Consider the following 57,671-nt stretch of genomic DNA (forward strand, 5'->3'; position numbering starts at 1 on the left):
GAGGGACGATCCCCTCGACGCTCGGCGGCGTCTCCACCTCTTTCCTACGAAAACCGCCCATCTTTTCCACAGGCTATCCCTCCGAAACGGGCTCGCCCCGGCGTGCACGAGGCGGCCGGGGCGAACGAGGTGAGCGCAGCGAGCGCCCGCGGCGAGCGGCGCGACTACTTCTTGACGACCTCGACCTTGAGGGTCGCGGTGACGTCGCCGAGCAGCTTGACCGCGACCTCATGGGTGCCGAGAGCCTTGAGGGCCTCCGGGAGGTGCATCTTCTTGCGGTCGAACGTCTCGAGACCGGCGGCGCGGACCGCGGCCTCGATGTCCTTGGCGGACACGGAGCCGAAGAGGCGGTCGTCCTCGCCGACGGGGCGAGCGATCTTGATGACGAGTCCGCCGAGCTTGGCGGCGAGCTCGCCGGCCTCTTTGCGGGCCTTCTCGGCCTTCGCGAGGGCGACGGCCTTCTCGTGCTTGACGCGGTTCACCTGGGCGGCCGTGGCCGCGACGGCGAGCTTCTGGGGCACGAGGTAGTTGCGGGCGAACCCGGGGCGAACCTTGACGAGCTCGCCGGAGGAGCCGACGTTGGCGACGTCGGTCTGGAGGATGACCTGAACGGTGGCGGCCATGATGCTTCCTTTCAGCCCGACACGGTGAAGGGCAGGAGCGCGATGTTGCGCGCGCGCTTGATGGCGAGCGTCACCTTGCGCTGGTGGAGGGCACAGTTGCCGCTGATGCGGCGGGGGGTGACCTTGCCACGCTCAGAGACGAAATACCTGAGCGCTTGCGGGTCTTTGTAGTCGATCGTCACGGCCTTGTCGGAGCAGAACTTGCAGACGCGCTTCTTGCCGCCGCGGCGGCGCCCGGGGGCGTCGGCGTTGAGGTCTGGCGTTCGTCCGAAATCTTTGTCGTCGTCCATCATGGTGGCTTGGTCCAATCACGCGCCGCGCGGCGCGGGCAAAAAATGGGTGGGGGACGCGGGGAGGCTCAGTTCGCCTCTTCGTCGGCCTTCTTCTCGGGCGCCTCGACGGCGTCGTCCTCGTCCTCGAACTCGCGATGATCGCGGCGGGGCGCGTCGTGGAAGTCGACGAGGCCGAGCGCGCGCTCGCGCGACTCCTTCTCCTCTTCCTCGGCGGGCAGCTCGAGGCGGGCGAACTTGATCTCCTCGGGGTCGACCGTGAACGAGCCGGCGTCGACGTCGGAGGTGAGGAGCACGGTCTGGTACTTGAGGACCACGTCCATCAGCTTGAGGTTGCGCTCGATCTCTTGGACGAGCCCGCCCTTGCCCACGTACTTCACGTAGACGTAGACGCCCTTCTGGTGCTTCTTGACGGGGTACGCCAGCTTCCGCCGGCCCCACGCCTCGACCTTGAGGAGCGTGCCGCCGTCGCGGGCGACGACCTCGGTCATGCGGTTCTGCACCTTGTCGGCGGCGTCGGCGTCGACGTCAGGGCGCAGGACATAAATCGTCTCGTACTCTTTGGACTTCAGGGTCTGTGCGGTGGCCACTTGTGCTCTCCTCGTGGAATCCCCGGTGCGCAAGGCGCCGGGGGTAGCCCGCGGGCATGCCGCGAGCAAGGGGGAGCGCTTATTAGCACGCTCCGCCTCGAAGGAAAGCGGAAAGGCGCGCCTCAAGAGCCCGGGCGAGCCTCGACGGCGAGGATCCCCACCTCGCGGAGCGCGCCATCGCGAACCAGCTCGCCGAGGGCGTGGCGCGACGTGGAGAGGACCACGCACCCGAAGGGCGGCTGCTCGAGCAGCTCGGCCGCGTCGTCGTGGAACGCCCGACACACGATGCGCGCGCGCGCGTTCAGATCGCGGAGGCGGTCGACGAGCAGGAGGTTCTCGCCGAGGTCGTCGTCGCACACGACGAACATGTCGGCCTTCTCGGCGCCGGCGGCGCGGAGCGGCTCGAGGTCGTCGCCGACCGGCCGCGGCACGCGCTCGTGCGGGATGCGCTTGGCCTCGAGCGCGAGGACCGCGCGAACGGCGACGGCGTTGTCGCCGATCACGATCACGCGCCGGGCGCGCGCGGCCACCGCCTGGCCTTGGATGAACATGGCCGCGAGGCGCGAGGTCGAGACCACGCGCGCGCGGTACGCCTTGGCGAGCACCTCGCCCACGTCGTCGCTCGAGCAGCGAATGACGAGCTCGCAGTCGGGGTTGAGGGCGCGGACGTGCCGGCAGGCGACCGCCGCGGCCTCGAGATCGCCGCTCGCGACCACCACGACCTTCGCGCGCGCCACGCCCGCCGCCTCGAGGGTCGGGAGCTCGCGCGCGCTCCCGAGCACGCAGGGACGCTCGTCGCGGACGAGGCCCACGAGCAGCGCGGCGTCCTCCTCCACGGCGACGACCTCGACCCCGGACGCGTGCGCGAGGTCGACGACGCGGCGGCCGAGGTTCGACAGCCCCACGACGATCACGTGCTGCGACGCCTCGCCGGCGAGCGCGCGGCACGTCTCTTCGGGACGGTAGCGGCGCGTCACGTTGGTCGCGACCATCGAGGCGACCAGGCCGAACACGACGAGCTGCGTGAACGACTGGTAGAACGCGGGCCAGCCGCCTTCGGCTCGCGTGAGGCAGAGCGCCGTCCCGACCGCGCCCGCCCACGGCTCGTGACCGAGCTTGGCGAAGATCGCGGTGTTGACCGACAGCCACCCCGCGACGAAGCCAAGCGCCAGACGGTTCTGACGCACCGCCAACCTGAGCCGCATTCCCATCGCACGCGCGTTCGTCGACAACGGACCTCCCTGGTGGCGCGGGTCAGGCTCGCCGCTCGAGCGCGAGCCCCGCGGCCTGCGTCCACCGTGAGGCGCGGCGACCCGTTGGGAAGGGGCGACGGCGCGAGTTCGTCCGCTCGTTCCGTGGACGTCACACGTCGGACACGGCGGAGGCCTCCGCGAGCGTGCTAGCGTGAAGCCGTGACTTCGCGCCTCGCCCGCATCATCGGCCCGGCATTGGCGTCGCTCGCGGTGATCGGCGCGTGCAGCTCGACGCCTGCCATCGACTCGACGGCACGCTTCGACGGCGGCGCCCAGGACGCACGCCCGGAGGCCGCGACCGACGCCGGCCCTGACGGCCCCCCCACGGATCCGACCCTCGGCGATCCCTGCGGCGACGACTCGCAGTGCGGCGACGGGCTCGACTGCACCTTCGACCGCTGCGACCGCACCCTCTCCCCGCCGCGCTGCCGCAACACCCCCGACGACTCGCAGTGCGCCGACACCCTCTATTGCAACGGGCGAGAGCGCTGCGTCCCGCGGCTCGGGTGCCGCGCCGGCGAGCCGGTCACGTGCCAGGATGGCGACTCGTGCACGATCGACGCCTGCGTCGAGTCCACGAAGGCGTGCGTGCGGATGCCCCGCGATCTCGACGGCGACGGCGAGGCGGACGACCACTGTGCGGGCGGCACCGACTGCGACGATCTCGACCCGAACGTGGGGGCGAGGCGCACCGAGGTGTGTGGAAATGGGCGAGACGACAACTGCAGCCGCCGGGTCGACGAGGCTCCGTGCAGCGTCCCCGCCGACGACACCTGCGCGACCGCTCGCACGGTGACCGCGCCGGCGCTCGTCGCGCTCTCGACGGCGGCGACCCGCCGTGACTTCTTCACCTCGTGCAGCGTGGCGACGCCCACCGCGGCCCGCGACGTCGTCGTCGCGGTGGTCGTGCCGGGGGCGCCGACGGACCCACCGCAGGACCTGGAGGTCTTCGCGACGAGCGCTCCCGGGGCCGCGTCGGCCGACACCGCGGTCGCGATCCTGTCGTCGTGCGTCCCCGCGGGCGCCGAGCTCGCGTGCGGTCACGCTCCCCTCTCCTCCCAGGCGCGGGCGCGGGCCCGCAGCGTGCGACCCGGCACCTACTACGTGGTCGTCACCACGCAGAACGAGACGACCGTGGAGCTGTCGGTCGAGCTCTCCGCGCCCACGCCGCCGCCGCCCAACGAGTCGTGCGCGGCGCCGCTCGCCGTCGCCACGGACACGCCGTTCACGGTATCCCTCGTCGACGCGGCGCGGGATCTCACGAGCGCGTGCGAGTCCGCGACCGGCGAGCTCACGTACGCCTTCACGCTGACCGAGCCGCGCGACGTGCGCGTCGTGAGCGCGCGCCTGCGCGGCGCCGGCCTCCCCGTCGTGTCGCTCCGCGAGCCGGGCGCGTGCACGAACGAGCTGCGTTGCCGGGTCGGGCCCACACCGCCGCTCCTCGCGCGGAGCCTGCCCGCGGGCACCCACGTGCTCGCGGTCGCGGGCAGCGCCGCGCTCGACGCGAACGTCATCGTCCAGACCCTGCCGCCCACCGTGGCGCCGCCGAGCACGACCTGCGCCGCGCCACCCGCGCTCACGCACGACGCTACGGTCACGGTCGACCTCTCGGGGTACGACGAGCTCCCCAGCGGCTGCCTCCCGGGCGGTCCCACGGCCGCCTTCGCCCTCACGCTCGCGCAGCCGAGCGACGTGCTGCTCGTAGGCCGCTTCCCCACGACCGAGCAGGGGGCCGTGTCGCTCAGCGCGGTCGGGTGCACGAAGGCCGACTCCCTCGCGTGCCAGCGTGACACGACCCCCGCGCGCGTCGCCAAGCGAAACGTCCCGGCCGGCACGTACCGTGCGCTTCTCCACGACGAGCGTGGCGAGCGCGCGTCGTTGGGCGCGTTCGTTCGCCCCACAGTGCCCCCCACGGCGGTCGTCGCCGACGGGTGCGCCGACGCCTACGGCATCCCGCTGGCGGGCGGCTTCTTCACGGGCGACACGAGCGCGCGGACCCCTGATTTTTCGGCGAGCTGCGACGGCGTGGGCGGCCCGGCCGCCGGGGCGGGGGACCAGCTTCTGAAGCTCACCCTCCCCGACCGCCGGCGAGTGCTGCTCGACATGGCGGGCTCGAGCTACGCCACGCTGCTCAACGTGCGCGAGGGCGCGGCCTGCCCCGGGACCGAGGTCCCTTCGGGCTGCCACGTCGGCGCGCGCGCGTCGCGGAGCTTCCTCGACCTCGAGCTCGCCGCGGGCACCTACTGGGTGCAGATTGACGGCCTTTCCGGGGCCTCAGGCGCGTGGAACCTCGACGTTCGGATCCTCCCTCCGTAGCGCCGCGGGCGCTATGCTGCGCCGCATGAGCCCGCCCGCCAGTCCGCCCCCGCGTCCGCCGTCGGCCTCCGAGACGAAGATGGTCGAGTACGTGCTACCCCAGCACGCGAACGCGCTCGGGAACGTGTTCGGTGGTCAGATCATGGCCTGGGTCGATCTGTGCGCGGCGATCTCCGCGCAGCGCTTCACGGGGCTCATGTGCGTGACCGCGTTCGTCGACGATCTGAAATTCCACAACCCGGTGAAGGTCGGCGAGGTCGTGCGGCTCTCGGCCCGCGTCTCGGCGGCGTTCCGCACGTCGATCGAGATCGAGGTCATCGTCGAGGGCGAGGACTCGCGCTCCGGGCGCACGTGGCCGTGTGTGCAAGCGCGCCTCACGTTCGTGGCGATCGACAGCGAGGGTCGACCCGCGCCCGTGCCTCAGCTCCTCGCCGAGGACGACGCGACCCGCTCGTCGCAGGCGGCCGGCGAGGAGCGCCGGAAGTCGCGCCTCCGCGCGAACGGCTAGCGCGGTCGTCCACGGCGCGCCAACGCGAAGCGGCCACTCGACGACAGCGCCCCTCCCGGTCTACCGTCGCGCCATGGTCTCTGTCGACGATGTGCTCAAAGGGCGCCAAGGCGCCGACGTAGGGGAACGTGTGACGGTCGGAGGGTGGGTGCGCACGCGCCGCGACTCCAAGGCGGGGCTGTCGTTCGTCGCCCTGAACGACGGGTCGTGCTTCGACAACCTGCAGCTGGTGGCGCGGACCGAGCTCGAGAACTACGCCGACGTCCTGCGGCTCACCTCGGGCTGCTCCATCGAGGCCACGGGCGTCGTGAAGGCGAGCGAGGGCAAGGGCCAGCGGGTCGAGCTCGACGTGACGTCGCTCTCTGTCGTCGGGTGGGTGGCCGATCCCGACACCTACCCGATCAGCCAGAAGCGTCACTCTTTCGAGTACCTGCGCGAGGTCGCGCACCTGCGCCCGCGCACCAACACCTTCGGCGCGGTCGCCCGCGTGCGGCACGCCCTGTCGCTCGCCATTCATCGCTTCTTCCACGAGCGCGGCTACTACTGGGTGCACACACCCATCATCACCGCCTCCGACTGCGAGGGCGCCGGGCAGATGTTCCGCGTCTCGACGCTCGACTTCCTCCACGCGGATCCCGCCCAGCGCGCGAGGCTCGACGCCGCGGACGACTTCTTCGGGCGCGAGGCGTACCTCACGGTCTCCGGCCAGCTCAACGTCGAGACCTACGCGATGGCGCTCTCCAAGGTCTACACGTTCGGCCCCACGTTCCGCGCCGAGAACTCGAACACTGCACGCCACCTCGCGGAGTTCTGGATGGTCGAGCCCGAGATCGCCTTCTGCGACCTCGCGGGCCTCGCCGGCGTGGCCGAGGAGTTCCTGAAGTTCGTCGTCGAGACCGCGCTCGTGGAGCGCGCCGACGACATGAAGTTCTTCGACGAGCGCATCCAGCCGGGCCTCCTTTCGCGGCTCCGGCACGTGGTCGACTCGCCGTTCAAGCGCATCGACTACACGGAGGCGGTCGAGGTGCTGACGCGGTCGGGGAAGACCTGGGAGTTCCCGGTCACCTGGGGCGGCGACCTGCAGACCGAGCATGAGCGCTACCTCACCGAGGAGGTCTTCAAGCTCCCGGTGGTGGTCATGAACTACCCGAAGGACATCAAGTCCTTCTACATGCGCCAGAACGACGACGGCCGCACGGTCGCGGCGCTCGACGTGCTGGCCGCTGGCATCGGCGAGATCATCGGCGGCTCGCAGCGCGAGGAGCGCCTCGACCGCCTCGACGGGCGCATCGACGAGCTCAAGCTCGAGAAGGACACGTACGGGTGGTACCGCGATCTGCGGCGGTACGGCACGGTGCCTCACGCCGGCTTCGGGCTCGGCTTCGAGCGCCTGGTGATGTTCGTGACCGGCATGGCGAACATCCGCGACGTGATCCCGTTCCCGCGCACCCCGAAGTCCGCGACGTTCTGACGCGGCGCGCGCCCCGTCATCGAGACTTCTGCTAGGCTCGGGCGGCATGTCTTCGACGCTCGAGGCGACGGCCGGCACGGCAGACGCGGCAGACGCGGCAGACGCGGCAGACGCGGCAGACGCGGCAGACCGGAGAATCGCCTGCGTCCACGCCGATCGGTGCGGCGGCTGCCCGATCCTCGGCCTGCCGTACGGCGAGCAGCTCGTCGTGAAGCGAGGCCGCGTCCTCCAGTCGCTGAGCCGTTACCCCGCGCTCGAAGGAACGCACACCGAGCCGCTGCTCGCAGCGACCCCCATCACCGGCTACCGAACGCGCGCCAAGCTCATCGTCGCTCCCGGGGCCACCGTAGGGCTCTACGCGAAAGGGGGCGGCCACCAGGTCGTAGACATCCCCAACTGCCGCGTGCTCTCGCCCGCCATCGCCGACGCCGCGGCGGTGCTGCGGTCGCTCGTCGCCCTCCACGAACGGGAAGGCGGCGTGCTCGCGCCCGTCGGTGCGGGCGTCGGTGCGAAAGGAGGAGCCCTCCGCGCGCTCGACATTCGCGAGACGCGCGGTCCCGAGGGCGAGCCGCCGCGCGTGCTCCTCACACTCGTGCTCACACGCGAGAGCGCCGCCCCGTTCGCCGAGCTCGTCGCGCTCGCCGACACCTTGCGCGCGGCCCACCCGGCGTTCGCCGGGATCGCCGTCAACTATCACGACGACGACTCGCCTCAGGTGCTTGGCAGCGAGACGAAGCTGCTCTCGGGTGTCGACACGCGGCCCGACCGGGTGGGCGCCTCCACGCACTTCGCCACCTTCGGCTCCTTCGTCCAGTCCCACCGCCAGCAGGCCGCGCGCGTGCACGAGCTCGTCCTGCGCAGCCTCGAGGTGGAGTCCGGGCCGAGGGCGCGGAGCTTCCTCGACCTCTACGGCGGCTCGGGCGCCATCGCTCTCGCGCTCGCCGCCACCGGAGTGCGCACCACGTTGGTCGAGTCGTACGGGCCTGCCGTCGCCAACGCGCTCGCGGCGGCGACCGCCCAACGCCTCGCGCTCGAGGGCGAGTGCGAAGACGTCGGCGTGAGCCTTCGCCAGCGCGCCCAGCGCGGCGAGACGTTCGACGCCGCGGTCGTCAACCCGTCGCGGCGCGGCATGAGCCCCCCTCGCGCGCGAGGGCTTGCCGCGGCTCGGGATCTCCGCGATCGCGTACGTCTCGTGCGATCCCGACACGCTGGCGCGAGACCTCGATCACCTCGCGCGCCTGGGCTATGGCGCGCGCACGCTCCAGCCGCTCGACATGATCCCTCTCACCGACGAGGTCGAGACGGTGACCATCCTGCGGCGCGGGGACCCGGCGCCGCCGCCCGTGCTCTACGAAGACTCCGACGTGCTCGTGGTGGCGAAGGCGCCGCACGAGCCGGTGCTCCCTCGCGCCGACTACCCCGCAGGCGCGTCGCTCCGTGAGCGGGCGGCGCGCCTGCCGGGCCACGCGGCGACGCCGCTCCGCCCCCTGGCCCGCGAAGACGCCGGCGCGAGCGGGCTCGTGTTCTTCTCGAAGACCGCCGAGGCCCACGAGCTCTTCGCGGCGGCCTTCGCGTCAACCACGGCGCGCCGCGTCTACGTGGTGTACGCGCGCGGGGTCACTCCACAGAAGGGCACGATCTCCCGCGATCTTCGCGAGAACGGTCAAGTCCGTTCGGCGCGCACCCGCTACAGGAGGCTCGCGATCGCGGGCGGCCATAGCGTCCTTCGGGTGGTGCCCGAGCTCGAGCGTCCTCACCAGGTGCGGCGCCACCTCGCGGCGATCGGGCACCCGGTGCTGGGCGACGAACGCTACGGGCACGCGCCCTCCAATCGCTTCTTCGAGCAGCGCAACGGGCTCGACCGCACGTTCATCCACGGCGTCCGCGTCGAGCTCGATCACCCGCGCACCGGGCGGAGGTTCGTGGTCGACAGCCCCCTCCACGGGGACCTGCGCGCCGTGCTGGAGCGCACGAGCGGCCCGGGCACGCTCCGCTTCCTGGAGCAGAAGCAGGCGCTCGGCTCCGAAGCCTCGGTCTCGTCGTTCCCGGCCGCGCTCGACGCAGAGGCGGGCCCGGAGAGCGCCCTCGACATCGAGCTCGGGGTGCCGTCGATGCGCGCCGTCATCGCGACCGACGACGACTGAATCGCCGGTCGCAGGGATCGATCCACGACTCGGCTCAGAGGCGGAGCGCGGCGAGCCCGTCGAGGCCGAGGGCGAGCCCGAGGCGAGCCTTGGCGAGGGCGGACACGCGCGCGCCAGCGTACCACGCGGCGCCCGCGGCCCGCGCCGCGGCCGAGCGCGTGAGGAGGCGCCGGTACGCGAGCCCTCGATCGCCATACACGCGCGCCGCGAGGCCGGCGCTCTGGAGGAGGTGGCGCCCCACGCGCGACGCTCGCACAGCGCGGTCGTAGCCCCCCGCGATCGGGCTGCCGCTCCGGAGGGCGCGCGCGAGCGTGGACGCGGCGAGGGCGCCCATCACGATCGACTGCGCGATCCCCTCGCCGGTCGTGCGGTCGATCCCCGCCGCCTCGCCTACGAAGAGCACGCCCTCGTGCTCGAGCACCGACCCGGGCACGAAGGGCCTCGTCGGGAAGGGCTTCAGCCTCACCCGCTCGGCCGCGAGGCCACGCGCACGGAAGCAGGCGAGCAGCGCCGCCTTGACGTTCGACCTCGGCGTGAGGTTCGCGTGGTAGATGCCGCGACTCACGTGCCGCGCGCCGCCGATGATTGTCGGAAAATCCCAGTAATATCCCTCGATTCCAGCGTCACAGACCGCGAGCTCGAAGTCGCACAGGTCGCGCTCGGGGCCCACGTCGGCGCCCACCGGGAGGGTCTCGGCTACGTACAGGTGTCCCTTGCGCGCCACCTCCTTCAATCCGAGCGCGCGGCGTGTGCGACCGGCGACCCCGTCGCACGCCACGACGTGGCGAGCGTGCAGGACGCGCCGGGCGGTGTGGACCGCGTAGCCGCGCGGCTCTCTCGTGAGCTCCACGAGGCCCTCACCCTCGTGGACCGCGACCCCGTCCGACTGGGCCTCGCGAAGCAGCGACGTGTCGAACTCGTCGCGACGAACGACGACCCCGAGCGGCGACGAGGTCGCGCCGGCCTCGCCTTCGTGAAGAATGCGGAGGCCACGCATGGGCACCCGCGGCACGCCCACGCGAACCCCGACCGCCTCGAGCGCCTCGAGCCCCCACGCGCTCACAGCGCCCGCACAAGGCTTCTCGCGCGGGAACACCGCTGAGTCGACGATCGCGACGGACGAAGGCCGAATGCCGCACGCGCGCACGAGGTGAAGCGCCACACTCGCGCCCGCGGGCCCACCGCCCACGACGAGCACGTCCACGTCGCTCACGCCGCGTCGATCCGCTCGGGGCCGCTCAGGAACGCGAGCTCGTCACGCAGGGCCGCGAGCGCCTCGTCGAGCTCGGCCTCGCGGGAGGCGTGCGCGGCGACGATGAGGTCGCCGCCCCCCTCCGCGAAGACCACCGCGAGCCCGTCAGAGGCCTCCAGGATCCCCTTCAACAGCACGACGTCCTTCGCGCGCAGCACCACGCGCCGCGCGGCCATCCCTTCCCCGATGAGGGGGCGTGCCGGGCTACGTCCCATCGCCGCTAGAGCGACTGCTCGAGCTGCGCTCGGGCGAGCGCGTCGGCGGCGTCCTTCATTTCCTTTTCGGCCGCGGTCGCGGGCTTCTTCGCCGCCTTCGGCTCTTTCGGCTCGGGCTTCGCGGCCACCGGCTTGGGGGCCGCGGCTACAGCGACAGGCTTCGGCTCTGGCTTTGTGGCGACGGGCTTCGGCTCCGGCTTCGCCGCGGCGACCGGCTTCTCGGGCTTGGGAGGCGGAGCAGGCTTGGCCGACACCGCCTTGGGCTCCGGCGCCGCGGCGACGGCGGGCGGAGGCGGAGACGCTGCCGCGACCCCCACCCCTCCCGAGCCCAGAGCGGGCTGCACCGGCGCGGCGATGGGCGGGTTGACCGGCTGGACTGGCTGCCCGGCGGCGACTTGCGCCGTTGGGGGGGGCGCCACCGGGATCGCGGGCTGGGCCGCGAGAACGCCCACCTGCACGCCCTGGCCGGGCGGCGCGATCTGGCCTGCCTGCGCACCTTGACCCGGCTGCGCGATCGGACCGGTCTGCGCGCCCTGACCCGCTGCCGGGGTCACGGCGTCAGCCGTTGCGCGCGCGCCCGGCGCTCGCGACGGGTCCACGAAGGCGGCCACCGTCGGCGAGCCGCGGAGCACGAACGCGGCGAGCGCGGCGGCCGCGCCAACCCCGACGAGCGCCATCGCCCAGACCCGAGCGGGCTTCGGAGCCGCATGCGACGTGGAGAGAGCCATCGCCGGCGGGTCGAGCGGACGCACGGGGGGCACGGAGAAATGCGCAGGAGACGCGAACGGAGCGTGCGACTGCGGCGCCAAGGACGGCACCGGGCCGCTCTGCATCGACGGAGGCATGCCGCCCATCGCTGGGACCGGCCCGGACCGCATGGCCGGCGGAAGGCTGGCGCCCGGAGCGAGGCCCATGGGCGGCTGCGAGCGCGAGACCATGGGCGCTGAAGTGACGGGCGAGAAACTGTGCGGCGCGCTGGGCGCCGGCATGGGGGCGGAGTGAACCGGGAACGGCTGCGGCTGCGCGTGGACCATCGGGGCAGGCGCCACCTGGGGCGGCGGCATCACGGGCGCGGGGGCGGGGATCTGCGCGGGCCCGGGGCCGAGCTGAACTGTGAAGTCGGGCGCGTTCGCGCCGGTCTCGTGGTCCTCATCGAGCACCGCGGCCGACATCGAGAGCGAGACCTCGGCGCGCGGATCGAGGCGCACGACCGGAGGCTCCTTGCCTCGGGGCTGCGCCTGCACCGCCGGGGCCGCGCGGCCGCGGCGCGGCATATGACGAATCTGCGTGTGGCTGTCTTCTTCTTCGGGCTCGGATGGCGCCGGCGGGCGCACGTAGTGGAGCGCGGTGGCGGTCTCGCCTGTCTCTTCGAAGGCGTGGGCGGCCGGCTTCTTCGCGGGCGACGCCATGAACGTGGTCACCTCTTCGTCGGAGCGCGAGGCTTGGAACGGACGAAGAGGGGGCGGTGCGGCGTCTTCCTCGAAGCGATCGACGCGCGGCTGGGATCGTGCGGGCGGAGGCACGGCACGGCTCGAGCGCTGCAACGCTCGGTCGCTCGGGTCCCCGTCCGGAGCGTCGTCACGCGAATCACGACCAGGTCGCTTGTTGAATGGGAGCACAGAGCCTCCGGGACGCAGACGGCGCACCACTTGCGCCTCCGTCAGACGAGCATAGCAGGCCATCGATGGAGTCGCTCGACGGGCGTGGCGCACGAATGTCAATTGAGTGGGAGAACCGCGCACACGTTCCGCTGGGAAGCGATCGCACCCGTGGGGCGTTTTCACCCCGCCGTACGAACCTGGAACATTTGGGCGGCGCGGGCGTCCATCCGCGGCGGCCGACGCGCTCGCGCGGTCCTCCCTCCCTCGTCACCGAGAGCGCCGAAACGATGAGTCTCGCGTCGTCCCCCTCGTCCCGCGTGCGCCCCACGCTTCGCGCCCCCCGATGGCGCACCCTCCTTCGGCGCGCGTTGGCGCTCGCGGCCGGCGTTACGGTGCTCTTTCTTACGGCTCACGCCGCCGCGAGCTCGCCGAATGGCACCGTCGACCACCTGAGCGTCCATCCCATCTTCGGGTCGGAGCTCACCGTGGCGGACGGGTGGGCCGACGTCATCGTGCGGGCCGGGACGCCGGCAGGAGTGCCCGCGGGCGGGGGTGGGCTCTGGGCGGTGAGCGGGAGCGCGCTCACCGCCCCGGTCGCGTTCGACGCCTTGCGGGCGCCGCAGGTCGTGCCGGCCCATAGCTTCCTCGGCGGGATCGACGTGGTGCTCGCCGATGCGCACGGGGCGCGGATCGCGACCGGGAGCGCGCGCACCGAGACGCGCACTGCGCCTTCCCTGCTGATCTGGTCGACCGTCACGTCGCTCGGGCTGGACCTGCGGGGCAGCGAGATCGAGGGACGACGCGACCGCGGCGTCGACCTCAAGCTCCGCATTGGATGGGTGGAGCGCGACCCCCGCACGGGCGCGGCCCTGGCCCCCGACAGCGCGGCCGTCTACGCGGCGGTCGACGTGGTGCTGCTGCGGGCCGAGGATCTCGCCGCGCTCCACGGTGGGCCCCTCGCCGCGCTCACGACGTGGGTGCTCGGAGGTGGCACGCTCGCCGTGGTGCCCGGGGCGCGTGATCTCACCGACACGCCGCTCGTCGCCATGGTCGGCGGCGCCATTCGCCACACGACCGGCACCGACGAGCGCCCCGCAGGGTTCCGCGGAGGCAACCTCCGCGACGACGCGCTGGGCGCCGTCGCAAGCTACGGGCTCGGCGAGGTCTATCTGCTCGACTTCGACCCGCTCTGGTTCGATCACGACGCCGAGAGCTACGCGCGCGTTCGCGAGCTCGTGGCGCGCGGCTTCCGTCGACGCTCGCTGCCTGCCTTCGCACACGCACCCGAGGGGCGCGACCCCAACGCTGCCGTGGTGCGGGCCCTCGATCCGAACCAGGGCCACGGTCGCGCCCTCGCCCTGGCGGCGCTCGTCCTCACCGCTTACGCCGTGCTCGCCGGCCCCGTCGTTCACCTCCGCGCCCGCAGGAGGCGACGGCCGCTCGCCCCGCTCGCGCAGGTGCCCCTGCTCTCGGCGGGCGCGTTCGCGCTGATCGTCGTCATCGGCGTCGTGTCGAAGGGGATCGCCGGTCGCGCGAGGCACCTGACCTTCGTCGAGAGCGGCGCGGGGCTCTCGCGCGGGACCGGCGTGGCGTACAGGAGCTTCTTCGCGGGCCGCACGACCCGCCTGGCCGTGCCAAGCCTCTCGCCGGGAGGGCGACTGGCGCTGGTCGACCGCCACGACGGCGCGGCGCTCGACGGCCCGCACGGCCTCGCTCCGTCGAGCCTGACGCTGCGGCCTTGGCGGACGGTCGTCGTGCAGGAGGTCGGATTCACGTACGAGCTCGGGGGCGGCGTGACGATTCGCCGCCTGCCGGACGGGCGCCTCATCGTGCGAAACGCCACGGGGCGCGCCCTCCGGGACGCGATCCTCGCCGACGGGCCGAGCGCGACCTACCTCGGAAGCATCGAGAGCGGCGCGGCGGCCACGTTCTCCGAGGGCCGCGCTCTCCGCCGGGACTTCGAGGATCCGCGGCGCGACTTGCCGCAAGCCATCGAGGAGCCGCAGTGGGCTTTGCGGCTCGCTTCATACTACCTGGGAGCGGCCATCGGTGGTGACGAGGGCGAGCGCGTTCGTGCGACCTGGCAGCTCGCCGAGGGGGTCGCCGCTGGGAGCGACTTCTGGTCGGCGGAAGGCCCGGTGTTGATCGCGGAGCTCGAAGGGCCTTCGTCGACCACTCACGACGGTGGCTTGCGACTCGAGAGCGACCGTGTCCTGCTGCGCGTCGTCGGCGAGGGAGGCGCGCCGTGAGCGCCGACGCGAAGCCCCGACCCGCGATCCACGTGCGCCAGCTCGGCCACAGGTTCGGGCCCCACGAGGCGCTGAGAGGCGTCTCGTTCGACGTCGCGCCCGGCGAGATCTTTGGCTTCATCGGCCCGAACGGCGCCGGGAAGACCACCACGATCCGCGTGATGACGACGCTGCTCGAGCCCACCTCGGGCCGCGTCGAGATCGAGGGCCTCGACGTGAGCGTCGACCCGGAGAGGGTGCGGCGGCTCATCGGCTATATGCCGGACCACCCGGGGGTCTACGAGCAGGTGACGGTGCGTGAGTACCTCGAGTTCTTCGCCGACGCGTACGACGTGTCGGGCGGCGGCCGCGACTACGCCGCAGTGGAGGCCGTGCTCGAGCTCACGGATCTCACGAGGCTCGAGGACAAGCTCGTCGCCGCACTCTCGAAGGGGATGCAGCAGCGGCTCCAGCTGGGCCGCGTGCTCCTCCACGATCCGAGGGTCCTCATCCTGGACGAGCCCGCGAGCGATCTCGACCCGCGGGCCCGGATCGAGATGCGCGACTTGCTCGTCGAGCTGCGCGCGATGGGGAAGACCATCTTTCTCTCGAGCCACATCCTCACCGAGCTGGCGGACGTGTGCACCTCCGTGGCGATCCTCGAGCGCGGATCGCTCGTCGTCGCGGGCCCGATCGCCGAGATCGCCGATCGGCTCGCGGCCGCGCGCGCGGCGCCTGACGACCTCCGGTGCGCCCTCCCGCCCGAGGCGCCGAGGTGCACGAGGTGCACGCTCCGGCTCAGGGTGCGCGGAGACGACGCGGCGGTGGCGCGGGCCCTCGTGGGAGCCGCGTTCGTCTCGAAGGTGGGGCCCGGGCCCGCGGGGAGCGTCAGCGTCACGTACTTCGGCCGCGACTCCGAGGTGGAGGAGATCGTGCGACGGCTCGTCGCAGCGGGCGTGGGCGTGCTTGGCGTGGAGCCTGAGCGAAGCGAGCTCGAGCGCATTTTCCTGGAAGTGACGAGAGGAGATCTGCAGTGAGGCCCCATCCCCCATCGCCTGCTCGCGCTCTCGACGCTTGGGTCCCGCGCCTCGGTCCGCCGGACCCGGTCTGGATGCGCGAGATGCGACAGGCCCAACGCGTCGCGCGGACGCCGTGGGTGCTGCTCGGTCTCACGCTCGCGCTGTCCTTCTGCCTCTGTGCGCTGGGCGCGATGGCGGCCAGTGCGGAGCGGGCCGACCCCGCGAAGGTGGGGAGCACGCTCTTCCAGGTGTTCTTCTCCGTCTCCTATGCCGTGGTCGCGATCGTCGGTCCCGCCGTGGCGGCGAACGGCATCGCCGCCGAGCGCGAGGGACGCACCTGGGAGGCGGTGCTGCTCGCCGGCCTCGACGCGCCGAAGCTCGCGCGGGGCAAATTCCTCGCCGCGTACACCACGCTCTCCCTCTACGTCGTGACGCTCGCGCCGGTGGGCGCGCTGTGCTTTCTCTTCGGGGGCGTCACGGCGCTCGAGCTGCTCCTCGCGTTCGGGCTCCTCTTCGCGTTCGCCGCCCTCGCGGTGTGGTGCGGGCTCGCGGTGAGCTCGCTCATGACCCACCTGCGCGGCGCGCTCGTCGCGACACTGGCGCTCGCCGCTGCGGTCGGCCCGGGGCTGTACCTCGTCTTCGGCCTCGCGGCCGGTCGGCTCGCGCACGATCGGTGGTCCGAGATCGACGGCGACTCCCCGGTCTGGCTGCCACTCGCCCTCGCGCGGGCCGATTTCAGCGTGGACTACCTCGTGTGGCTCGTGCTCGTTCCCGCCGCCGCCCTCCTCGGCACCGCGAGCTTCCTCCATGGCGTCACGGTGGCGAACCTGAAGGAAGAGAGCGACGACCGCTCGACCGGGCTCAAGCGGTGGACGCTGTTTTCGGCGCCCGTGGTGATCGGCATCGCCGCTGCGCTCACGGCGCTCAGCGAGCGACACAGAGGCGACACGGCCGTGGTCGCGACATGCGGAGCGTTCGCGTACTTGAGCTTCCTGACGCTGCTGTTCCTGCGAGAGCCCCTCGGTCCCTCGCGACGCGTGAGGGTGCGATGGGACCGGGAGGGCGCCTCCGCGCTCACGCGGTGGCTAGGGCCCGGGATCACGTCCTCAGCTCGGCTGGTGCAGCTCGCCACGCTCGCGGTCAGCGGGACGGTCGCGGCGACGGCCTGCGCCTCCCTCAACGACCTCTCGCGGGCGCGCGGGAGCGTGCTCGCCCTCGCCGTCGGCGGCGCGGCGTTCCTGTTCTTCCTCATCGGGCTCGGCCAAGCGCTCCGCGCCCGAGGGTTGGCGGTCGGGGTGACGAGGGCCGTCGTCGTCGCGGCCGCGCTCGTGGCGACCATGGCGCCGTGGTTCGTCGTCCTCGTCGCCGCGGGCGGCGGGGACAAGGCCCCCCTCATGCCGCTCGCCTCCCCCAGCCCGTTCTATGCATTCTACATGGGTGACCAGGTGGACCTCTCCAGCGCGACGCGGATGCGCGCGATCGGATGCGGCCTGTGCGCCGACGTGGCGTGGGCGCTGCTGGGCCTCGCGCTCAGCGCGTACGCCGCCCGCCGGGCGCGGGCGCTCTGTCGGCGCGGCACCGGTGGAGGAGACCTGACGCCGCGCGACGAGCGGGCGCGGCGGGACCTCTAGAAGTGAGGAGTCGGCCTCTTGGGCGAAGGCCGCGTGGGCAGCACCTACCGCAGGGCCACGAGCGCGACGATGGCGGCCGCGACGAGGAAGAGCGCGGCGATGGCGGGCACGATCCACACCGGGGTCTTGTTGACCACGACCGGCGGCGGCGGCGCGGCGGACGGGGGGCGGGGCGCATAGAACTCGGCCGGGGGCGGGGCCAGCTCCGGCACCGGCGGCGCGGGCGTGGGGGGGCGCTCGGAGACCCGCGGGGGCGCCGCGGCGAAGGGGTCCGGGGCCGCCGAGAGGCGGGCCGCGAAGGGGTCGCCCTGCGCGTCGGCGCGCGCCGCCGGCTGAGAGGCCTCGAGGGTCGCGGCGAGCTCCGCGAGGGCCGTCCGCGCCCAGTCGTGGTGCGTGCCGGTCAGGCCGTAGGCGTGCCCCAACGCGTCGGCGAAGGCGCCCACGGTGGCCTGCCGGTGGTTCGGGTTCTTCGCGAGGGCGAGCTCCATGACCTCGTCCATCGCCGCGGGGATGGCGTACTTCGCCTTGCGTCCCGCCACCGTGGGGGGCGGCGGGTCCTCGGTCAGGATGGCGAGGAGGATCGATGGGCCGTTGTTGCCCGAGAACGGGACGGTGCCCACGATGCACTCGTACGAGATGGCGGCGAGGGCGAACACGTCCGCGCGGGAGTCGAGCGTCTCGAGCCCCTGGGCCTGCTCGGGCGCCATGTAGAACGGCGATCCGATCGTGGTGCCCATCACGGTCAGCTTCGGAGCGTTGGCGTTCTTGTCCTTCACGGAGCCAAAATCGAGAATTTTGGTGCGATCCCCGTCGCGCGCGCCGCACATGAAGAGGTTGTCGGGCTTCAGGTCGCGGTGGATGAACTGGCTCGCATGCGCGGCGTCGAGGCCGATCGCCACCTGCGCCACCATCCGCACCACCTTCGCGGGGGCCAGGTACTTGTCGCGCTTCAGCACGACGCGCAGCTCTTCGCCCTCGAGGAACTCCATGACGAGGAGCCACACCCCGTTCACTTCGTCGCGCTGGAAATCGAGCACGCGGACGACGTAGTCGTTCACGAGCATGCTGGAGATCTCGTACTCGCGCTTGAAGCGGGCGAGCGAGACCTCGTCGCGCGCCACGTCGTCGTGGAGCACCTTGATCGCGATGCGCGTGTCGGTCGGGATGTCGATGCCCTCGTAGACGCGCCCCATGCCGCCGTCCGCCACGATTCGGCGGACCTCGTAGCGCCCGAAGATGAGCGCCCCGACGCGCGGGTCGTCCTTGTTCGCGGCGCGGAGGGAGGACGCCGCGACGAGGCCCTCGCCGTCGTGCGCACAAAACGACGCGTCCTCGGGGAAGCTGCGAAAGCACTTCGGGCAGCTCTTCACGGGCTCGCTCCAGGGGGTTGGGGCGCGGGGTTGCTCACGAGGAGACGCTCGGCGCCACCGGCGGCGCGAAGTAAATGAGGCGGTTGCACGAAGGGCACTGCTCGATCATCGGCTCGCGGCGCAGGCGGTGGAACAGCTGCGGGGGCAGCGCGATGTTGCACGCCGTGCAGGTGCCGCTCGTCGTCTTGGCGAGCCCGGAGCCACGCTTCGCGCGGACCGCGTCGTAGCGCCGATAGACGATCGTCGGGATCTGGCGGACCAGCGCCTCGCGACCGCCAGCCTTCGTGCCGTGCGTGGCCTCGAGCTCGCCCACGTTCGCCGCGATGAGCCCCTCCTTCTCGGCGAGCTCCGCGAGGATGCGGCCCTTCTCCTCCTCCGCCGTGGTGAGGGCGGCGCGGATGGCCTCGATCGACTTGCCGAAGCGCTCGACCTCTTCCTCGCGGTCACGCTGGAGCTTGCGCAGCTCTTCGAGCTCGCGCTGCACCGCGTTCGTCTCGCGCTCGGTGCGCGCGCGGTTCATCTTGTCGCGGGAGGCGTCGAGCTGCGCGGCCGTGGAGCGGGCCTCGGCGTACGCTTCGCCCCGGGCCTTCTCGGTCGACTCGAGGGCGGCGCGCTCCGCCGTGGCCTTGGCCTCGACGGCGGCGAGGGAGGTCTTGAGCCCCTCGAGCAGCGCGCGCTCGACGACGAGGGCGTCGCCAACGGTCTTCAGCTCGGAGTCGAGCTTGGCCAGCTCCTCGAGGGCACGAATCTGGTCGACGATGCTCAAAAGCAGATCTCCTGAATGAGGGGACCGGGCGCAGCGCGCGCGCGATCCGTTCGTAGGCCCACCTGGGTTCGAACCAGGAACAGCCCGGTTATGAGCCGGGGGCTCTGACCGATTGAGCTATAGGCCCGCTGCGACACGCCCGACCGAAAGTAGTCGAAGCCGGCGCGAGAAGGAAGGTTCGCCGCACGGCGGCACGCGAGAATCGGACGGGAACACGGGTTCAGCGCGCGCGCGGCTCACGGGCACCTGTGGCGCCGCAGCCACGCACGCCCCGGGCCGCCGTCTGCGCCTACCTCCACCGACACGCTGTAGAGCGCGCCCGCCGCCGACGCCACGAAGCGGCCGCCCCGCGCGAGCGGCTCACGCGTGAGCGCGCGTCCACCTCCGGTCGAGCTGAACAGCATGCTGCGCTCCGCGAGGTCGACGAAGCCGACGAGGCCGGGGCCGAGGACCGAGGGGGCCGCGCCCACGCCGCCCGGGAGGAGCTCCTCGGCGGCCAGGCTCTTTCCTCCGCGCACGGGGACGCGGAGCAGGCGGGCGCCCTCGCGCTCGCCCCGAAGGACGGCGTCGTACACGTACACGTCGACGCCGCCGGCCGCCGCGGGCGCGAGCTCGAACGACGTCGTGTGCGAGCGCGCGCGGGGGGTCGCGGAGAGGATGGGGCCCGAGAGCTTCCCCGCCCCGTCGAGCGGCGCGAGCTGGACCCACTGGCGCGCACGCTCTTCCCCGGCCGTCTCGAGGTACTCGCCCTGGCGGTCCGGCTCGGGGGCGCCCTTCTCGCCACCGTCCTGGCTCGCGAGGACGTCGCGGGAGAGCCACGCGAGCGTGAGCTGTCCGTCGACGGCGCGGAGCAGCGCGGGGGAGTCGGCGTCGGTCTCGTACGGAGTGACGACGGCGCCGCTCGCGACGCGCCCGTCGGCGAACGACGCGACCTTCACGACGCCGCGCACCACGCGCTCGGAGTCCTCGTCCCACGCGACGAGGCCCGAGGCCTTGCCCGTCATGACGAGATCGAACGCGAGGGAGTCGTCGGCCTGCTGCGAGAGCCGAAAGAGCGGCGTCGCGCGCTCTTGGCCGAGCTCGGCCACAGCGAGCGTGCGGGTCGCCACCACGCGCGCCGCGCCGGGGCGGTTTCCCAGGGACTTGGGCGTCGACCCTCTCACGTAGCTCGCCACGAGGACCGCGCCCTCGTGGGCGAAGAGGCGCGGCGCGAGCTCGCCGCCCGCGAGGTCGCCGAGGTCGAGCGTTCGCACCTTCGCCAGGGCCGGATCCGCGAGGAACACTACGCCGACGCGGGTGCCGTCGCGCTCGATGGTGGCGGAGAGCGCGAGGCCTGCCGGCGTCAGGTGCGCGTCTCCCACCTCGAGGGACGCGCCGCCCTCGAGCTCGAGCTCGGCCGTGGTCGCCTCGCACCGCGAGGGCAGATCGGCGCCGCCGTCGCCTCGCCCGCCCTCGGTCGCCGACGCGCCCGGCGCGTCTTGGGCCGCGTCATCCGGCGTGGCGGCGAGCTCGCGTCGACCACGGCAGTCGCCGCAGGCCGCCGAGCCGAGCGCCAGCGCGAGCGCCCAAGCGGCGGTCCGCCGACCTACCCCCGCCGTCGCCGGGCGCGCCATCATGGCTCGAGGAAGCCGTCGACGACCTCGAGCGCGAGCTCGTAGCGGCCGAGCGGCGGCATGATGTACGCCCCCGCCACGCGCGATCGCACCGAGGCGAGCATCTCGCGGGCGATGGCGACCCCCTCGGCGCGCGCCTCGGCGCCCGTGCCCGCGCGCTGCATGCGGGCGCGGACAGCCTCGGGCACCGACATCCCCGGGACCTCGTTGTGGAGGAACTCGGCGTTCCGGTAGCTCGCGAGCGGCAGCAACCCGACGAGTACGGGAAGCCCCAAATCCTTGATATCATTCAAAAATCTATCCAGAACCGCCGCGTCGTAGACCGGCTGGGTCATCACCAACTCGGCGCCGGCGGCCTTCTTCTCGGCGAGGCGCTTCAGCTCGCGGTCGTAGTTGAGCGCGGCCGGCTCCGCCCCGGTCGCGAGGAGGAAGCTCGTGACGCCTCCCAGCGGCTTTCCGCCGGGGTCGACCCCGTGGTTCAGGTTCCGGGCGAGCTTGAGGATGCCGATGGAGTCCAGATCGTAGACCGCGGAGGCGTCGGGAAAGTCGCCCATCTTCGGCGGATCGCCCGTGATGATCACGAGGTTGCGCGCCCCGAGATCGTGCGCCCCCAGGAGATGCGCGAGCGTGCCGAGCAGGTTGCGGTCGCGCCCGCAGACATGGAGGATCGTCTCGAGGCCCGCGTCGCGCTGCACGCGCACGGCCATCGCGAGGTTCACCATCCGGGCCTGCGCGCGCGCGCCGTCGGCGATGTTGATGACGTCGATGCCGCCCGCCTTGAGCATCTTCGCGGCCTCGATGGCCTTCTTGGGGTCGAGCCCGACGGGCGGGTTGACCTCCACGGAGACGACGAAGCGCCCCTCGGCGATCTTTCGCGCGAGCAGGCTCTTCTCCTCGAACGGGACCGGAGGCTGCCCGGGCGCGACCGACGGCGCGTCGCTCGAGATCTCGGCGACCCTCGCCTCGCCCCGCGGCGCGTCGGCGTGAGCCGAGCCTGCCATGCGCGCCGCCGCCGCGATGCGCTTGACGTGCTCGGGGGTCGTGCCGCAGCAGCCACCCACGAGCTTGACGCCGAGCTTGAACATGCGCCGCGCGTACACGCCGAAGTATTCGGGCGTCGACACGTAGACCAGGCGCTCGTCGACGCGGCGCGGGAGGCCCGCGTTCGGGACCGCGTACACGGGGAGGCCCGCGGCGAGCATCGCCTCGGCGGCGTCGAGGACCATCATTGGGCCATCGGAGCAGTTGATGCCCACGACGTCGGCGCCCCAGTCCTTCAGCATGCGGCCGAGCTCGGCGGCCGTGGTGCCGTCGGACATGCGGCCCGTCTCGTCGACCGAGGCGCTCGCGATGATCGGGATCTTGCCCTTCGCCGCGGCGCGCGCCGCCTCGAGCGCGATGCGGATCTCGGTGGTCTGGCGCATGGTCTCGACGGCGAGGAGATCCGCGCCGGCGGCGACCAGCGCGTGCGCCTGCTCCGAGAGCGCGTCGCGCACCCTCGCCACGTCGTCGGCGCCGGGGTCCCCGAGGAACCAGCCGCTCGGCCCCACGTTGCCCGCCACGAAGGCGCGGCCGCCCGCGACCTCCTTCGCGAGGTGAACCGCGCGCTCGTTGATCTCCGCTACCCGCCCGCCGAGGCCGTGCTTCTCGAGGCGGAGGGCGTTCGCGCCGAAGGTGTTCGTGACGAGCACCTGGGCGCCGGCGCGCAGGTAGTCCTCGTGCACCTTCTTGACGAGCTCGGGGCGCGAGACGTTCAGCTCCTCGAAGCACGCGCTGTAGAGGACGCCACGCTCGTAGAGCTGCGTGCCCATGCCCCCGTCGACGACGAGCACGCCCTCGGCGAGCGCCTCCGAGAACGTGCGACCGATCGGGGCGACGCTTTCTGCTTTGGCGCTCATCGTCGCGGTCACTAGGCGCGAACGGCCAGCCGTGCAAGGAGCCGCGTCGGGCGGGGGCGATTTCGCGCGCCGACTACGCGCTGCACGGGTCGGACGACGTGGAGATGCGGTGGCCCTCCCCCGCCGGCACCAGCACCACGTGGCCGGACTCGAGGGTGGGCGTGTACACGGTGACGACCCCGCCGCGCGTGATGAGCACCTCGGTCTTCGCGGCGTCGCGGACCGTCCAGGTCGCGTTCGTGGAGACGAAGGCGCCGGTCTCGAAGTCGAAGCTCCGGAAGGTCGCCTTGCCGCCCGCCGCGAAGGTGACCTCGAACAGGTTGGCGACGCCCGGCTTCGGCCCGAACATCGTCTTGCCGGGCAGTGACTTGTCGAGGTTGGTGAACCCCTTCGTGTCGAGCGCGCCCGAGACCACGTCACCGAGGACGCTGTCGGCGAGCACCTCGCGGGCGGGGGCGGCGTAGGGGCTGGTCTTGTAGACGTCGCGGAACGCCGCGCAGCCGGCGACGGCCTGCTGGAGAAGCTCCCCGACGGCCTCGTCGGTCGCCTCGACCGTCTGGCCGTCCTTCGGGTTCTTGACCGCGTCGCAGACCTTCTTCGCTCGGACCGACTTCGCGGCGATCACGGCGAGCTCGTACTTGCGGAGCGCGGGTGTGTAGCTGGCGCCGCAGCTCGTGCGCTGGCCCGAGGTGACGTCGGCCTCCGACTCGTCGATCGTCGGTTCGGCGCCCGGCTCGACGGCGGCGGAGCAGGCGGTGGAGGCGACGGCGACGGCGGAGAGGGCGGCGAAGACGAGAAAGCGCATCGAAGGCTCCTGGTGGGTGGGTATGTCGGCTCATGAAAGATATGTGCCACTATGTCTTACCTGCTGCGCGTGCGATAGATCCGCTCTTTCCGCGGCTCAAGGGTGGTCCGCGTGAGCCTTACGGGATCCAGTGCCGCGATCCACCCCGCGACGCGCGGCCCGAGCGCGCCCGCCGCGACGCGAGACATCCTCGGACCGCCCGAATAAGCTCGTCCCGATGACGTCGCTCCTCTCCCGCTTCGCCCGCGAGGTGCCCGGCGTGCGGGCCTCCGACTCGGTGGTCGACCAGGTCGCCTACGGCCGCGATCTGTGGCCGAGACACCACCTCGCCGTCCGCTCGGGCGTCGTCGGCACGCACCGCCCCGGCGCCATCGTGTGGCCCGAGTCGACCGCAGACGTGGAACGCATCGTCGCTTTTTGCAATCAGACGGGCACGCCCCTCGTGCCGTTCGGCGCGGGCAGCGGGGTGTGCGGCGGGGTCCTCCCCACGAGCGACGCCCTCGTGCTCGACATGAAGCGGATGACCCGCTGGATCGAGCTCGACGGCGCCGCCCCGACCCTGACGGTCGAGGCCGGCCAGATGGGCCTGCCGCTCGAGGACGAGCTCGGCCGCCGCGGCTACACCCTTGGTCACTTCCCCTCGTCGATCGTGTGCAGCACCGTCGGCGGCTGGGTGGCCGGGCGGAGCGCCGGCCAGAGCTCCGGAAAGTACGGCAAGATCGAGGACATGGTGGTGTCGGTCGAGTGCGTGACCGGCCGCGGCGAGCGCCTCGTGCTCCCGCGCCGCGGCCAGGGGCCGAGCCTCTTGCCGCTCGTCATCGGCAGCGAGGGTACGCTCGCCGTCATCACGAACGCGACCCTGCGACTGCATCCACGCCCCACCGCCCGCGCCTTCGCGGGCTTCGCGTTCGACTCGACCGAGGCCGGCTGGGAGGGGATCCGCGCCCTGTTCCAGAGAGGCCTGCGCCCCGCGGTCGCGCGGCTCTACGACCCGTTCGACGCGATGCTCGCGCGGCAAGGCGCGGTCAAGGCCGAGAAGAGCGCCGGGCGCACGCGCCCCGGGGCCGCGGCGCCGGGGATGGGCGGCGTCGTGCTGCGCAGCATCCTGCGGGCCCCGGGTGCGCTGAACGCGCTCGTCGAGGGCCTCGGTAGCCGCGTCTTCGGCGGCGCGCTCCTCGTGTTGGTGTTCGAAGGCGAAGGCGAGGCCCCGGGCGAGGAGTGCCGCGAGGCCCGCGGCGTGCTCGAGGCCATGGGCGCCCGCTACGAGGGCGAAGGCCCCGCGCGCAAGTGGCTCGCCCACCGCTACTCCGTGAGCTACCGCCAGGCGCCCGTGTTCCGCGACGGGGCCTTCTCCGACACCATGGAGGTCGCGGCGTCCTGGTCGAAGCTCGGAGCGCTCTACGACGGCGTGCGGCGCGCGCTGGGCGAGAGCGTCTTCGTGATGGCGCACTTCAGCCATGCCTATCCCGACGGGTGCTGCATCTACTTCTCGTTCGCCGGCAGCGCCCCGCCCGGCACGCCCCGAGGTGAGTGGGACGCCGCGTCCGAGGCCGTGTACGACCGCACGTGGCGCGCGGCGCTCGCCGCCGCGGTCGACGCGGGCGCCACCCTCGCGCACCACCACGGCGTGGGACGATCGAAGGCGCCGAAGCTCGCGCTCGAGCTGGGGAGCACGGGCATCGTCACCGCGCGGGCGGTCAAGCGCGCCTTCGATCCCGGGGGAATCCTGAACCCGGGCGCGCTGCTGCCGCCCGTGTCACCCGAGCCGTACGAGCCGCGCGCGGGCTCCGCGGCCGCCTTCGACCAGCGAGGTGCGCGATGATCTCGCTCGACGAAGAGAGCCTCCTCGTCGAGGTCTCCGCCGACGTGGGCGTCGCCGAGCTCGAGCGCTCACTTTCACATGCAAACTACACACTTTACCTCACGGGCGTGCCGCCCGAAGGCACGGTCGGCGCGTGGCTCGCCGCCGGCGCGCGCGGCGCGCGGTCCCCCTGGGACGACCCGGCGGACCACCTGGTGGCGGGCTTCCAGGCCAAGCACAAGGGCACCGGGGAGGACCTCGACGTGCGCGCGGCGCCGCGAAAGAGCGTGGGGCCCGATCTGCTCGCGCTCGTCGTTGGCATGCGCGAGCGCTACTTCGTGCTGACGAGCGTGTCGCTGCGCATCTTCCCGCGCGACGCGCGGCCCGTGGTCGCGCCGTTCGTGCCTCCGGCCGACGGCCCCGTGTCGGCCGAAGAGAGCGCGCTCATGGCGCGCATCGCGACCGAGCTCGGCCTCCCCTGACCGGCGCGAGGTGGAGGTGACGCGCCGCGACCGACCGGCGCCGAGGGTGGCCGCGCGGCTCAGTCGTGACCGAGCGTGCCGCGGCGGTAGTCGTAGAACGCGCGCTCGATCTCCTCTCTCGTGTTCATCACAAAGGGGCCGTGCTGGACGATGGGCTCGCCGAAGGGCTTCCCCGCGGCGAAGAGGAGCTGCGCGCCCTCGGCCCCCGCGACGAACGCGACGCGCTCGCCCGCCTCGAGCACCGCGAGCTCGGCCCGCCGCACCGCCCGCTCCCCGATCGTGAGCGCCCCCTCGTTGACGAACACGAAGGCCGTGTGGCCGACGGGGACCGGGAACTCGAGCTTCTGTCCGGCGCCAAGGGAGAGGTGCGCGAGGAGCGGCTCCGCGGGGCGCGGGCGCACGGGGCCCTTCACCCCGAAGAGGTCGCCTGACACGACGCGCGCTTCGCCTCGCCCGTCGAGCTTCGCCACGGCGAGCCTCTCGGGCTGCAGGTCTTGATAGAACGGCTCGGTCATCTTCTCCGAAGCCGGGAGGTTCACCCACAGCTGGAAACCGCTCATGAGCCCGCGCTCCTGCTCGGGCATCTCCGAGTGGACGATGCCCCGCCCCGCCGTCATCCACTGGATCCCGCCGCCGCGGATGAGGCCTTCGTTGCCGCGGCTGTCCTTGTGCCGCATGCGCCCATCGAGCATGACCGTGACGGTCTCGAACCCGCGGTGAGGGTGGTCGGGGAACCCCGCGATGTACGCGCCCGGATCGTCCGAGTGGAACCGATCGAGCATCAGGAACGGATCGAGGTTGCGCAGCCGTGGCTGCCCGATCACGCGCGTCAGGCGAACGCCGGCGCCATCGCTGGTCGCCATGCCGGGGAGCACCTCGCGGACGAGGCGCGCGGAGGTTTGAGGGGTCGTGAGCACGGCGGTCTCCTTTCGCGTCGCGCACGCCGGGACCGTGAGCCCGAGGGCCGCGGCCGCCGCTTGGGTCAGGAACGTCCTGCGTGTCGTCGACATGGGATCACCGTAGGAGGTCTCGAGCGGTCGCGCAGCCGCGCGGGCCGAGCAAAGGTTGTTCTCGCAGTGAGAACAATCGGAACCTCGTCGCGCGAGCGGGCTACGCGAAGAGCGAGCTCACCGACTCGCCGGAGTGGATGCGCTTGATCGCCTCGCCGAGCAGCCGCGCGATGGTGACCTGCTTGATCTTGCCGCAGGTGCGGGCCGCCTCGGAGAGCGGGATCGAGTCGGTGACCACGACCTCCTTGAGCGGCGACGCCATGATGCGCTCGATGGCCGGCCCCGAGAGCACGCCGTGCGTCGCGCACGCGACCACGCTCGCGGCGCCGGCGTCCATGAGCGCCTTGGCGGCGCCCGCGAGCGTGCCGGCGGTGTCGATCATGTCGTCGACGACCACACAGTCCTTCCCGCGCACGTCGCCGATGATGTGCATCACCTCGCTCACGTTCGCCCGCTCGCGTCGCTTGTCGATGATGGCGAGCGAGGCGTTCAGGCGCTTCGAGAAGGCGCGGGCGCGCTCGACGCCGCCCGCGTCGGGAGAGACGACCGCGCACGACGAGTCGAAGTTCTTCTTCAGGTAGTCCTCGAGGAGCACCGGCATCGCGTAGAGGTGATCGAACGGAATGTTGAAGAAGCCCTGGATTTGCCCCGCGTGGAGGTCCACCGACACCACCCGCGTGACGCCCGCGGCCTGCAGGAGGTCGGCGACGAGCTTGGAGGTGATGGGGGTGCGCGGGGCCACCTTTCGGTCCTGGCGCGCGTATCCGTAGTACGGCAGCACCGCCGTGATGTGCTTCGCCGACGCGCGCTTCAGCGTGTCCGCCATGATGAGCAGCTCCATGACGTTGTCATTCACGGGGCTCGACGTGGGCTGGACGATGTAGGCGTCCACCGCGCGGACGTTCTCACCGATCTCGCAGAAGGTCTCCCCGTCCGAGAAGCGGACGACGCGCGCCTTGGCGACGGGGATCTCGAGGAAGGCGCCGATGGCCGAGGCGAGCGCCGGGTGCGCGTTACCGGTGAACAGACGGACCTGGGTGTGCACGTGGTCTCCCGCGGTTGGTTTGCCCCGGTAGCGGGCTCGATTGCGCGCGTGTGTACCCGCGCGAGGGGGCCGTGTCAACGCGCGGGCCGCGCGCCCCGCCCGCAGCGAAATGTGCGTTCGTGAGGTCGAGCACGATCGCCGATGGAGCGCCGCCGGCCTCGCCCAACGGAGCGCGCTCCCGAGTCACTTGCTCGAGCGTCATGACCGCCGCTTCAGCGCGCGGTCCCCGAGTTCCCCGCCTTGCCCTCGGGGCACTGGGCGGGTCGCGAGGGGTAGGGATGCTGCTCGGGGCACCGGGCCTGGCAGGTCGCCACGGCGCCCTGCAGCTTGACGCGGCATTGGTGCTCGTGACCGGCGCCGGAGAGCGGGCGCGCGGGATCGGGCGCCGGCTTCGCGCGGTAGCAGTCGTAGAGCGCCTTCTCGCAGTCGCCCCGGCAACCGAGGCGCCGCATGTCGATCTCGCCCTTCCTGGTCGCGAAGGCGCCGCAGATGCGAGCAACCGCGGCCTGCTCGTTCACGCGGAGCACCGACTCGCACGTGCTGTTCCCCGCTGGGCACTTGCCTGCGCCCGCTCCGCCTGCCGAGCCGACGCTGGCGCCGCCCGCGGGCGCGGGCGCTCGCCCCGATCCCGAGCCACCGGCGCCGGCGCCGCCTGCCGGCGGGGTCGCGCGCGCTGCCCCTGCCCCTCCAGCGGCACCTGTCCCGGCTGAGCCGCCGCCGGCCGAGGGGCCTCCACCCGCGCCGACGGGCGGGCCCCCGCTCGGGGCCGAGCGACCGCCGGGTGAGGAGGGCCCGCTGGCGATCGACGAGCCGCGTGAGCCCCCCTGAGGTGGCGCTGCGCCGGCCGGCGGCCGAGCCCCCGATCCCACCGCGGGGGCTGCGGCGGGCGCGCTGGGCCCGCCTTGGGACTGCGTCCCCTGCGCGCCGCCCTCCTTCGACGCGCCCTTGTCGTCGCCGGCTGCGCTCGACGCGCTGCCGCTCGCGTACGGGATCGGCGGCGGCTTGGGCGGCGCGAGCTCCTTCTTCGCGTGCTCGAGCCCGCTCTGGAGGCCCTGCGCCACGGCGCGCGACGTCGACTCACGCTCTGCCTGGCGCCGCCGCTCCGCCGCCTGCCGCTGCGCCTCCCACTCACGCGTCATGCCGCGCAGCTCGCCCGCTTCGGCCGCGAACTCTGCGGCGCGCCTCCGCCGGGACTCCGATCGCTGGCGCTGGAGCCTGCTCACCTCGGCCGCGCGCTCCGCGACGATTCGGTCTTGCTCGGCCTTGGGTGTCGCGGTCCCGCCGGCGTCTTGGAGGAGCGCGGACACGTCGGGGCATGCGACGTTGAGCGCGCGCGCACCGTCGCTCGAGCGCTGCCGGTTGGGGTCCGCCCCAGCCCTGAGGAGGGCGGGCACGTTCGCGCGATCGCAGTGCTCCGCCGCGGACACGATCGCCGGCGCGTAGCCACGCCCAGCGTTGTCGACGTTCGTGGGCTTCACGCCAGCGCGGAGGAGCGTGGCGACGAGGTCGGCGGCCCCTCGGGTCGCGACGAGGTCGAGGGCCGTCACGCGCTCGTGCCCTTCGAGTCGGGGCAGCTGTTCCCTGAGGACGCGGGCGACCAGCGCCTCCCGCCGTTCGAGCGCGAGGACCTCGAGCCCGTCGAACACCTCCTCCTTCCAGCCCGAGCCGGGCGGGTACTTCGTCTTGCCCGACAGCGCGAGCACCGTCTCGTCGCTCAGCCCGGCGTGGATGCCGGCCCAGAGGGCCACAGGGCACGTGCGCCACCTGGGGTAGGTGCCGAGGGCGTCTCGCGTCGTGCGTAGCGCGAAGTAGTGGTGCCAGTGCCGCGGCGGATCGGCGCTCGCCCCTGCGGCGAGCAGCGCGCGAACGATCCGCTCGCGCGGTGCGCGCATCTCCGGTGTGGAGGGCCAGTGACCCATCTCCGTCGTGACGACGAGGTCGCCGTTCGTGCCGGAGGCGCGGCGATCGATCACGTACCCGCTCAGCCACCCCTCGTCTCGGCGGTTCGGGCGCATGAGCACGCGCTGGAGCGGGGCACACTGGCTCGCGCACTGCGGATGCCAGGCCTCCTGCGGGTGCGTGGCGCTGCAGTCGACCGGCGAGACGACGGGTGGCTGAGCGGGAGCCGGCGCGAGGCCGTCGGCGTGGGCGCCTGCGGCGAGGAGGGTCTCGACGATCGCCGCGCTCTCGTCGCTCGGCGCGCGGTCCGTGGCGGCGACCAGCGGGGTAAACTCGCCACCGCCGTCCACAGGGGCGCCCGCGGCGATGAGGATCTGCACCATCGCCGCGTCGGCCTTGAGCGCCGCGATGTGGAGGGGCTGCGCGCGCAGCTGCCGACCGGAGAGGCTCGCCCACGCCCCCGAGCGCGCGTGCTTGCGGTGCGCGATTTCCTCGACGACGCCCTCGAGCTGGAGCGGACGCCTCACGTCTGCGCCGACCTTGATCAGCGCGCGCACCCGCCCGTGGCGCCGCTCGATGATGGCGCGGCCTAGCGGGTCGCTGGTCGCGCGGTCGGTCTCTGCCTTCAGGCTCTGGTTCGCGGCGACGACCGCGGCGTACGCGCTGTCGTCGAGGTTCCAGTACTCGGACCGCATGAGCTGTCCGTGCCACTGAAGGCGTGGCGCACAGCCAGGGGCGACGACGAGCACCCCAGCGCCCACCACGACCGCGACACCTCGTAGCCACGTCGTTGCGCGCATGGCGGAGCCCTTCCTGTAGAGCTATCAGGCCAACATGACGCGCGCCGAGGGTCAACGGGTGCCACCAAGCGTCGCGAACGATGGCCGGGGTGATACACTGTGTGCGATGTCCCACTCGGCGACGGGCCGGGTGATGGAGTCAGCGGAGCCCGTAGGTGCCGCGGAGCGCGCGCATCGCGTTGTCGCAGGCGAGAACGCGAGCCTGCCCCTCGGCCAGGCTCGCTTCGGCCGCGGTCAGCTCCTCGAGGAGCCGCTTGGCGCGGGGGTCGTCCGGCGTGGGCGGCTGCGAGGCGAGCGCACGCTCGACAGCCTGCTTGCGGTCGAGCCCTTCCGCGGTGGACCGAGCCGACGCGACGCACGCGGCGCGCGCGGCGCACACGTCGTCGACCGTGCAAGGGGCCGCCTCGACGGCGCGAGCGCGCGCCGCCTTCTGGGCGTTCTCGGCCTGCCGAAACGCGGTGACCGCCCGATCGAGCGCGGCGGCCTCAGTCTTGCCGGGACCGCCGCACGCGACGAGCCCGACGAGCGCGACCGCGCTCGCGAGCGCCGTGCGGGCCGGGGCGAGGAGGGGACTCTTCATGACATTTCCACCTTGCTCCACATCTCGCGACGCATCTTCTCCTTCTGGCCGTCGGTGCGCGTGATGATCTTGGCCACGCTCGTGGCGGCGAGCAGCTCGCCCTCCTGGCCGAGCGAGGGGAGCACCGAGCGACCGCAGAGGAACGCCCCCTCTAGCGGGGCGCGGAGGGGCTCCGCCGCCAGGCCGAAGAGCTCCGCCCCTGCCACGCGGTAGCGGGGCACCATGGGCTCCGCCTCCGCCGAGCCGCCGCCCTGGCGGAGGCGGAGGCGGTCGACCTCCACGCGAGCACCCCCGCGGAGGTCCCAGAGGGGTCGGCCGTCGTGGACTGAGTCGCACAAGAGCACGTGCCGTTCGAGGAACGGGATCTGCGCGGCGAGGGTGCTGAGGACCGCCTCGCGCGCCTTCGCGATCCGGGGTGTCGCGTCGGTGAGCAGGGCCTCGGCGAGCAGCAACGTGGTGCCAGGCAGCGGGCCAGGCCGGCGCTGGAGGTGCACGGAGAGCTCTGCGCGCGACGGCTCGCCTAGCACGAACGACTCGACGCCGAGCGGCGGGGGGAGGGCCTCGTCGCGAACGAGCAGCGAGACGCAGTAGCGATGCTCCTCGGCGAGCAGCTCGACGTAGGCGTCCGCGAGGCGCCGAGGCACCGGGAACGTAGGAGCGAGGCGCAGGAGATCCTGGAGAGTACCGCCGCTCACGACGAAATTCACGCCCAAGGGCTCGGCGTGGCCGTCGAGCTCCACGGCGCGCACCTTGCCCCCGCGCTGCACGATCGAGACCGCCCGGTCGGCGGGGCGCACCTCCCCGCCCTGCGCGCGGATACGCCCCACCAGAAACTCGGTGAGCTCGGCCTCGCCGCCGTCGAGGCGAAGCACCCCGCGCGTGAGCGAGCCGTGGGCGCGGGCGAGCGCGAACGCGGGCAGGTGGGTCGCGTCGGTGCCGTGGCGAGCGGTCTCGTGGACCACCCGGCGGAGCTTGTGCGAGGCCGGGAAGTCGGCCATGAGGTCGCGCCCCGGGGACTCGGCGAGGCGCACGTCGACCAGCGCGCGTCGGGTGGCGCGCGTCTCCCAGAAGGTGCCGGGCGGCCACACCACGTCGCGCTCGAAGGCGTTGTCGGCCTCGCCGTTCACGCGCCCGAGCTCGGCGTAGAGGTCGTCGGTCGCGCGGCGCACACCGGCGAACTCGCGGTCGATCTCCGCGCCGAAGCGCTCGACGTCGGGAGGGACCTCGAGGCGCAGGCCGTCGCCGAGGACCTGGAACATCGGCTCCAGCGGGCGTGTCATGCGGCGAAACGTCATGGTCTGGGCGAGCTCGCCGAGGGCACGGAGCCAGACCGGCGAGGCGCCAAACAGCAGGGTGAACGCCCGGCGCGAGAGCGGGATCCCGTCGAACGAGTAGGCCGGGGGGCGCTCGGCCTGGCCGAGCACGAGCACGCGCCACGAGCGCCGCGAGAGCAGCGCGGCGGTGACGAGCGGCCCGAGGCCCATGCCCAGGACGACCACGTCGTAGTGTTTGTTCACGGCGAGACCTCGCCTCGCCGTCGACCTTCGTTCGCCCCTTCGGGCCTCCGCTCCAGCTTCACGGGTGCAACAGCGCCTCGGCGCGGAGCTTAGCCGGACTGGGGCGCGCAGGGGAGCGCGCAGCGAGCCCGCCTGACCGTCGATTCAAAAATGAACCGGCGTGGGCACGTCGAGGACCGGACCATGCCCGACCGCGAGGCGCTCGTTCTTGTTGTCGCCCCAGCAGCGGACGGACTTGTCGGCGAGGACCGCGCACGTGCCGTCGGCCGCGGCGACGAGGGCCGTGGCCCCGTAGATGCCTTGGACGGGGGCCGGAGCCCGAGACCCTCGCGGGGGCGGCGAGGCGAGCTGGCCACGGTCGTTCTCGCCCCAGCAGAGCACGGTGCCGTTCTCCATGCGGGCGCAGGCGTGCTTGCGGCCCTCGGCGAGCTCCGCGATGGGGCCGGCGCGATCGAAGGTCACGGGCTCGGGCCAGCGGGCGCCGGCGCAGGTGACCGCCCGCCCGTGCTCGAGGCGGCAGCCCCCGGGCGGGGCTGGGGCCACCTTCACGCCGGCTCCTTGGCACGCGGGCGCGCGCCCCTCGAGCACCACGCAGAGCGACCCCGGGGCGAGCTCGATGGAGAGCACCGCGCCCTCGAACGGGAGCGTCACCGGCCCGTGAGGAGCGCCGGTGGAGGTCGGCCCGAGCGCGCCGGTCGACCCGTCGCCCTGGCAGCGCAGCGCGCCGCTCACGAGGCGCGCGCACGCGAGGGTCTCGCCGAGCCAGACCCGCTCCACGGGCGGGGGCTTGTTCTTCTTGGGGCAGCCGACCAGAACGAGCGTCGCGGTGATGGCCAGCGGGGCGAGGACCCTCGAGGTCATGGATGACCGAGCGCGGCGCGGCTGAGGGTCGCGACCATGATGAGCTTGGCTGCCTGGACGAAGATGACGATCCCGAGGACGTCGACGAGGCTCGCGATGAACGGCGTGGAGCTCGTCGCGGGGTCGAGCCCGATGCGCTTGAGGAGAATGGGGAGGAGGCTGCCGACGGTGCAGCCGGTCATGACGATGAAGACCAGCGAGGCGGACACAGTGAGGGCGAACGGGACCGTCTGCTCCGGGTACATGAGGACCCGCACGAAGCCGACGGCCGCCAGGCCGAGGCCGAGCACGAACCCCATGAGGCTCTCCCGAACAAGAATCCTTAAGAAATCCGAAGACTTAATCTCGCCCACGGCGAGCCCGCGGATGATGAGCGTCGACGACTGGGAGCCGGAGTTGCCTCCTGCCGAGATGAGGAGCGGCACGTAGTACGCCGCGCCGTGAATAGCCTCGAACACGGGATCGTAGTGCCGCAGCGCCGTCTGCGTGAAGAACTCGCCCAGGAAGAGCGCGAGCAGCCATACCCCGCGCTTCCGGATGAAGCTGACGAAGCTGGTCTGGAAGTAAGGCACATCGAGCGGCTCGATCGCGCCGAGCTTCTGGACGTCTTCGGTCTGCTCCTGCGTGAGGACGTCGACGATGTCGTCGATGGTGATCACGCCAAGCAGCACGTCGTTCTTGTCGATCACCGGGACGACGTTCAGATCGTACTTGGCCATGCCGCGCGCGACCTCTTCTTGATCGAGGTCGGGCCGTACGCTGTGCACGCACTCGCGGATCTCCGGGGCGAGCGGCGCGTCGGGCGACGCGAGCAGCAGCGCGCGCATGCTCGCGGTGCCGATGAGGTGCTCGGCCTTGTCGACCACATACACGTGGTAAATGGGCGCGTTGTGCTCCTCGGAGAACGCGCGCACCGCCGCGATGGCGTCGGCGACGGTGCCCCGCGGCGGCACCTGCACGAAGTCGGTGGTCATGAGGTGGCCGGCGCTGGTCTCGGGCCACTTCTCGATCTCCCGGACCTCCTGCGCGGCCTCGGGGTCGACCTTCTCGAGCGTCGCCAGGAGCTTCGTGCCGACGTCCTCCGGGAGGGCGCTGAACAGGTCGGCGCGGTCGTCCGGCGCCATTTCGCTGGCGATTTGCGCCACCGACTCGGCCGGCATGAGCTGCGCGAGCTCCTCCTGCTCGTGCTCCTCGAGGCGCTCGAAGATGGGCGCGGCCTCGTCGGCCGGGAGGCGCTGGAGGAGCAGCGCGGCGTCATCGGGGTCGAGCTCGGCGACGAGGTCGGCGAGATCCTCGGCGTGCATCTCCGTGAGCACCGCGCGCGTCTGCTCGGGGTCCTCTCGGAGGAGCGCCTTGAGGTCCGGGCCGATGAGCTTCGCGAGGCGCATGAGCGGCGCGAGACTAGAGCGCCCCTCCCGGGAATTCTAGCGGGCGGTGAGAAACGTGAGAAACAGGAGAAACAGGAGAAACAGGAGAAACAGGAGAAACAGGATCGGAGAAACGCGCGCGGCGCCCCAGCGGCCTCGCCTCCCTCGCCGACGGGCTGCAATCGGACGTGAGGCTGGGAGCCCGCAAACTGGAAAGCAAGAGGGATCTCCTCTAATCTTGTCGGCTGCTGGCCTGCGCGTCGACGCCCGGGCGTCCTTCCACTTGAATTGAGGTCCCGATGAAGAAGCTCCTCGTGCTCACCGCCTTGCTCACCACGGGGCTCGCTGCCTTCGGTGGCTGCTCGTCCACCACCGGCACGGCCTCGGACGCCGGCGCCGACTCGACGACGCCGACCGGCGTGTGCGACTCGGTCAAGACCTGCCCGAAGGACAAGCCCGCCGAGGTCGCCGAGGCGAAGGCGGCTTGCAAGGCCGCGGAGGACGCCGGGAAGTGCCTCCCCCAGCTGCGTGCATTCTACAAGTGCCTCGAGACCAACCGCTTCTGCGACGACGCCGGCGAGAGCGAAGTCGGCGACAACGCGTGCAACGCCGAGACCCAGGCGTTGTCCACCTGCGTGGGCGTGGGCGTGGGCGACGGCGGCGGCGGCGGCGACGCGGCGACGGACGCGGCGACGGACGCGGCGACGGACGCTCCCCCCTCCCCGCCGGTCGTCAACGGCTGCACGAGCTTCGTCGACGCGACCGCGGTGGCGGCCGGGATCACCTGGGATCTCGCCGTCGGCGGTGCGCCCGGGCGCTGCCTGAAGATCAAGGTGGGGCAGAGCGTGACCTGGGCCGGCAACTTCACGAGCCACCCGCTGAAGGCCTCTGGCGGCACCACGCCGAGCCCGATCGTGAACGGCCAGCAGGGCGACACCGACGTGACCATCCAGTTCGACGCGGCGGGCGTCTATGGCTACGTGTGCGAGTTCCACGGGAGCATGACCGGCGCGATCCAAGTCGTCCCGTAGGCTCCAGCCGAACCGCTTCCCCCGACGGCCTCCCGGTGCGCAAATTATGCGCGACTCGGGAGGCCGCACGTGCTTTGCTCTCCACGTGGGCCGTGCGCCCTCTGGGCTTGGGACTTTCACGAGGGAGCATTTTCATGAAGAACGCCGTACGTCTCGCCGCACTCGCCGCGCTCGCAGCCTCAGGCATCGCCGTCGCCGCCTGTAGCGACTCCGCCACCGCGACGGACGCGGGGACCTCGCCGTCGTCGACCACGACCGCCACGGGCACCACCACGAGCACCGCCACCGGCACCGGCACGGGCACCACGCCGCCCACGGTCCCCGGGCCCGACCTCAACGGCTGCAAGAACTACGTCGACCGCACCGCCGACGGCGCGAGCCGCGAGATCGCCTGGGGCTTCAACGTGTCGACCACCCCGGAGGCCTGCATGAGGATCAAGGTCGGCCAGACCGTCACCTGGAAGGGCGAGCTCGGGATCCACCCGATCGGCGTGAAGGGCGGCGACGCCAACAACCCCATCAAGAGCGCGAACACCAACACGTTCCCGGCGGCGGGCACGTTCGGCTACGTCTGCACGGCGCACTCCACCATGACGGGCGTGGTCGTCGTCGTTCCCTGAACGGCGCTCGGCTCGCACGCACGCGACGCGGGGGCCCGGGCCTCCGCGTCGCCTTCACTTCGGCTACTTCTTCGAGGCGCCCGAACCGTTGGCGTAGCCCCACTCGCGGAGCATTCGCGCCATTTCCGCCGCGCCCTCCCCGGCGGCCCCTTCTTGCGTGAAGGCGGCGCCCGCCCGATCGCGGGTGACGAAGAGCCCGACGTCGCGCCCCGGGTCGAGCTCGGGAAAACGCGGCGCGCCCACCGCCCGCCGCTCGAGCTCGCCGGCCAGGCCCCGCTCCAGGCCCTTGCGTGCGATCCCAAAGGGCCCGCCGAACGCGACGGCGAGCGGCCGCTCGTCTTCGGTGAACGCCCAGGCGAGATCGGCCGACGGCGGATCGGTGAGCAGATCGAAGCCGAGCGCGTCGCGCGGGGCCGTGTCGAGGACGACCTCGAAGCCGTCGGCGGTGCGCGTGAACGCGTCGGCCCCGACGCCCACAGGCGTGAGCTGCGCCGCGCGCCCGCCCCCGAGCACCTTCAGCGATCCGCGCACGTGAAGCACGCGGCCACCTCCCGCGAAGCGCACGTGCAGCTGGGGAAGATCGTCTTTGGCGGGCGCGGCGGGCTCCGCGCTGCCCGCCACGGCGACGTTCTTCATGGCGGCGTCGAGCCGCGCGCGGAGCTCGGCGACGTCTCCGGGGCGCTCGCGGGCGAGGTCGTGGCGCTCGCCCGGATCCTTCGCGAGGTCGAACAGCAGCTCCTTGCCGGCGAAGCCCGGGCCGCCGTCGCGCCCGGCCTCGGGATCGCGCACGAGAAAGTGCCACGCTCCGTAGATGACGGAGCGTGTGCCGCGCCCCTCGGTGACGACCACGCGCGGCTCGGCCTCGCGCACGTCGGAGGTCGCGAGCCCGCGGAGGCTCTTGCCGCTCATCTTCGCGGGCCGCTCGAGCCCCAGGAGATCGAGCACCGTGGGCGCGATGTCGGTGCTGCGGACGCGCGCGTCCACCGCGCGGCCCTCCGGCAGCACGCCGGGCAGCGAGAGCAAGATGGGGACGCGGGTGGTCTCCTCGAAGTTGCTCGCAGAGTGATGAAATCGCACCTGAATTCCGTCGTTCGACTTCCCCACGTGGGCCGACGACAGGGTCTCTCCGTGGTCTGCGGTGACGACCACGAGGGTGCGCTCGCGGAGACCCGAGCGGTCGAGCGCGTTCATGAGCGCGGCGACCGCGGCGTCGTCCTTCGCGCACTCCCCGAGGTAGCGGCGGACCACGGGGTCCTTGGGGCCGATCGGGGGCGGCGGCACGCGCGCGAGCATCTCGGCGGGCGGATCGTACGGGTCGTGGGGCGAGTTGTAGTTCACGAACGCGAAGAACCTCGAGTCACGCCTCGACTCGAGGAACTCCACCGCGCTCTTCGTGATCTCGGCGGTGTCGCCCGTGCGGTAGCGGTGGTCGAAGACCTGCTCGAACCCCATGTCGACGCCGATGGGCGTGTAGCCGACGAGGAAGTAGTTGTTCACGAACGCGTGGACGGGCGCGCCGTGCTTGCGGAGCAGCAGGGGCAGGAGCGGAGGATCCGATCCGTAGAAGCGGGTGACCGCGTCGGGCGAGAGCACCCAGCTCTTCGTCTCGATGCCGAGCTCGCTCGACCGCGCGCCGCTCAGCATCGCGAGCGTACCCGGGCGCGTCCACGAGGCCGCGGAGGTCGCGGATCGAAACACGACGCCCCGCTTCGCCAGCGCGTCGATCCCCGGCATGAGCCCCGGCACCTTCGGCAAGAGCGCCTCCAGGGGGGGCAGCTCGGCCGCGGCCATCGCGGCGTCGCGCGCGTCGTCGTGGAAGCTCGCGATGGCGTCCGGACGGAGCGCGTCGATCACGATCCAGAGCACGTTGTACGGTACGGCTCGCGCGCGCCCCCAGAGGGAGGGCTGGCCGAGCAACGCGAGCGGGGTCTGGCCTCGACTCTCTAGCGCCGCGTCGTCGGCCGCGCCCGCCTCCGACGGACGATGGCGCCGGGGCGCCTCGCCGGGGAGCGGATCGACCGCGGTGACACCGAAGGTGAGCCGGCCGGCGGCGAGCGCGGAGGTGGCGAGATCGCACGTCACGTCGGTCCAGAGCCGCTGGCGCTCGGGCGGCACACGGGTCTCGCACGCCGGAGGCGGCGCGCCCGTATTGGGTGCAAACTGCACGCGAAAAAGGAGCGTCTTCCGCGACGCGTTGGCCGTGCCGGCGCCGAACGTCACGCGCGCGCCCTCCGGGAGGGTGACCGGAAACGACACGCTCGCGGGGGTGGGCAACACGATCGACTCGCGCTGGTCGAAGCTGCCCTCGTTCATGTTCCAGAGGCGCGCGTCGGGGCGCCAAGAGCCGGAGCCGGAGCCCGTGCTGACCGCGTGCTGCTCCTCCTTCTCGCTGGTGCGCAGGGAGAAAGAAGACACGTGCCGCGAGAGGTCTTGTGGGACGCGCACGAACGGGGGGCGCAGCCGACGCCAGTGCGCCGCCAGCAGGCCGTCGAGCTCGCCCGCGCGCGGAGCCTCGACCCGGGCGGTCGCCATGGCCTCGGTGAAGCGCAGCGCCACGCTGAAGTCGGCGGCCGGAGCGCCCCCGTCCCGCACCGGGCTCGCCGCGGCGGGGCCCGCCTCGGCGCTGGGAGGGCGCGGCGGTGGGGCTGTCGGATCCGCGCCCCCACCCCGTGAGAACGCCAGGGCCAGAGAGCCGCCGGCGGCCAGCACGATGACCACGGGCGCGGCGAGCGCGGCGACGATCCGACGCGGCCTCATTTCGCCTCCTCCCGCGGGACGAGCATGCCGTCGCGCTCGATCATGCTGCGATCCTCCAGCATCCACTTCCAAAGCGGCGCGCGGAGGCGCGCGACCTCGTCGGGGTGGCCCTTGGCGACGTCGACGACCTCGCCCGGGTCCCGCTCGGTGTCGAACAGCATGTATTCCACACCCATCCGCGTGGGGATGTAGAGGAGCTTCCAGCGCTCGTCGCGCACCATGCGGTGGCGCGCGACGAGCGTGACGGGCGCCATGGCCTTCTGGAGCACCACCTCGACCTGACCGTGGGTGGAGTCGAGCTCGGTCATCTGCATGATGCCGGGGTACGGCAGCCGCTGGCGGGGCGGGAGCGCGAGGATGTCCTCGGTGAACCAGAGCTCGGTCTCGGCGTACGCATAGCTCGGCGCGAGGGGGCCCCCGGAGAGCGCCGGCGCGAGCGAGCGGCCGTCGACCGTGGAGGGCGCCGAGGCCCCGGTCAGCTCGTAGAGGGTGGGCGCGATGTCGACGTCGCGCACGATCTCCGTCGCGCGTCGGCCGCCGGGCGCGCGCGGATCGTGGACGATGAGCGGCACGTGGGTGCCCTCATCGCCGAAGAGGTGATCGCCGTGCCCCTGGCCGTGGCCATGATCGTAGAGGGTCTCCCCGTGGTCGGCGGTGACGACCACGATCGTGTCGTCGGCGAGCCCCAGCTTCGTGAGCGCTCGCAGCACGCGCCCCATGGCGTCGTCGATGCTGAGCACGGCGCCGTCGTACAGCGCGCGAATCTGCCGGACGTCGGCCTCGTCTGGGGGCGCCTCGCCGCCGAGGCCGACCGGCTTGTGGTACTTGTAGCGGCCTCGATAGGCCGGGTCCGAGAAGCGGCGGTAGTACGGAGCAGGCGCCGCATACGGGAAATGTGCGGTCGAGAAGAAGGCGGTGAGGAAGAACGGCGCGCTTCCAGGATCGCGGTGTCCGCGGCCGAGCCGCGCGAGGGCCGAGATCGTGTCGTCGGCGAGGAGGTCGGCGTCCGCGGCGTGCGACAGCTCCTTCAGCACGGGAAAGAGCGAACGGCCCGCGTGCGAGTGGAGAAACGGCAGCAGAGGCGTCTCGCGCTCGAGCCCGCGCTGGCGCAGCATCTGGCGGAAGTCGAAGCTCGGGGTGTCCACGCGGGCGAACCCGAGATCGACCCGGCCGAAGATGTCGGCCGCGTAGTCACCGACGACCTCGGTCGCGTACCCCTCCCGCGCGAGGCGTTGAGGCAAGGCGTCGAGGTCCTTCGCGCGGTCCTCCCACCGCGGGAACATCGAGCGGACACCGTGGTGATGCGCGTGGCGCCCCGTGAGGAGGGTGACCCACGACGAGAACGTGCGGGGCACCGAGACGTACGCCCGATCGAAGCGCGTCGAGCGCGCCGCCAGCTCGAGGAGGTTCGGTGTCGTCGTGGCGGCGATGCGGTCGGCCCGGAGCGAGTCGGCGGCGAGGATGAGTACGTTGGGTCGCTGGCCCCCGGGCCTGCCGGTCGACGCCGTCGAGGGCGGGCTCGGCGTGGCGGGAGCGCCCGGGGTCGCGGCGCTCTGCGCGGCGCCGACGCCCGGCGGGGACGGGGCCTCCGACTGACCCCCGCTCACGAGGCAGAGCGCGGCGGCCCCCGGCGCGACACCCCGGAGCCGCGTCCACGCCCGCGCCCCGAGCGCGCGCGCAGGGCGAGTGACCGCGCGACGCCCCCCTGGGCCGAGGGCGTAGGCGACCACTACCGCGAGCGCGAGGGCCGTCGTCCCGCGCGGACCGAGCACGTCGGTGACGAGCACCTGGAGCGTGCGCAGCGCGCCACCGCGCGCGTAAAACCGGGTGGCGTAGAGCTGCGGGGCCCGCGCCATGGCGTGGAGCGTGGCGAGCGCGTGGAGCCCGGCCACGACCACTAGCGACTCGACGAGGAAGCGGGCCCACGTCGCGCGGTGGGCGCCGCGGGCGCGCATGAGCCCGTACGCCCCGAGCCCGAGGAGGAGCCCGATGCCGATCGCGCACGCGCCGATGGCCATCGCTATGTGATTGATTTCAGAAGCAAATTTTAGCTCGATAAAGCGACTTACGGCCGCCGCCTTGTCGCCGAGATCGCCGTCCTCGGCCTCGCGACCCGCGCGCCACGCAAGCACGAGCATGTAGCCTGCGCCGAGGGCAGCGGTGCCTAGAGGACCTCGCGGGCGGCGCACCAGAGCTTTCTACCCCTTCGCAAGCGTCGTTCCAACACTCGCCAGCACCCGCGACTCGCCGGCCGGCTAGTCCCCTGGAGTCGTGGTTCGTATCAGAAGTCCGGTCTTCGGTGTCATGCCGAGGAGCGAGGGGGGGAGCGAGGGTGCCCCGTTTTCGGCGGCGGCGGGCCCGTCCTCAACTCGGACGTCGTTCCGCGCGGTGGCGGCGGCGCGTTGCGCTCAGGGGGGCAGTGGTTTCGGGGGTGACCGCGCGAGAACGCCGACCCTCGAACATGAGTATCCTCCCACCGCCGCCGAAAACGGGACACCCCCTCGCTCCCTTGTGGCGAAAGGCCGAGCCGCGCGACTTCTGGAAGGGATCACGCTTCCAGGAGACTAGCGGCCCGCGCGCTTCAGGACCTCACGCAGGGCCGGGGCCTGGGTGAGGGGCGCGCCTCGCCCGCCGCGAGGGTCGAAGCGCTCGGAGAGGGCGGACAGCTCGACGAGGAGCGCACGCACCTCGTCCCGCGGAGCCTTCCCCGGCCGTGAAGCGCGCGAGCAGAAGAACGTGCGGCACCCGAGCGGGCGGGCGGCGTACACGCGGCAGCGGCCATCGTCGCCCAGCAGCGGGCACCACGCCTGGCCGGCGGCCTCGCGGGCGAGCGGCAGCCCGCGGCGCTTCGGGAGCCCGCCGACGGCGCGCACCGCGCGGAGGAGCTCCGCGAGCTCGAGAGGGGTCACGTAGGGCTCGCGGCCCGTCACGCCGAAGCGACAGCACTCGGTGCTCGCGTCGCAGGTCGTGTCCGCGAGGAGCGCGTCCACCCGGCCGTAGAGCCCGCGGAGCGCCGCGAGCGCCGCGTCGGCCTCGGTCTCCGCGGCGGCGCGGGGGCGAGGGCGGGCACCTGCGCGGTTCGCGCGGACCACGGCTCACGCCCTCAGCGTCGCGCGCAGCGCGCCGCGACGGAACACCCAGAGATCGCCGGGCGCGCCGGCGGTCCACACCTCGTCGCGGGTGAGCGGCGCCGTCGCGATCACCGCGACGCGATCGGTCGGAGTGGTCACCTCGGCGAAGTCGACGCGCAGCTCGTCGTCCGCGAGCGTCGCTGCGCCGAAGGGTGCGCGCCGCACGATGTGGTGCAGCTTGGTCGCGCAGCGCGCGAAGAGGTGCTGACCGTCGGCGAGGAGGAAGTTGAACGACCCGCGGGCGCCCACCTCGGCGCCGGCGTCCGTGACGGCCTGCCAGAGCGCGCGCTTACCTTCGCGCGAGCGGGGGTACTCCGAGAACCGCGCCTCGAGCCGCGCGAGGATCGCGCAGAACGCGCGCTCGCTGTCCGTGTTGCCGACGGGCCGGAAGCGCCCGAGCGGCAGCCTGCCGGCGCCCCGCACCGTGCCGTTGTGCGCGAAGGTCCAGCTGCGACCCCATAGCTCGCGGACGAAAGGGTGGGTGTTCTCGAGCGTCGCCTTGCCACGGGTCTTCAGCCGCACGTGGGCGACCGCGAGGAGGGTCTTCACTGGGTGGTTGCGCACGAAGTCGGCGAGCGGCGAGCGCGCCGCGGCCTCCGGCTCGAGGAACGTGCGGACCGCCTTCCCCTCATAGAGCGCGAGGCCCCACCCGTCCGAGTGCGGACCACGGAGGCCTCCACGCAGGGCGAGCCCCGAGAACGAAAAGACGATGTCGGTCGGCACGTTGCACTCCATGCCCAGGAGCTCGCACATGCGCGCATCGTCGCACGACGCCGCGCGTCCGGCACGGACCGAGCGGCGGGGGGGCGTCTTGCGGGGCGATCCGCCGTTGGCTACGGTGCGTAGAGCCGACACACGCGACGACACGACCAGGAGCCACCATGCGCCAAGCCTTCCGCCAAGCTCTCCACGCCGCCGCCGCGACCGCGGTGCTCGCCGGCGCCGCGTGCTCCGTCACCACGCAGCCTTCGCAGGGCCCCACGCCCGCGGCGAGCGCGACCGCGACCGCCACGGGCACCGGCTCGGGCACCGCCCCCACCCCATCCACCCCTACCCCGACGCCGTCGACGAAGCCCACGGGCACCACCGAGCCGCCCGCCCCACCCCCGGGGGCCTGCGTCCCGGCCGCCAAGCCCGGCGAGCTCTACGAGCTGTCCGCGACCACGCTGGTGCTCAACAAGACCGTCTCGATGTGCGACTACCGCGGCAAGGTCGCGTTGTTCGTGAACGTCGCCTCGTTCTGCGGGAACACGCCTCAGTACGAAGGGCTGCAGAACCTCTACAGCACCTACCGCGCGCGCGGCTTCGTCGTGCTCGGGTTCCCGAGCAACGAGTTCGGCGAGCAAGAGCCGGGGACCGCTCAGGACATCAAGGACTTCTGCGAGAAGACCTACCAGGTCGAGTTCCCCATGTTCGAGAAGACCATGGTGAATGGGCCGACCGCTCACCCCATTTACAAGTGGCTGAAGGCGCAGCCGACCGCGGGCGGCGAGATCGAGTGGAACTTCGTGAAGTTCCTCGTCGGCAAGGACGGCAAGGTGATCGAGCGCTTCGGCGACGGGGTTGATCCCGAATCGCCCGAGATCGTCACGGCGATCACGACAGCGCTCGCGCGCCCCTGAGACGCCCCCAGAGGCGCCCGCGGAGCGAGCTCGGGCGCTCGAGGCCCGCGCCGACTCACCTGGTCCCCTGTGGCGACCGGCCGCGCGCTCAGGCGCGCGCGGGCTCGGAAGGCAGCGGGATTCGGCGCGCGTCCATCCACAGGCCATCGAGGTCGTATAGCTGGCGCGAGTCTTCCTGGAAGACGTGCACCACGACGTCACCGAAGTCCATGAGCACCCACACGGCGTGGGGCAGCCCTTCGATGGAGAGCGCGTGCCGCCCCTTGCGTCGGAGCGCGTCCTCGATGCCCTGCGCGAGCGCCGACACCTGCCGATCGCTCTTCCCGGACATCAGCACGAGGAAGTCGGCGTAGTCGACCTTCCCGGAGACGTCCAAGATCTCGAGCGCGTGGGCCTTCTTGTCGAGAGCCGCCACCGCGATGGCGACCGCGACCTCGCGCGCGTCGTCGCTCGCGGAGCCCACGGCCGGCGGTGCCGCGCCCGCAATGCGCGGGCGACGGCTCTTCGGAGCGGCCTCTGCGGTGGCGCGAGCGGGTTCCGTCGCCGCCTTGGTGACGCCCGCCACGGTCGCCTTCACGCGCGAGGCGGCGGCCCGCTTCGGCGCGGTTGGCGAGGTGCGCGAGGTGAGCGAGGTGAGCGAGGTGCGCTTCGGCGCGGCCGGCGCCGCACGCTTCGCTGGCTTGGCGGGCTTCGACGGAGCCGCTCCGCCATGGGAGGAGCGGAGGCGCGGGCGCTCGGCCGCGGGCTTCGGGACGTCACGGGTGTCCGAGGCGGCGCGGGGCTTTGCAGCCGGGGTGGCGGCCTTGGTCGGTTTTTTTGTCGAAGCCAAAGAGGTCTCCTGATCGTTCGTAATGGCGCGACCGCGCATGCTGGCATGCGCGGGTGCGCGAGTCGTGATGCTCGACGGAAAGCTCGCCCGCCGTCAACCTCGGACGTGGCCCTGGCCTTCGAGCAGCCACTTCATGGTCGTGAGCGACTCGAGCCCCATCGGCCCGCGCCAGTGGAGCCGGCTCGTCGCGATGCCGATCTCGGCGCCCAGCCCCATCTGACCACCATCATGAAAACGCGTCGAAGCGTTGATCGCCACGCACGCCGCGTCGACCTCGAGGCGAAACCGCGCCGCGCTCGCCTCGCTGGGCGTGACGATCGCCTCCGTGTGACCGGAGCCGTAGCGTGCGATGTGCGCGAGGGCGCCATCGAGCCCGTCGACGACGCGAACGGCGAGCACGCGGTCGAGGAACTCGGCGCCCCAGTCCGCCTCCGTGGCGGGTGTCATCGGCGGCACGATCGCGCGCGCGCGCTCGCACCCGCGGAGTTGGCACCCGCGGCTCGCGAGGTGGTCCGCGATCGCCGGCAGCAGGCGCGCCGCGTCGCTCTCGGCCACGAGCAGGCACTCGAGCGCGTTGCACACGCCCGGCCGCTGCAGCTTCGCGTTCTCGACGATCGCGAGCGCATGCGCGAGGTCACACCCCGCGTCGAGGAAGACATGGCAGACGCCCTTGTAGTGCTGCACGACCGGCACGCGGGCGTGCTCGGTGACGAAGCGAATCAGCGACTCACCGCCCCGCGGGATCGCGAGATCGACGGTGTCGGACTGCTGCACGAGCGCCCGCACGGCGTCGCGATCGGTGAACGGGACGAGCTGCACGGCGTCGACGGGCAGCTCGGCCTCGCGGAGCGCCTCGGAGACCACCGCCGCGAGCGCGCGGTTCGTGTGGATCGCCTCGGAGCCGCCGCGCAGCACGATCGCGTTGCCGCTCTTCAGCGTGAGGGCGCTCGCCTCGATCGTCACGTTGGGCCGCGCCTCGTAGATCATCGCCACGACGCCGATCGGCACGCGGATCCGCCGGACGCGGAGGCCACTTGGCCGAACCGACTCCGAGATGAGCTCGCCCACCGGATCGGGGAGCGCGCGAACCTCGTCGACGCTGGCCGCGACGGCCGCGACGCGCGCCTCGTCGAGCCGCAGGCGATCGAGCATGGCCGAGGCCATCCCGCGCGCCTCGGCGAGGCGGAGGTCCTCGGCGTTCGCGCGAAGCACCTCGGCCGCGCCCGCGCGGAGCCCAGCCGCGAGCGCTGCGAGCCCTGCGTCCTTCGCCGCGGTCGGCCGAGGCGCGAGCGCGCGGGCGGCGCGGCGCGCGCGGGTGCAGAGGTCTCGAACGTCGTCTTCCAGCGCCATGCGGAAGCAGTACCCAAGAGGCCCGACCGCCGCAACAGGCGCGACGACCCGCGACGGGCCACGCGCGCTGACACCCGACGTCGCCCTTCGGCTCAGAAGCCCAGGGCCGCGTGCACACCAAATAGCCCGTAGCCGCGCACGTCGCGCAGCGCGTCGTCGCCCGGGCCCGCGAGACCGCCTGTGGCGTCGACGCCGATCCGGAGGTCGGCCTCGTCGATCGGGGCGAAGTACTCGAGGGAAGCGCGCACCGTGCCGACGGCCACCACGCCGCTCACGTCGGGCCGCGACACATGGAGCACACCTCCACCCACAGCTACCACCGGGTGGATCGATCCGCGCTTCAGCAGGTCGAGCGTGAGCTCGCCCACGTAGTGCCCGACCGCGTCGCCGGTGGGGGTGACGACGCCCGACCGTGTGCCCTCGCCGCGCAGCCAGGTCGCGGAGATGCGACCGCCCACCCTGCCCGAGCCGAGCTCGAGCCCGACCCCCAGCCCAACGCCGAGCCCCTTGCCGGTGGTCAGGAACGACGGCCCGAGGGCGATCCGCACGGGCGCGCGCTTGTGCACGATCTCCGGCTCGGTGAGCTCGTAGCGCTCCCCCCGATCTGGCTCGTCGACCACGGCGAGCGGGGCGCGACCGGGGGGCGACGCGTATTGCCCCGCGACGACGACGGGCTCCTCGGCGCGCGAGGGCGCGCTCCAAAGCGAGGCGCAGGCCGCGACGGCGGCCGCCGCGAGCGACGCCACCGCGCGAGACGACCTGCGAGACGACCTGCCACACGACCTGGGACGAGACATGACGACCTCCATGTCGCCTCAACGCCCCAGACCCCCGCTCCTTACACCTGAGCGGTTCTGAGCGCGTCGCGCGCCGAGTTCGGCTAGACTCTCTCTGCTTATGGTTCGTCAGGTCCGCCCCGGAGGCTGGTTCGTCTGGCTCGCGCTCACCCTCGGAGCCGCGGCGCCCTCCCTGCTCAGCCGCCCGGCGAGCGCGCAGAGCCTCGAGGAGGGCGCGCACGCCGAGGCACAGCGCCACTTCGCCAAGGCCCGCGAGCTCTATGGTCAGGGCAACTACCGCGACGCTCGGCTCGAGCTGCTGGAGGCGAAGCGGCTCGACCCCACGTCGAAAGAGCTCGTGTTCAACCTCGGAATCGTGGACGAGAAGCTCGCGCTCTTCGACGAGGCGCTCGAACAGTTCCGCGGATACCGTGAAATGGCCGACGTCACCGACGCCGAGAAGTCTCGCGCGGACGCCATCATCCTCCGGCTCGAGGGCGCCAAAAAGCAGCTCGAAGACCAGAAGAAGAACGAGCCGCCCGCGATCGTCGAGCCCCCGCCGCCCAAGGAGACGCCTCAAGGGCCACCCCCGCGAGGCCGCGTCGACGGCGCCACCCTCGGGGCCGCGGGTGTGGGCCTGGTCGGGCTCGCCGTCGGCGCGATCTTCGGGTTCAAGGCGCTCGCGGAGCGCCCGGGCGCGGGCTTCACGACGGGGCGCGACGGTAGCTACGCCGACCTCGTCGCGAAGAGCGACGCGGCGCACACCTCCGCGGTCGTCTCCGACGTTGGCTTCGCCGTAGGGATCGTGGGCGTCGCCGCGGCCGCCGTGCTCTATTTTGCGCGGCCAAAGGTCCTCGCGAGCCCTCAGAAGGTCGGGCTCGCGCCGATGGTCGACCGGTCCGGCGGCGGCGTCATGCTCGTGACGGGGTGGCCATGAAGAAGCTCTCGCTCCGCCCAAATCAGCGGGCCCGCCTCTGGATCACCGGCGCAATCGTGAGCCTGCTGGGCGCCGCGTTCGGGTGCCAGCTCATCGTGCCCACGGAGCCGCCGCCCTACGTGTGCCAAGAGGGCGCCGCCGGCGCGTGCCCCACGGGCCAGTTCTGCAGCGGCGGGACCTGCGTGGTGGGGAACCCGAAAGACACGGCCCCGCCGCCGCCTCCCCCGCCCGAGGACGCCAACGTCCCCGACACCCTCGAGCCCCCGATCGTGGACGCGGGGCCCGATCGCCGCGACTCGGCCGTCGGCCCGGCGCAGCTCGGCGGCGCCTGCCGCCTCGACAAGGAGTGCGCCGCAGGGCTCCTCTGCGGCACGGAGGGCCTGCTCGGCCAAGCGGCCCAGACGTCGGGCCCCGTGTGCACGAAGATTTGCTGCACGTCCGAGCAATGCGCGGCGGGGTTCGCGTGCCTCGCGCCCGGCTCGGGGGGCAGCTACTGCGTCGCGGCGGCCGCGCTCGCCCCGGACCGCAGCCTGCCGCCGTCGGGCGGCGCGAAGGGCGGCACGTCGTGCGGCACCAACACCGACTGCCGCAGCGGTCTCTGCGCGGATCTCGGCGGGAGCGGCGGCAAGCGCTGCATCGACTCCTGCTGCGCCGACGGCGACTGCGCAGGCGGCACCTGCAACGTTCGCACGCTCTCGTCCAAGTACACGGGCTTCGTGTGCGCCAACCCGCCGAGCACCGTGGCGAAAGACGCGGGCGGCGCCTGCAGCGGCAACTCCAACTGCCGCTCGAACTACTGCATCGGCCAGACCGCGTGCGGCGTGCGGTGCTGCGCCAGCGCGCAGTGCGGCGCGGGAAACTCGTGTATTTGGAACTTCGCCGGCCCGAACGGCACCGACATCGTCCAGCATTGCCTCCCCACCGGCGCGCGGGCCCCCGCGAAGGCCCCGTGCACCACCGGCGACGACTGCGCGAGCACGCAGTGCGAGCTCGAGGCGAACGGCCAACCTGACGGCTCCACCACGAGCCGAGTGTGTCGCGACGTGTGCTGCCTCGACTCCGACTGCCCGAGCTCCGAGCGGTGCGCGCCCGCGCCCGACAACCCGCGCGTCCTGCGGTGCGTGCCGAAGTAGGAAGCCCCATTGACTACCCTGAAGGCCGAGGCCCACGTTCGCTGCTTCGCGGGGTGCAGCGGGCGGCTGCCGCTCACGCTCGCCGAGCCGCGCTGCGCGACCTGCCACGGCCTGCTGGAGGTCGTGCACGACGAGGATGCGCTGGCCGCGCGTCCCGCCGCGGAGTGGCGGGAGCTCTTCGACGCTCGCGCGGGCGCCGGCCTCGGGCTCGACGGCTCCGGCGTGTGGGGCTTCCGCGAGTGGGTGCTGCCCGGCATCGCGCCTGCGCACGTCGTGACGCTTGGCGAGGGCAAGACGCCGCTCGTTCACGCCGCGCGCTACGGCGCAGCCATAGGCCTCCCCGACCTCTACGTGAAGCAGTGTGGGACCTCGCACTCGGGCTCTTTCAAAGACCTCGGCATGACCGTCCTCGTGAGCGCGGTCGTCTCCGGACAGGCCGCAGGGGCGCTCACCGCGCGGGCCGTGGCCTGCGCGAGCACCGGAGACACCTCCGCCGCGCTCGCTGCCTACGGCGCCGCGGCGGGAGTGCCCGTCGTCGTGCTCCTGCCGCGCGGCAAGGTCTCCACCGCCCAGCTCGTGCAGCCGCTCGCGCACGGGGCCAAGGTGCTCGCGATCGACACCGACTTCGACGGGTGCATGGCGCTCGTCAGCGAGCTGTCGCGGCGCGGGCTCGTCTACCTCGCGAACAGCATGAACCCGCTGCGCATCGAGGGTCAGAAGACCGTCGCGTTCGAGCTCGCGCGGCAGCTCGGCTGGAGCGTCCCCGACTGGGTCGTGCTGCCGAGCGGCAACCTGGGGAACGCGGCGGCGCTCCACGCCGGGTTCGGGATGCTCCACCGGCTGGGGCTCGTCGACCGCACGCCTCGGCTCTGCGTGGCCCAGGCGGCGGCCGCCAACCCCATGGTGCGCGCCTTCCGTGAGGGCGCGCGCACAGTGACCCCCGTGAAGGCCGGGGACACGCTGGCCTCCGCGATCCGCATCGGCGCCCCCGTGAGCGCGCCCCGCGCGGTGGCAGCGCTCGAGGCCATGCGCGGCGTCGCGGAGGACGCGACCGAGGCCGAGCTGGCGGCCGAGGCCGATCGCGCCGATCGCAGCGGCCTCTACGTGTGCCCGCACACGGCGGTCGCGCTGGTCGCAGCCCGCAAGCTCCGCGAGCGCGGGGTCATCGCGAGCTCCGATCGCGTCGTCGTGGTCTCCACCGCGAACGCGCTGAAGTTCACGGAGCTCAAGGTGGCCACACACGAGGGGACCCTGCCCCGGGGTGTCGGAGACGGCGTGAGCCCCAACCGCCCCCTCGAGATCGCCTGCGATCTCGACGCAGTCGTCGGCGCCCTCGCGCTCTGAAGGGGGCCTCGAGGACCGACCGCTCAGGGGCTTGAGGTCTGCTTGAGGTCGAGAGCGGTGGGGACCTCTTCGTTCTTCGCGCAGCCGCGGTCGAGGAGCAGCCTGACGGCCCGCACGGCGTCGATGCGCACCTCCCGATCGCGGCGCTCGTCGCGGGCGGCGGCGAGGAGATACTTGCATCCTGCACGCATTTCCTCGGCGTCCTCCGGATCGAGCTGGTCGCGTCCGCGCGCTGCGATCGCCACGGCCGAGTGGGCGGCCTCACGCGCGATCTCGACGTCGTCGGTGGCCGCGCGCTCCCCCAGCCACGCGAGCCCCGCGAGGCCGTGCGAGTGAGGCATGGCCCGCGCCGCCAGCAGGCGCGTCGCCGGGGTCGTCGCGCCCTCGGCCAGGCCCGCGGCGCCCTCCGTCTGGCCGAGGCGCATCAGGTCCTCCTCGACCCCCTCGGCGGCCCGCTTCCAGAGTTCCACGAGCTCAGGCGCGCGCTCGAGCCCGGCGTCGCTCGCGAGAGTGCCACGAGGGAGGCCGGGCGACGTGTCGGGCACGTTCGCGGTCGGCGAGGCTCGACCGCAGGCGACGAAACAGACGGCGAGCGCGATCTCGGCCCGCAGGCGCGCCACTGGCGAGGTACGAAGCAGCTCCGCCCCAGCGCGCCCGTACGTGACCAGTCGCTTCACCGAGGCGAGAACTGCTCGAGGGTGCGCTTCCCGCCGCGCGTGTCCTCGTCGAGCTTCTTGTTGTAGGCCTCGACCTCGCGGTTGATGTGCATGGAGCAGAACTTCGGCCCGCACATGCTGCAGAACTCGGCGGTCTTGAAGTACTCCTCGGGCAGGGTCGCGTCGTGCATCGACTGGGCCGTCTCGGGGTCGAGCGAGAGGCGAAACTGCTCCTTCCAGTCGAAGGCGTAGCGCGCCCGCGAGAGGGCGTCGTCGCGGTCGCGCGCGCCCGGCCTGTGGCGGGCGACGTCGGCGGCGTGCGCGGCGATCTTGTAGGCGATGAGCCCTTGGCGGACGTCGTCCTCGTCCGGGAGGCCGAGGTGCTCCTTCGGGGTCACGTAGCAGAGCATCGCGGCGCCGGCGTAGCCCGCCATCGTCGCGCCGATGGCGCTCGTGATGTGGTCGTAGCCGGGCGCGATGTCGGTCACGAGCGGACCGAGCACGTAGAACGGCGCCTCGTGGCAGACCTCCATCTCCTTCTTCACGTTCATCTCGATCTGGTCGAAGGGCACGTGGCCGGGGCCCTCGATCATCACCTGCACGTCGCGCTCCCACGCGCGCTTCGTGAGCTCGCCGAGGGTGGCGAGCTCGGCGAACTGCGCGGCGTCGCTCGCGTCGGCGAGGCAGCCCGGCCGGAGCCCGTCGCCCGCCGAGATGGTGACGTCGTACCGCGCGCAGATCTCGAGGACCTTGTCCCAGTGGGTGTAGAACGGGTTCTGCTTGTGGTGCTCGAGCATCCACTGGGCCATGATCGAGCCGCCGCGCGACACGATGCCCGTGATGCGATCCTTCACGAGGGGCAGGTGCTCGACCAGCACGCCCGCGTGGATCGTGAAGTAGTCGACGCCCTGCTGCGCCTGGTGCTCGAGCATGTCGATGAGGTCCGCCGCCGAGAGCTCCTTCACGGTCTTTCGATTCTGGAGCGCCTGGTAGATCGGCACGGTGCCGAGCGGCACGACCGACTCGGCCACGAGCGCGCGGCGGATGCCGTCGATGTCGCCGCCCGTCGACAGGTCCATGACCGTGTCGGCGCCGTACTTCATACAGATCGAGAGCTTGCGCAGCTCGCCCTCGGCGTTGCCGGTGACCGCGCTGTTCCCGATGTTCGCGTTCACCTTGCACGAGAGCGCGATGCCGATCCCCATGGGCTCGAGGCGCACGTGCCGGATGTTCGCGGGGATGACCAGCCGGCCTCGCGCGACCTCGGCGCGAACGAGCTCGGGGAGCACCCGCTCGCGCGTCGCCACGAAGTGCATCTCCTCGGTCACGATGCCCTGGCGGGCGTAGTGCATCTGAGTGACGTTCGGCTGACCTTCGCGGGGGGCTACCCAGGTGGCTCTCATGGACCCAGGTCTTAGGCTGGAGCGCCGCGCGGAGCAAGGCCGACCGACCGCGCTCGACAGGAGCCGGCCTGGCCCTATCATCGACGCATGAGCGCCCGAGGTACTGCGGCCTACCGCACGGGCGACGTCCCCAAGCTCAGCTTCGCGCTCGGGTCGCGCCCGGGCCCAGGCGTCGCGCGCCGGCGGGTGGGTCCGGCGTACGTGGCCTGCGCGATGACCCTCGTCGGCGCCCTCGGAGGCCTCGCGTGGTGCACGCCCGACCCCATCTTCGCGCGGGTCGTGAGCTCGCCGCTCTTTAGTGCAGTCTACACATTCTCGGTGCTCGGCCTCGTCGGCCTGACGACCCTCGGGTTCCTTCGGTTCACGCTGCTCCATGGCGACGCCGGGGGCACGCGACTCTCGCTCGAGGCCGAGCGCCTGCGCATCGCCGGCCCCGAGGGCGTCCTCTCCGCGCCACCCGGGCGTGTGTCGACGAGGCCCGTCTCGCTGACGCACGACGCGCGCGGTCGAAGCGGCCTCGAGCTGCGTTTCCCCGACGGGGAGGTCGTGCGCATCGTGCTCGGCGAGGAGAGCGAGCGGGTCGAGCTCGACGAGCCGTGGGACTTCACCCTGCGCGAGGACGACCTCGCCGAGCTTCGCCAGCGCCTCGTTCGCCCCACGAGCTAGCGGCGCGTTTCCGCGGGCGTCGCCCACGAATTGATGCACTACTGGGCGCGTGCCGAGCCCGCCGCCACGCCCCTTCGCGACGCTGGCCCTCAAGCTCCTGGGGGCGCTCGTCGGGCTCGCCCTCAGCGCGTGGACGGTGTCGCGCCTCGGCCCCGGAGAGCTCGCTCGCGCGCTCGCGCCGGCGGCGGCGGCGCTGCCGGTGTGCCTCGCCTGCGAGCTCGCCAAGATCGGCTGCGAGACGCTCGCCACGCGACACGCGCTCGGGTCCGCGGGCGCGCGCGTGCCCTTGGGCCGCCTCTACGTCATCCACGTCGTCACCTATGGCGTGGGGCAGGTATTTCCGCTCCCCCGCCCGGCCGCGGAGGCGACCAAGGCCGCGCTCCTCTACCCTCTTGGCGTCCCTCCGGCCTCCGCCGCCGCCTCGGGCGCGGCCCTCCAGGCGGCCACGTTCGTCTCCGTTGGCGGGCTCAGCCTCGTGTGCGCGGTCTTCGTGCGTCCGAGCGCGGAGGTGCCGCTGCGCGCCCTGCTCGTGGGCAACGGGGCAGGCCTCATCGCCCTCGGCGTGGGGCTGCGCGCGCTCGTGCGGTCCACGCGCCTGATGGGCTGGCTCGGCCGCCGGTGGCCGCGCCTCGCTGGACCTCTAGAGCGCTTCCGCGGCGAGAGCGCGCGCGGACCTCTCTTGGCACCGCTGCAGAGCGCGCTGCTCGGGGTGGGCATGCTCTTCAACGTGCTCGCGCTCGGGGCGATCGCGCGGGTCGTGGGCGCCTCGCCCCGCGTGAGCGCGGCGTTCGCCGCCTTCGGCGCGCAGCTCGTCGCGGCCACGGCGGCGGTGTTCGTGCCTGGCCAGCTCGGCGCGCGCGAGGCCGCGTTCTCTCTCTCGGCGGACGCGCTGGGCACGACTCCGGTCCTCGCCGGGAGCATCTCGATCACCGCGCACGCCGTCCAGCTCGGACTCTCCGGCGTGAGCTTCGTGTTGCTCCTCGCGCTTCGCGTAGGCGGCCGCGGCGGCCGCGGCGGCCCGAGCGCCTGACCGCGCACCGACCGCTGTGTTCGTCGGAACGAAGCTTCCGCTCCGGCGCGCTTTCCGCCATCATCCTGGGTCGCCATGCCCTCACCGTCGCACACCGCCCTGAACGACCTGCGAACGCTCGTGGACGAGGCTATCGAGGTCGCCCTCGTGGAGCACCAGAGCCTCTCGGACCTGATGGCGCGCCTGCTACCGGTCGCCCGCGAGCACCTCGGCGGCTCCGCGCTGTACTTCGAGACCTTCGGTGAGGACCTCACCCTCCAGCGATTCCTCTCGCCGAGCGACGCGGCGCCGTCGCAGCTCGAAGAGGTCGCGCGACGTACAGCCGACGACGCGCGCGAGGACGTACGGCTCGAAGGGCCGACGGGCACGATCGTGGCGCGGCCGATCGACGTCGCAGGCGAGTGGTTCGGTCGCGCGGGTCTCGAGCTGCCCGCCGGGCTGGACGGCGCGGCGATCGATCGCGCGGCGGCGGGCCTCACGGTCCTGACCGAGCTGCTCGACAACCACCTCTTCGCCATTCGCGCGGCCCGCGAGAAGCACCTCGCGATGATGGAGATCGGCAACGCCCTGCGCCACCGCGTGCTCTCGATCGGGCTCGCCGCGGCGGTCCGCGTCCTGAGCCAGGCCGTGCCGCTCGATCGGCTCGTGCTCCTTTACGCCTCCGAAGAGCCGGCGGAACGCTCGACCCTGCGCGTGCAGCTCTTCGAAGGGGCGGAGGCGGTCGCCGATCCAGCCGCGAGGCTGGGCCTCGAGCCCGCGGCCCTCCACGCGCTCGGCCGCGCGTGCCTCACGGGCGAGTCGCGCGAATTGCTCAATCGCTTCGGAGCGATCGGCGCCCAAGAGGAGGTGCTCATCAACGGCCTGACGAACGGCGTCCTCGTGGGGAAGGTGGTGGCCACCGCCCAGCGCGGCGCGTTCAACACGTACGACCGCGATCTCATCGCCAGCTTCGCCGGCTTCGTGCGGCAGCGCGTGGTCGACTTCAACAAAGAGTGGCGGGCGCTCGCGCTCGCGTTCCGCCCCGACGACGTGGCCCGCTTGCTCTCCACGGAGAACTACGCCGAGGCCTACCTCGCGCCCCGCGAGGCCGAGGTCGCCATCCTCTACGTCGACATCTCGGGCTTCACGCGGGTGTCCGAGCAGGTGCTGCGCACACCGGCCAACGTCGCCGCGTTCGTCGAGCAGTGGAGCACGCGCGCGGTCGACCTCGTGTGGAAGCACGGCGGCGTGTTCGACAAGATGGTGGGTGACTGCGTCATCGCGCTCTTCGGTCCGCCCTTCTACGACGCGGCCCCGGAGGAGCGCCTCGCGGCCGCGCTCCGGTGCGCGCGCGACATCCGCGCCATGACGAACGCCCTCCCCGACGAGCCCGACCTCACGAGCCTCCGCGGCGCGAACGTCGGGGTCGCGAGCGGCGTCAACCTCGCGCCCCTGTTCGTGGGTCAGTTCGGGCCGAACGCGAATTTTACGGGCTTTTCGAGCGGGATGAACAACACCGCGAGGCTGCAGGGGTGCGCGACCAAGGACCAAATCCTGGTGATGGAGGCCGCTGCGCGACGGCTCTCGACCGCCGAGTTCGGGTTCGGCGAGCCTGCTTTCGCCACGGTGAAGAACGTCGCGGAGCCGCTGCGCTTCGTCCACCTCCGCGAGTAGCGAGTGCATCGAGCGGCGTGGTGAGCCAGCACCCCGCGCGCCCGCTCAGCGCGCCTTCGCGCAGCGAAAGCCCACGCCGTGGCTACGATCGACCGGTTCGGCGGCGAAGCGGTAGGTGGGGCGGAGCCACATCGGGTTCCCCGCGTTCCACCCGCCGCCGCGGACGACCCGGCTCGCCCCCTTGTCGGGGCCCTTCGGGTCGGTCAGCCGCGGGGCATTTGTGTAATTTGCAAAGAAGTCGCCGACCCACTCACCGACATTTCCGACCATGTCTTTCATGCCGTGGCTCGTCTTGCCGCGGGGGAAGCTACCGACGGGCGAGGTGTGCGCGAAGCCGTCGTCGGACTTGTACATGGGCGCGAGGACGTTCGGGTAGTCCGGGTTCTTGCGGCCCCACGCGGTGCACTCGGCGCCGCAAGCGTTGAGGAGGCCGGGCTCGGGCGCCTGGTCGCCCCAGGGGTAGATGCGACCGTCGGAGCCGCGCGCCGCGAACTCCCACTCGGCCTCGGTCGGCAGGCGCCCGCCGCGCATCTCGACGCAGAAGTTCTGCGCCTCCTGCCAGTCGACGCAGTTCATGGGGTGGGCGCCGCGACCGGCGTAGTCGTTCGCGTTGCAGATGGGGTCGTAGAGCTTCTGTTGCTTGGCGGTGATGCCGTCCCAGCGGTTCGTGGGGGTGGCCCGCTTGCACTTGCCGGAGTCGCTGCACGCCTTGAACTCGGCGGCGGTCACCTCGAACTCGTCGAGGCAATAAGGACCGAGCCGCACCGGGTGGGCCGGGCTCGAGTCGGCGCCCGCCTTCTGCTCGTCGGCGGCGTCGCTGCCCATGAAGAAGTCGCCCCCCGTGATGGCGAGCATCGAGGTTGGACAGGCCGGGGCGGCGCTGGCCGACGCCGAGGCCGAAGCCGACGCGGTGGCCGCGGAGGCGCTCGCGGTCACCGCTGGCCCGCCGGGAGGGGGCGGGCTCCGCCCCTTCAGCGTGACGCCAAGCCCGACGGCGGCGACGACGGCGACGACGGCCCCCACGGCGACCAAGCCCCCACGGCCGCGAGGAGGTGCGGGCGGCGCGGGCGCGGCAGACAGCTCTTCGACGCGGGCGGTGGCGGCGACCTCGAGCGGAGTGTGCCCCGACGGGCGGGTGCGATCGGCGCGGACGCTCGAGGGCGTCGCCGAGAGGCCCGCGCGACCGCCGCGAATCGAAGAGAGCGGAGACCGCGGCGCGCTCGCCGAGCCGGGAGCCGGGGCGTTGGCGGAGGCGAGCGTGAAGCCGCTCGGCGCGCCGAGGTCGAGCGCGAGGCGGAGGTCGACCCAGAACGCGCCGGCGTCCTGGTAGCGGGCCTCGGGCGAGACGGCGAGGGCCTTCAGGAACACCGCCTCGACGTCGTCGGAGACGAGGAGCCCGTGGCTCTGCGGGCTGGGCCGTCGCTGGCGGTCCGCCGCGACCGTCGCGAGCTGCACGATCGAGTCGCCTCGCATCGCCTCGCGCCCGAGCAGCACCTCGACGAGCACGAGGGCGAGCGCGAAGACGTCGGTCCAAGGCCCCGTGCCCCCCAGCGAGCGGTCGAACTGCTCGGGCGCGGCATACAGGGGCGTGAACGACGACTGCCCGGCCGTCTTGCGGAAGCCCTCCTTCTCGGCCTCCTGGACCACCTTGGCGATGCCAAAGTCAAGGAGCTTGACGTTATGCTCGCCGTTGACGTCGCCGACGACGAAGACGTTCCCGGGCTTCACGTCACGATGGGCGATGCCCTTCTGGTGGGCCAGCGCGAGGGCCTCGGCGA

47 protein-coding genes, 1 tRNA gene and 1 pseudogene (2 of these 49 running past the window's edge) are annotated in these 57,671 nt (G+C 72.5%); 18 read left to right on the forward strand and 31 right to left on the reverse strand.

The features are described from left to right. From dnaB to IPQ09_27225, 5 genes are all read right to left on the reverse strand, one after another. A protein-coding gene (gene dnaB / locus IPQ09_27205; protein ID MBL0197837.1) for a replicative DNA helicase crosses the window boundary here: on the reverse strand, positions 1-61 show its start. 1,409 nt of this gene lie to the left of the window's left edge; only the first 61 of its 1,470 coding nucleotides appear in the window; it begins with the start codon at positions 59-61; its stop codon lies off the left edge, out of view. A 103-nt stretch (positions 62-164) separates the two neighbouring features. Next, on the reverse strand, positions 165-623 hold the full coding sequence (locus tag IPQ09_27210; protein MBL0197838.1) for a 50S ribosomal protein L9: 459 nt from the start codon (positions 621-623) through the stop codon (positions 165-167). 11 nt (positions 624-634) lie between these two features. Further along, on the reverse strand, positions 635-913 hold the full coding sequence (locus IPQ09_27215) for a 30S ribosomal protein S18 (GenBank protein MBL0197839.1): 279 nt from the start codon (positions 911-913) through the stop codon (positions 635-637). A 68-nt stretch (positions 914-981) separates the two neighbouring features. Further along, positions 982-1,503, reverse strand: a complete 522-nt coding sequence (gene rpsF / locus IPQ09_27220) for a 30S ribosomal protein S6 (GenBank protein ID MBL0197840.1) — start codon at positions 1,501-1,503, stop codon at positions 982-984. Positions 1,504-1,625: 122 nt separating this feature from the next. Then, positions 1,626-2,690 carry an NAD-binding protein gene (locus tag IPQ09_27225; protein MBL0197841.1) on the reverse strand — a complete coding sequence of 355 codons (1,065 nt, stop codon included), beginning with the start codon at positions 2,688-2,690 and terminating at the stop codon, positions 1,626-1,628. Between the two features lie 225 nt (positions 2,691-2,915). Between IPQ09_27225 and IPQ09_27230 the strand changes: the two genes are divergently transcribed. The 5 genes from IPQ09_27230 (at position 2,916) to IPQ09_27250 (ending at position 9,195) form a co-directional block, all read left to right on the forward strand. Further along, entirely contained in the window at positions 2,916-5,072 is a 2,157-nt protein-coding gene (locus IPQ09_27230) for a hypothetical protein (protein MBL0197842.1), read from the forward strand. A gap of 25 nt (positions 5,073-5,097) precedes the next feature. Further along, the gene (locus tag IPQ09_27235; GenBank protein MBL0197843.1) at positions 5,098-5,580 is read left to right on the forward strand and encodes an acyl-CoA thioesterase; all 483 of its coding nucleotides are present in this window, start codon (positions 5,098-5,100) and stop codon (positions 5,578-5,580) included. 73 nt (positions 5,581-5,653) lie between these two features. Beyond that, positions 5,654-7,051 (forward strand): asparagine--tRNA ligase, encoded by a 1,398-nt coding sequence (asnS, locus tag IPQ09_27240; protein ID MBL0197844.1) that lies wholly within the window; start codon positions 5,654-5,656, stop codon positions 7,049-7,051. A gap of 46 nt (positions 7,052-7,097) precedes the next feature. Continuing rightward, entirely contained in the window at positions 7,098-8,492 is a 1,395-nt protein-coding gene (locus tag IPQ09_27245) for a hypothetical protein (GenBank protein MBL0197845.1), read from the forward strand. Further along, positions 8,395-9,195: a hypothetical protein gene (locus IPQ09_27250; protein ID MBL0197846.1), complete on the forward strand. Its 801-nt coding sequence runs from the start codon at positions 8,395-8,397 to the stop codon at positions 9,193-9,195. The genes IPQ09_27245 and IPQ09_27250 overlap by 98 nt, the downstream gene beginning before the upstream one ends. A 34-nt stretch (positions 9,196-9,229) precedes the next feature. Here the strand turns inward: IPQ09_27250 and IPQ09_27255 are convergent, their stop codons facing one another. Genes IPQ09_27255 through IPQ09_27265 form a run of 3 tightly spaced genes read right to left on the reverse strand, consistent with a single transcriptional unit; the run spans position 9,230 to position 12,185 of the window. Further along, positions 9,230-10,408, reverse strand: a complete 1,179-nt coding sequence (locus IPQ09_27255; GenBank protein ID MBL0197847.1) for an NAD(P)/FAD-dependent oxidoreductase — start codon at positions 10,406-10,408, stop codon at positions 9,230-9,232. Then, positions 10,405-10,623 carry a DUF4911 domain-containing protein gene (locus tag IPQ09_27260; GenBank protein MBL0197848.1) on the reverse strand — a complete coding sequence of 73 codons (219 nt, stop codon included), beginning with the start codon at positions 10,621-10,623 and terminating at the stop codon, positions 10,405-10,407. The genes IPQ09_27255 and IPQ09_27260 overlap by 4 nt, the downstream gene beginning before the upstream one ends. Positions 10,624-10,667: 44 nt before the next feature. Further along, positions 10,668-12,185: a hypothetical protein gene (locus IPQ09_27265; GenBank protein MBL0197849.1), complete on the reverse strand. Its 1,518-nt coding sequence runs from the start codon at positions 12,183-12,185 to the stop codon at positions 10,668-10,670. A 446-nt stretch (positions 12,186-12,631) separates the two neighbouring features. Here IPQ09_27265 and IPQ09_27270 point away from each other — a divergent pair, with 446 nt between their 5' ends. The 3 genes from IPQ09_27270 to IPQ09_27280 all read left to right on the forward strand — a co-directional run bounded on the left by IPQ09_27270 (position 12,632) and on the right by IPQ09_27280 (position 17,141). Then, positions 12,632-14,512: a hypothetical protein gene (locus tag IPQ09_27270; protein MBL0197850.1), complete on the forward strand. Its 1,881-nt coding sequence runs from the start codon at positions 12,632-12,634 to the stop codon at positions 14,510-14,512. Beyond that, on the forward strand, positions 14,509-15,528 hold the full coding sequence (locus tag IPQ09_27275; protein MBL0197851.1) for an ABC transporter ATP-binding protein: 1,020 nt from the start codon (positions 14,509-14,511) through the stop codon (positions 15,526-15,528). Before IPQ09_27270 ends, IPQ09_27275 begins: the two co-directional genes overlap by 4 nt. Before the next feature lie 74 nt (positions 15,529-15,602). Further along, complete coding sequence (locus tag IPQ09_27280) at positions 15,603-17,141, forward strand: ABC transporter permease (protein ID MBL0197852.1); 1,539 nt, start codon at positions 15,603-15,605, stop codon at positions 17,139-17,141. Positions 17,142-17,185: 44 nt separating this feature from the next. Here the strand turns inward: IPQ09_27280 and IPQ09_27285 are convergent, their stop codons facing one another. The 6 genes from IPQ09_27285 to IPQ09_27310 form a co-directional block, all read right to left on the reverse strand. Further along, positions 17,186-18,511, reverse strand: a complete 1,326-nt coding sequence (locus IPQ09_27285) for a serine/threonine protein kinase (protein MBL0197853.1) — start codon at positions 18,509-18,511, stop codon at positions 17,186-17,188. 34 nt (positions 18,512-18,545) lie between these two features. After that, positions 18,546-19,277 (reverse strand): hypothetical protein, encoded by a 732-nt coding sequence (locus tag IPQ09_27290; protein ID MBL0197854.1) that lies wholly within the window; start codon positions 19,275-19,277, stop codon positions 18,546-18,548. Positions 19,278-19,330: 53 nt separating this feature from the next. After that, positions 19,331-19,404: transfer RNA gene (locus IPQ09_27295), tRNA-Ile, on the reverse strand. 109 nt (positions 19,405-19,513) lie between these two features. Continuing rightward, positions 19,514-20,893, reverse strand: a complete 1,380-nt coding sequence (locus IPQ09_27300; protein MBL0197855.1) for a hypothetical protein — start codon at positions 20,891-20,893, stop codon at positions 19,514-19,516. Next, positions 20,890-22,788 (reverse strand): bifunctional homocysteine S-methyltransferase/methylenetetrahydrofolate reductase, encoded by a 1,899-nt coding sequence (locus IPQ09_27305; GenBank protein MBL0197856.1) that lies wholly within the window; start codon positions 22,786-22,788, stop codon positions 20,890-20,892. Before IPQ09_27305 ends, IPQ09_27300 begins: the two co-directional genes overlap by 4 nt. Positions 22,789-22,861: 73 nt before the next feature. Continuing rightward, positions 22,862-23,593 (reverse strand): hypothetical protein, encoded by a 732-nt coding sequence (locus IPQ09_27310; protein ID MBL0197857.1) that lies wholly within the window; start codon positions 23,591-23,593, stop codon positions 22,862-22,864. Positions 23,594-23,810: 217 nt separating this feature from the next. On the opposite strand from IPQ09_27310, the pseudogene IPQ09_27315 reads away from it, so the two are divergent. Then, a pseudogene (locus IPQ09_27315) lies at positions 23,811-25,876 on the forward strand (FAD-binding oxidoreductase). A 59-nt stretch (positions 25,877-25,935) separates the two neighbouring features. On the opposite strand, the gene IPQ09_27320 reads toward IPQ09_27315, so the two are convergent. From IPQ09_27320 to mgtE, 7 genes are all read right to left on the reverse strand, one after another. Beyond that, positions 25,936-26,886, reverse strand: a complete 951-nt coding sequence (locus IPQ09_27320) for a pirin family protein (GenBank protein MBL0197858.1) — start codon at positions 26,884-26,886, stop codon at positions 25,936-25,938. A gap of 100 nt (positions 26,887-26,986) precedes the next feature. After that, positions 26,987-27,931: a ribose-phosphate pyrophosphokinase gene (locus IPQ09_27325; GenBank protein ID MBL0197859.1), complete on the reverse strand. Its 945-nt coding sequence runs from the start codon at positions 27,929-27,931 to the stop codon at positions 26,987-26,989. Between the two features lie 212 nt (positions 27,932-28,143). After that, positions 28,144-30,630: a hypothetical protein gene (locus IPQ09_27330; protein ID MBL0197860.1), complete on the reverse strand. Its 2,487-nt coding sequence runs from the start codon at positions 30,628-30,630 to the stop codon at positions 28,144-28,146. 139 nt (positions 30,631-30,769) lie between these two features. Then, positions 30,770-31,210, reverse strand: coding sequence for a hypothetical protein (locus tag IPQ09_27335; protein ID MBL0197861.1), 441 nt, complete (start codon positions 31,208-31,210; stop codon positions 30,770-30,772). Then, a complete protein-coding gene (locus IPQ09_27340) occupies positions 31,207-32,727 on the reverse strand; it encodes a phytoene dehydrogenase (GenBank protein MBL0197862.1) in 1,521 nt (506 codons plus the stop codon). Before IPQ09_27340 ends, IPQ09_27335 begins: the two co-directional genes overlap by 4 nt. A 144-nt stretch (positions 32,728-32,871) precedes the next feature. Continuing rightward, positions 32,872-33,588: a hypothetical protein gene (locus IPQ09_27345; protein ID MBL0197863.1), complete on the reverse strand. Its 717-nt coding sequence runs from the start codon at positions 33,586-33,588 to the stop codon at positions 32,872-32,874. After that, a complete protein-coding gene (mgtE, locus tag IPQ09_27350; GenBank protein MBL0197864.1) occupies positions 33,585-34,976 on the reverse strand; it encodes a magnesium transporter in 1,392 nt (463 codons plus the stop codon). The genes IPQ09_27345 and mgtE overlap by 4 nt, the downstream gene beginning before the upstream one ends. 278 nt (positions 34,977-35,254) lie before the next feature. Between mgtE and IPQ09_27355 the strand changes: the two genes are divergently transcribed. Both IPQ09_27355 and IPQ09_27360 read left to right on the forward strand, forming a co-directional pair. Continuing rightward, positions 35,255-35,986, forward strand: a complete 732-nt coding sequence (locus IPQ09_27355) for a hypothetical protein (GenBank protein MBL0197865.1) — start codon at positions 35,255-35,257, stop codon at positions 35,984-35,986. A gap of 134 nt (positions 35,987-36,120) precedes the next feature. Further along, entirely contained in the window at positions 36,121-36,606 is a 486-nt protein-coding gene (locus IPQ09_27360) for a hypothetical protein (protein MBL0197866.1), read from the forward strand. Positions 36,607-36,669: 63 nt separating this feature from the next. Here the strand turns inward: IPQ09_27360 and IPQ09_27365 are convergent, their stop codons facing one another. The 4 genes from IPQ09_27365 to IPQ09_27380 form a co-directional block, all read right to left on the reverse strand. Next, complete coding sequence (locus IPQ09_27365; GenBank protein ID MBL0197867.1) at positions 36,670-39,363, reverse strand: sulfatase; 2,694 nt, start codon at positions 39,361-39,363, stop codon at positions 36,670-36,672. Then, complete coding sequence (locus IPQ09_27370; protein MBL0197868.1) at positions 39,360-41,552, reverse strand: sulfatase-like hydrolase/transferase; 2,193 nt, start codon at positions 41,550-41,552, stop codon at positions 39,360-39,362. The genes IPQ09_27365 and IPQ09_27370 overlap by 4 nt, the downstream gene beginning before the upstream one ends. A 375-nt stretch (positions 41,553-41,927) precedes the next feature. Next, positions 41,928-42,455 carry a YkgJ family cysteine cluster protein gene (locus tag IPQ09_27375; protein ID MBL0197869.1) on the reverse strand — a complete coding sequence of 176 codons (528 nt, stop codon included), beginning with the start codon at positions 42,453-42,455 and terminating at the stop codon, positions 41,928-41,930. Positions 42,456-42,458: 3 nt separating this feature from the next. Beyond that, the gene (locus IPQ09_27380) at positions 42,459-43,247 is read right to left on the reverse strand and encodes a class II glutamine amidotransferase (protein ID MBL0197870.1); all 789 of its coding nucleotides are present in this window, start codon (positions 43,245-43,247) and stop codon (positions 42,459-42,461) included. A 128-nt stretch (positions 43,248-43,375) separates the two neighbouring features. On the opposite strand from IPQ09_27380, the gene IPQ09_27385 reads away from it, so the two are divergent. Next, entirely contained in the window at positions 43,376-44,116 is a 741-nt protein-coding gene (locus tag IPQ09_27385; GenBank protein ID MBL0197871.1) for a glutathione peroxidase, read from the forward strand. Between the two features lie 88 nt (positions 44,117-44,204). On the opposite strand, the gene rsfS is transcribed toward IPQ09_27385, so the two are convergent. The 3 genes from rsfS to IPQ09_27400 form a co-directional block, all read right to left on the reverse strand. Further along, entirely contained in the window at positions 44,205-44,984 is a 780-nt protein-coding gene (rsfS, locus tag IPQ09_27390) for a ribosome silencing factor (GenBank protein ID MBL0197872.1), read from the reverse strand. 54 nt (positions 44,985-45,038) lie between these two features. Next, positions 45,039-46,295: a glutamate-5-semialdehyde dehydrogenase gene (locus IPQ09_27395; GenBank protein MBL0197873.1), complete on the reverse strand. Its 1,257-nt coding sequence runs from the start codon at positions 46,293-46,295 to the stop codon at positions 45,039-45,041. A gap of 92 nt (positions 46,296-46,387) precedes the next feature. Then, on the reverse strand, positions 46,388-47,041 hold the full coding sequence (locus IPQ09_27400) for a hypothetical protein (protein ID MBL0197874.1): 654 nt from the start codon (positions 47,039-47,041) through the stop codon (positions 46,388-46,390). Between the two features lie 151 nt (positions 47,042-47,192). On the opposite strand from IPQ09_27400, the gene IPQ09_27405 reads away from it, so the two are divergent. Genes IPQ09_27405 through thrC form a run of 3 tightly spaced genes read left to right on the forward strand, consistent with a single transcriptional unit; the run spans position 47,193 to position 50,485 of the window. Next, positions 47,193-48,008 carry a tetratricopeptide repeat protein gene (locus tag IPQ09_27405; GenBank protein MBL0197875.1) on the forward strand — a complete coding sequence of 272 codons (816 nt, stop codon included), beginning with the start codon at positions 47,193-47,195 and terminating at the stop codon, positions 48,006-48,008. Beyond that, entirely contained in the window at positions 48,005-49,141 is a 1,137-nt protein-coding gene (locus tag IPQ09_27410; GenBank protein MBL0197876.1) for a hypothetical protein, read from the forward strand. Before IPQ09_27405 ends, IPQ09_27410 begins: the two co-directional genes overlap by 4 nt. Before the next feature lie 18 nt (positions 49,142-49,159). After that, the gene (thrC, locus tag IPQ09_27415) at positions 49,160-50,485 is read left to right on the forward strand and encodes a threonine synthase (GenBank protein MBL0197877.1); all 1,326 of its coding nucleotides are present in this window, start codon (positions 49,160-49,162) and stop codon (positions 50,483-50,485) included. Positions 50,486-50,508: 23 nt separating this feature from the next. On the opposite strand, the gene IPQ09_27420 is transcribed toward thrC, so the two are convergent. Then, positions 50,509-51,162 carry a hypothetical protein gene (locus tag IPQ09_27420; GenBank protein ID MBL0197878.1) on the reverse strand — a complete coding sequence of 218 codons (654 nt, stop codon included), beginning with the start codon at positions 51,160-51,162 and terminating at the stop codon, positions 50,509-50,511. Next, on the reverse strand, positions 51,159-52,544 hold the full coding sequence (gene thiC, locus IPQ09_27425) for a phosphomethylpyrimidine synthase ThiC (GenBank protein MBL0197879.1): 1,386 nt from the start codon (positions 52,542-52,544) through the stop codon (positions 51,159-51,161). The genes IPQ09_27420 and thiC overlap by 4 nt, the downstream gene beginning before the upstream one ends. Positions 52,545-52,631: 87 nt before the next feature. Here thiC and IPQ09_27430 point away from each other — a divergent pair, with 87 nt between their 5' ends. The 3 genes from IPQ09_27430 (at position 52,632) to IPQ09_27440 (ending at position 55,893) form a co-directional block, all read left to right on the forward strand. Further along, positions 52,632-53,210, forward strand: coding sequence for a hypothetical protein (locus IPQ09_27430; protein ID MBL0197880.1), 579 nt, complete (start codon positions 52,632-52,634; stop codon positions 53,208-53,210). 49 nt (positions 53,211-53,259) lie between these two features. Continuing rightward, complete coding sequence (locus IPQ09_27435) at positions 53,260-54,240, forward strand: flippase-like domain-containing protein (protein MBL0197881.1); 981 nt, start codon at positions 53,260-53,262, stop codon at positions 54,238-54,240. Between the two features lie 75 nt (positions 54,241-54,315). Then, positions 54,316-55,893, forward strand: a complete 1,578-nt coding sequence (locus IPQ09_27440) for an adenylate/guanylate cyclase domain-containing protein (GenBank protein ID MBL0197882.1) — start codon at positions 54,316-54,318, stop codon at positions 55,891-55,893. A gap of 45 nt (positions 55,894-55,938) precedes the next feature. Here the strand turns inward: IPQ09_27440 and IPQ09_27445 are convergent, their stop codons facing one another. Next, positions 55,939-57,671 carry the 3' portion of an SUMF1/EgtB/PvdO family nonheme iron enzyme gene (locus IPQ09_27445; GenBank protein ID MBL0197883.1) on the reverse strand. It continues 436 nt past the right edge of the window, so only the last 1,733 of its 2,169 coding nucleotides appear in the window; its start codon lies off the right edge, out of view; the stop codon is at positions 55,939-55,941.

The sequence above is a fragment of the Myxococcales bacterium genome, assembly GCA_016720545.1.
In the GTDB taxonomy this organism is placed as follows: domain Bacteria; phylum Myxococcota_A; class Polyangia; order Polyangiales; family Polyangiaceae; genus JAAFHV01.

Excerpts from the sequence above, each read along its gene's own strand:
- IPQ09_27210 (MBL0197838.1), bottom strand. The coding sequence starts at position 623 with ATGGCCGCCACCGTTCAGGTCATCCTCCAGACCGACGTCGCCAACGTC.
- IPQ09_27215 (MBL0197839.1), bottom strand. The coding sequence starts at position 913 with ATGGACGACGACAAAGATTTCGGACGAACGCCAGACCTCAACGCCGAC.
- IPQ09_27235 (MBL0197843.1), top strand. The coding sequence starts at position 5,098 with ATGAGCCCGCCCGCCAGTCCGCCCCCGCGTCCGCCGTCGGCCTCCGAG.
- asnS (MBL0197844.1), top strand. The coding sequence starts at position 5,654 with ATGGTCTCTGTCGACGATGTGCTCAAAGGGCGCCAAGGCGCCGACGTA.
- IPQ09_27245 (MBL0197845.1), top strand. The coding sequence starts at position 7,098 with ATGTCTTCGACGCTCGAGGCGACGGCCGGCACGGCAGACGCGGCAGAC.
- IPQ09_27260 (MBL0197848.1), bottom strand. The coding sequence starts at position 10,623 with ATGGCCGCGCGGCGCGTGGTGCTGCGCGCGAAGGACGTCGTGCTGTTG.
- IPQ09_27280 (MBL0197852.1), top strand. The coding sequence starts at position 15,603 with ATGCGCGAGATGCGACAGGCCCAACGCGTCGCGCGGACGCCGTGGGTG.
- IPQ09_27300 (MBL0197855.1), bottom strand. The coding sequence starts at position 20,893 with ATGATGGCGCGCCCGGCGACGGCGGGGGTAGGTCGGCGGACCGCCGCT.
- IPQ09_27305 (MBL0197856.1), bottom strand. The coding sequence starts at position 22,788 with ATGAGCGCCAAAGCAGAAAGCGTCGCCCCGATCGGTCGCACGTTCTCG.
- IPQ09_27310 (MBL0197857.1), bottom strand. The coding sequence starts at position 23,593 with ATGCGCTTTCTCGTCTTCGCCGCCCTCTCCGCCGTCGCCGTCGCCTCC.
- IPQ09_27320 (MBL0197858.1), bottom strand. The coding sequence starts at position 26,886 with ATGTCGACGACACGCAGGACGTTCCTGACCCAAGCGGCGGCCGCGGCC.
- IPQ09_27330 (MBL0197860.1), bottom strand. The coding sequence starts at position 30,630 with ATGCGCGCAACGACGTGGCTACGAGGTGTCGCGGTCGTGGTGGGCGCT.
- IPQ09_27335 (MBL0197861.1), bottom strand. The coding sequence starts at position 31,210 with ATGAAGAGTCCCCTCCTCGCCCCGGCCCGCACGGCGCTCGCGAGCGCG.
- IPQ09_27345 (MBL0197863.1), bottom strand. The coding sequence starts at position 33,588 with ATGACCTCGAGGGTCCTCGCCCCGCTGGCCATCACCGCGACGCTCGTT.
- mgtE (MBL0197864.1), bottom strand. The coding sequence starts at position 34,976 with ATGCGCCTCGCGAAGCTCATCGGCCCGGACCTCAAGGCGCTCCTCCGA.
- IPQ09_27355 (MBL0197865.1), top strand. The coding sequence starts at position 35,255 with ATGAAGAAGCTCCTCGTGCTCACCGCCTTGCTCACCACGGGGCTCGCT.
- IPQ09_27360 (MBL0197866.1), top strand. The coding sequence starts at position 36,121 with ATGAAGAACGCCGTACGTCTCGCCGCACTCGCCGCGCTCGCAGCCTCA.
- IPQ09_27365 (MBL0197867.1), bottom strand. The coding sequence starts at position 39,363 with ATGAGGCCGCGTCGGATCGTCGCCGCGCTCGCCGCGCCCGTGGTCATC.
- IPQ09_27380 (MBL0197870.1), bottom strand. The coding sequence starts at position 43,247 with ATGTGCGAGCTCCTGGGCATGGAGTGCAACGTGCCGACCGACATCGTC.
- IPQ09_27385 (MBL0197871.1), top strand. The coding sequence starts at position 43,376 with ATGCGCCAAGCCTTCCGCCAAGCTCTCCACGCCGCCGCCGCGACCGCG.
- rsfS (MBL0197872.1), bottom strand. The coding sequence starts at position 44,984 with ATGCGCGGTCGCGCCATTACGAACGATCAGGAGACCTCTTTGGCTTCG.
- IPQ09_27395 (MBL0197873.1), bottom strand. The coding sequence starts at position 46,295 with ATGGCGCTGGAAGACGACGTTCGAGACCTCTGCACCCGCGCGCGCCGC.
- IPQ09_27405 (MBL0197875.1), top strand. The coding sequence starts at position 47,193 with ATGGTTCGTCAGGTCCGCCCCGGAGGCTGGTTCGTCTGGCTCGCGCTC.
- IPQ09_27410 (MBL0197876.1), top strand. The coding sequence starts at position 48,005 with ATGAAGAAGCTCTCGCTCCGCCCAAATCAGCGGGCCCGCCTCTGGATC.
- thiC (MBL0197879.1), bottom strand. The coding sequence starts at position 52,544 with ATGAGAGCCACCTGGGTAGCCCCCCGCGAAGGTCAGCCGAACGTCACT.
- IPQ09_27430 (MBL0197880.1), top strand. The coding sequence starts at position 52,632 with ATGAGCGCCCGAGGTACTGCGGCCTACCGCACGGGCGACGTCCCCAAG.
- IPQ09_27440 (MBL0197882.1), top strand. The coding sequence starts at position 54,316 with ATGCCCTCACCGTCGCACACCGCCCTGAACGACCTGCGAACGCTCGTG.